This is a genomic window from Alteromonas sp. ABH4_453 (assembly GCF_056160665.1).
Window position 1 is genome coordinate 173015 of the sequence record NZ_JBSWXP010000004.1, and the last position, 57671, is coordinate 230685.

46 protein-coding genes (2 of these 46 running past the window's edge) are annotated in these 57671 nt (G+C 44.7%); 29 read left to right on the top strand and 17 right to left on the bottom strand.

Features of this window, described 5'->3' with window-relative positions; genetic code table 11:
• The 7 genes from ACXAGV_RS09500 to ACXAGV_RS09530 form a co-directional block, all read left to right on the top strand.
• Window positions 1-1818 carry the 3' portion of a TonB-dependent receptor domain-containing protein gene (locus ACXAGV_RS09500; RefSeq protein ID WP_474827788.1) on the top strand. The gene continues 831 nt to the left of window position 1, outside the view, so the window shows 1818 of its 2649 coding nt (coding positions 832-2649); its start codon lies beyond the left edge, outside the window; its stop codon occupies window positions 1816-1818.
• Window positions 1819-1994: 176 nt separating this feature from the next.
• On the top strand, window positions 1995-2753 hold the full coding sequence (locus tag ACXAGV_RS09505) for a DUF3450 domain-containing protein (protein ID WP_474806290.1): 759 nt from the start codon (window positions 1995-1997) through the stop codon (window positions 2751-2753).
• 13 nt (window positions 2754-2766) lie between these two features.
• Window positions 2767-4131, top strand: a complete 1365-nt coding sequence (locus ACXAGV_RS09510; protein ID WP_474808686.1) for a MotA/TolQ/ExbB proton channel family protein — start codon at window positions 2767-2769, stop codon at window positions 4129-4131.
• 2 nt (window positions 4132-4133) lie between these two features.
• A complete protein-coding gene (locus ACXAGV_RS09515) occupies window positions 4134-4652 on the top strand; it encodes a MotA/TolQ/ExbB proton channel family protein (protein ID WP_014978335.1) in 519 nt (172 codons plus the stop codon).
• Window positions 4653-4684: 32 nt separating this feature from the next.
• Entirely contained in the window at window positions 4685-5092 is a 408-nt protein-coding gene (locus ACXAGV_RS09520; protein ID WP_071817097.1) for an ExbD/TolR family protein, read from the top strand.
• Window positions 5093-5095: 3 nt separating this feature from the next.
• Window positions 5096-5704, top strand: coding sequence for an energy transducer TonB (locus ACXAGV_RS09525; protein WP_012517281.1), 609 nt, complete (start codon window positions 5096-5098; stop codon window positions 5702-5704).
• A gap of 6 nt (window positions 5705-5710) precedes the next feature.
• Complete coding sequence (locus ACXAGV_RS09530; RefSeq protein ID WP_474873045.1) at window positions 5711-7036, top strand: tetratricopeptide repeat protein; 1326 nt, start codon at window positions 5711-5713, stop codon at window positions 7034-7036.
• 143 nt (window positions 7037-7179) lie between these two features.
• Here ACXAGV_RS09530 and ACXAGV_RS09535 read toward each other — a convergent pair whose 3' ends face one another.
• From ACXAGV_RS09535 to ACXAGV_RS09555, 5 genes are all read right to left on the bottom strand, one after another.
• Window positions 7180-8259 (bottom strand): HD domain-containing phosphohydrolase, encoded by a 1080-nt coding sequence (locus tag ACXAGV_RS09535; protein WP_474873046.1) that lies wholly within the window; start codon window positions 8257-8259, stop codon window positions 7180-7182.
• Window positions 8234-11551, bottom strand: coding sequence for an ATP-binding protein (locus ACXAGV_RS09540; RefSeq protein WP_474873047.1), 3318 nt, complete (start codon window positions 11549-11551; stop codon window positions 8234-8236). The genes ACXAGV_RS09535 and ACXAGV_RS09540 overlap by 26 nt, the downstream gene beginning before the upstream one ends.
• On the bottom strand, window positions 11548-12633 hold the full coding sequence (locus ACXAGV_RS09545; RefSeq protein WP_474873048.1) for an FIST signal transduction protein: 1086 nt from the start codon (window positions 12631-12633) through the stop codon (window positions 11548-11550). Before ACXAGV_RS09545 ends, ACXAGV_RS09540 begins: the two co-directional genes overlap by 4 nt.
• 206 nt (window positions 12634-12839) lie before the next feature.
• On the bottom strand, window positions 12840-14408 hold the full coding sequence (locus ACXAGV_RS09550; RefSeq protein ID WP_474873049.1) for an AMP-binding protein: 1569 nt from the start codon (window positions 14406-14408) through the stop codon (window positions 12840-12842).
• Window positions 14409-14517: 109 nt separating this feature from the next.
• Window positions 14518-14994, bottom strand: a complete 477-nt coding sequence (locus ACXAGV_RS09555; RefSeq protein ID WP_474873050.1) for a hypothetical protein — start codon at window positions 14992-14994, stop codon at window positions 14518-14520.
• 146 nt (window positions 14995-15140) lie between these two features.
• Here ACXAGV_RS09555 and ACXAGV_RS09560 point away from each other — a divergent pair, with 146 nt between their 5' ends.
• The 3 genes from ACXAGV_RS09560 (at window position 15141) to ACXAGV_RS09570 (ending at window position 20081) form a co-directional block, all read left to right on the top strand.
• Window positions 15141-16376 (top strand): PQQ-dependent sugar dehydrogenase, encoded by a 1236-nt coding sequence (locus ACXAGV_RS09560; protein ID WP_474873051.1) that lies wholly within the window; start codon window positions 15141-15143, stop codon window positions 16374-16376.
• Window positions 16377-16768: 392 nt separating this feature from the next.
• Entirely contained in the window at window positions 16769-19579 is a 2811-nt protein-coding gene (locus tag ACXAGV_RS09565) for a bifunctional aconitate hydratase 2/2-methylisocitrate dehydratase (RefSeq protein ID WP_474873052.1), read from the top strand.
• Window positions 19580-19814: 235 nt separating this feature from the next.
• Entirely contained in the window at window positions 19815-20081 is a 267-nt protein-coding gene (locus ACXAGV_RS09570) for a DNA ligase (protein ID WP_474873053.1), read from the top strand.
• Window positions 20082-20141: 60 nt separating this feature from the next.
• Here ACXAGV_RS09570 and ACXAGV_RS09575 read toward each other — a convergent pair whose 3' ends face one another.
• The gene (locus ACXAGV_RS09575) at window positions 20142-21146 is read right to left on the bottom strand and encodes a 5'-methylthioadenosine/S-adenosylhomocysteine nucleosidase family protein (protein ID WP_474873054.1); all 1005 of its coding nucleotides are present in this window, start codon (window positions 21144-21146) and stop codon (window positions 20142-20144) included.
• A 235-nt stretch (window positions 21147-21381) separates the two neighbouring features.
• On the opposite strand from ACXAGV_RS09575, the gene ACXAGV_RS09580 reads away from it, so the two are divergent.
• From ACXAGV_RS09580 to lysC, 7 genes are all read left to right on the top strand, one after another.
• Window positions 21382-23094, top strand: a complete 1713-nt coding sequence (locus tag ACXAGV_RS09580) for an ATP-binding protein (RefSeq protein ID WP_474873055.1) — start codon at window positions 21382-21384, stop codon at window positions 23092-23094.
• Between the two features lie 129 nt (window positions 23095-23223).
• Entirely contained in the window at window positions 23224-24405 is a 1182-nt protein-coding gene (locus ACXAGV_RS09585) for an alpha/beta hydrolase-fold protein (RefSeq protein WP_474873056.1), read from the top strand.
• A gap of 6 nt (window positions 24406-24411) precedes the next feature.
• Window positions 24412-24693 (top strand): DNA ligase, encoded by a 282-nt coding sequence (locus tag ACXAGV_RS09590; protein ID WP_474873057.1) that lies wholly within the window; start codon window positions 24412-24414, stop codon window positions 24691-24693.
• A gap of 139 nt (window positions 24694-24832) precedes the next feature.
• Window positions 24833-25783 (top strand): DNA ligase, encoded by a 951-nt coding sequence (locus tag ACXAGV_RS09595; protein ID WP_474873058.1) that lies wholly within the window; start codon window positions 24833-24835, stop codon window positions 25781-25783.
• A 376-nt stretch (window positions 25784-26159) separates the two neighbouring features.
• Window positions 26160-28772, top strand: coding sequence for a bifunctional aconitate hydratase 2/2-methylisocitrate dehydratase (gene acnB / locus ACXAGV_RS09600; protein WP_474873059.1), 2613 nt, complete (start codon window positions 26160-26162; stop codon window positions 28770-28772).
• Window positions 28773-28844: 72 nt separating this feature from the next.
• On the top strand, window positions 28845-29294 hold the full coding sequence (locus ACXAGV_RS09605; RefSeq protein ID WP_474873060.1) for a DUF192 domain-containing protein: 450 nt from the start codon (window positions 28845-28847) through the stop codon (window positions 29292-29294).
• Between the two features lie 58 nt (window positions 29295-29352).
• Entirely contained in the window at window positions 29353-30702 is a 1350-nt protein-coding gene (lysC, locus tag ACXAGV_RS09610; RefSeq protein WP_474873061.1) for a lysine-sensitive aspartokinase 3, read from the top strand.
• A 72-nt stretch (window positions 30703-30774) separates the two neighbouring features.
• On the opposite strand, the gene ACXAGV_RS09615 is transcribed toward lysC, so the two are convergent.
• From ACXAGV_RS09615 to ACXAGV_RS09650, 8 genes are all read right to left on the bottom strand, one after another.
• A complete protein-coding gene (locus tag ACXAGV_RS09615) occupies window positions 30775-31044 on the bottom strand; it encodes a heme-binding protein (RefSeq protein WP_474873252.1) in 270 nt (89 codons plus the stop codon).
• A 74-nt stretch (window positions 31045-31118) separates the two neighbouring features.
• A complete protein-coding gene (locus tag ACXAGV_RS09620) occupies window positions 31119-33143 on the bottom strand; it encodes a HAMP domain-containing methyl-accepting chemotaxis protein (RefSeq protein ID WP_474873062.1) in 2025 nt (674 codons plus the stop codon).
• A gap of 282 nt (window positions 33144-33425) precedes the next feature.
• A complete protein-coding gene (locus tag ACXAGV_RS09625; protein ID WP_474873063.1) occupies window positions 33426-34253 on the bottom strand; it encodes a symmetrical bis(5'-nucleosyl)-tetraphosphatase in 828 nt (275 codons plus the stop codon).
• Between the two features lie 7 nt (window positions 34254-34260).
• Window positions 34261-34635, bottom strand: coding sequence for a Co2+/Mg2+ efflux protein ApaG (gene apaG / locus ACXAGV_RS09630; protein WP_474873064.1), 375 nt, complete (start codon window positions 34633-34635; stop codon window positions 34261-34263).
• Between the two features lie 7 nt (window positions 34636-34642).
• Complete coding sequence (rsmA, locus tag ACXAGV_RS09635; RefSeq protein WP_136780521.1) at window positions 34643-35470, bottom strand: 16S rRNA (adenine(1518)-N(6)/adenine(1519)-N(6))-dimethyltransferase RsmA; 828 nt, start codon at window positions 35468-35470, stop codon at window positions 34643-34645.
• Complete coding sequence (pdxA, locus tag ACXAGV_RS09640; RefSeq protein WP_474873065.1) at window positions 35467-36453, bottom strand: 4-hydroxythreonine-4-phosphate dehydrogenase PdxA; 987 nt, start codon at window positions 36451-36453, stop codon at window positions 35467-35469. The genes rsmA and pdxA overlap by 4 nt, the downstream gene beginning before the upstream one ends.
• A 13-nt stretch (window positions 36454-36466) precedes the next feature.
• The gene (gene surA, locus ACXAGV_RS09645; RefSeq protein ID WP_474873066.1) at window positions 36467-37780 is read right to left on the bottom strand and encodes a peptidylprolyl isomerase SurA; all 1314 of its coding nucleotides are present in this window, start codon (window positions 37778-37780) and stop codon (window positions 36467-36469) included.
• Between the two features lie 29 nt (window positions 37781-37809).
• The gene (locus tag ACXAGV_RS09650) at window positions 37810-40062 is read right to left on the bottom strand and encodes an LPS-assembly protein LptD (protein ID WP_474873067.1); all 2253 of its coding nucleotides are present in this window, start codon (window positions 40060-40062) and stop codon (window positions 37810-37812) included.
• A gap of 495 nt (window positions 40063-40557) precedes the next feature.
• Here ACXAGV_RS09650 and djlA point away from each other — a divergent pair, with 495 nt between their 5' ends.
• From djlA to mazG, 11 genes are all read left to right on the top strand, one after another.
• Window positions 40558-41436 carry a co-chaperone DjlA gene (gene djlA / locus ACXAGV_RS09655; RefSeq protein WP_474873068.1) on the top strand — a complete coding sequence of 293 codons (879 nt, stop codon included), beginning with the start codon at window positions 40558-40560 and terminating at the stop codon, window positions 41434-41436.
• Entirely contained in the window at window positions 41437-42363 is a 927-nt protein-coding gene (gene xerD / locus ACXAGV_RS09660) for a site-specific tyrosine recombinase XerD (protein ID WP_474873069.1), read from the top strand. It abuts the gene before it with no gap.
• 395 nt (window positions 42364-42758) lie between these two features.
• The gene (gene dsbC, locus ACXAGV_RS09665) at window positions 42759-43481 is read left to right on the top strand and encodes a bifunctional protein-disulfide isomerase/oxidoreductase DsbC (protein ID WP_474873070.1); all 723 of its coding nucleotides are present in this window, start codon (window positions 42759-42761) and stop codon (window positions 43479-43481) included.
• Between the two features lie 242 nt (window positions 43482-43723).
• A complete protein-coding gene (recJ, locus tag ACXAGV_RS09670; RefSeq protein ID WP_474873071.1) occupies window positions 43724-45445 on the top strand; it encodes a single-stranded-DNA-specific exonuclease RecJ in 1722 nt (573 codons plus the stop codon).
• Window positions 45446-45543: 98 nt separating this feature from the next.
• On the top strand, window positions 45544-45825 hold the full coding sequence (locus ACXAGV_RS09675; protein WP_474873072.1) for a hypothetical protein: 282 nt from the start codon (window positions 45544-45546) through the stop codon (window positions 45823-45825).
• 102 nt (window positions 45826-45927) lie between these two features.
• Complete coding sequence (gene recO / locus ACXAGV_RS09680; protein WP_474873073.1) at window positions 45928-46641, top strand: DNA repair protein RecO; 714 nt, start codon at window positions 45928-45930, stop codon at window positions 46639-46641.
• 165 nt (window positions 46642-46806) lie between these two features.
• Entirely contained in the window at window positions 46807-47544 is a 738-nt protein-coding gene (pdxJ, locus tag ACXAGV_RS09685; protein WP_474873074.1) for a pyridoxine 5'-phosphate synthase, read from the top strand.
• Between the two features lie 27 nt (window positions 47545-47571).
• A complete protein-coding gene (acpS, locus tag ACXAGV_RS09690) occupies window positions 47572-47952 on the top strand; it encodes a holo-ACP synthase (protein ID WP_474873075.1) in 381 nt (126 codons plus the stop codon).
• A gap of 101 nt (window positions 47953-48053) precedes the next feature.
• Entirely contained in the window at window positions 48054-49514 is a 1461-nt protein-coding gene (rlmD, locus tag ACXAGV_RS09695; RefSeq protein WP_474873076.1) for a 23S rRNA (uracil(1939)-C(5))-methyltransferase RlmD, read from the top strand.
• A gap of 12 nt (window positions 49515-49526) precedes the next feature.
• Window positions 49527-51710 carry a GTP diphosphokinase gene (gene relA, locus ACXAGV_RS09700; RefSeq protein ID WP_474873077.1) on the top strand — a complete coding sequence of 728 codons (2184 nt, stop codon included), beginning with the start codon at window positions 49527-49529 and terminating at the stop codon, window positions 51708-51710.
• Window positions 51688-52638: a nucleoside triphosphate pyrophosphohydrolase gene (gene mazG / locus ACXAGV_RS09705; RefSeq protein WP_474873078.1), complete on the top strand. Its 951-nt coding sequence runs from the start codon at window positions 51688-51690 to the stop codon at window positions 52636-52638. The genes relA and mazG overlap by 23 nt, the downstream gene beginning before the upstream one ends.
• A gap of 89 nt (window positions 52639-52727) precedes the next feature.
• Here mazG and ACXAGV_RS09710 read toward each other — a convergent pair whose 3' ends face one another.
• Window positions 52728-53936 (bottom strand): PepSY-associated TM helix domain-containing protein, encoded by a 1209-nt coding sequence (locus ACXAGV_RS09710; protein WP_474873079.1) that lies wholly within the window; start codon window positions 53934-53936, stop codon window positions 52728-52730.
• A 158-nt stretch (window positions 53937-54094) separates the two neighbouring features.
• Window positions 54095-56251, bottom strand: coding sequence for a TonB-dependent siderophore receptor (locus ACXAGV_RS09715; RefSeq protein WP_474873080.1), 2157 nt, complete (start codon window positions 56249-56251; stop codon window positions 54095-54097).
• A gap of 385 nt (window positions 56252-56636) precedes the next feature.
• Between ACXAGV_RS09715 and ACXAGV_RS09720 the strand changes: the two genes are divergently transcribed.
• Complete coding sequence (locus ACXAGV_RS09720; RefSeq protein ID WP_474873081.1) at window positions 56637-57005, top strand: YbaN family protein; 369 nt, start codon at window positions 56637-56639, stop codon at window positions 57003-57005.
• Window positions 57006-57083: 78 nt separating this feature from the next.
• Here ACXAGV_RS09720 and ACXAGV_RS09725 read toward each other — a convergent pair whose 3' ends face one another.
• Window positions 57084-57671 carry the 3' portion of a hydroxymethylglutaryl-CoA reductase gene (locus ACXAGV_RS09725; protein WP_474873082.1) on the bottom strand. The gene runs 579 nt beyond the window's last position, so 588 of the gene's 1167 nt are visible here — the last part of the coding sequence; its start codon lies off the right edge, out of view — the gene reads right to left on this strand; it ends in the stop codon at window positions 57084-57086.

Consider the following 57671-nt stretch of genomic DNA (forward strand, 5'->3'; position numbering starts at 1 on the left):
TCACGTTACTCAGCCCAAACTCGCTCTTCTGAAGAATACGAGCTACAAGACCCTGACTTAGTGGGCGATGACATTATCAATGTACGCTTCTTTGACGATATTCAAGGTACTGAGCAAACGGTGACTTGGTCTTCACTATTAACACTAGGTGTAGACTACAACCGTCAACATCGTATTGATTACAGCCTTATTGTACTAAACGACACGCGCGATGAAATTCGCGAAATGTTTGGTAACACGGAAAACTTGAACCAAGCAGAAGGTTTGCGTATTCGTGATATCGACGTTCAGTACGAAGAACGCTCGCTTTATACCAATCAGATTAAAGGTCAGCACACCATCCCAGAACTAAACTTCATGGGTATTGACTGGACTTACTCGTTGGGTCGCTCTGTACGTCATGCGCCGGGTAACTTCAATGCGCGTTTCGTAATGGAAGACGTGAACCAAGACGGCATCTTTGACGATGAAAACGAAATCTTCTTGTCAGATGCACAGACTGCGGCACGTTACACCTTCCAAGACCTTCACGATCGCTTGGAAAACTTTGGCTATAACGTGACTTACCCCATGACAATGGGTAAGTGGGAAACCGAGTACAAAGTGGGTGCAAGCTTTGTAACTAAAACACGTACTGCTGAAAACCGTCGTTTCGACATCAATACACTTGGTGTTGAAGACCGTTCAATTCTAGACGGTAACGACTTTAGCGAAATTTTCAGCGACAGTGTTTTAGACACCCTATCTTTGTCTAGCCGACCCATTATTCGTGATACGACTATTGCTGGTGATGACTATGTAGCGGGCCAGAAAATTGATGCTTACTATCTAGAAGCTGATTTCTTCTATGACAACAAGTGGCGTTTCACCGGTGGTGCTCGTTATGAAGATTTCCGTCAGGTAGTGGCGCCGCTAGACCCGCGCACAAACCAGTTTGACTTGAGTGACGAAGCAGATCGTTCACAGCTTGCGTTCCAAGAAGACGGTTTCTATCCAGCGCTTGCAGTGACTTACTTCTTAGAAGACGATATGCAGCTACGTGCCAGTATCGGTCAAACGGTTGTTCGTCCCGATCTTCGTGAGGTTTCTTCGGCGACTTACTTAGACCCGTTAACTAACTTCCCGATTGCTGGTACACCTGGTGTAAGCACAACAGATATCATTAACTATGATTTACGTTGGGAGTGGTATCGCGAAGCAGGTAACAACGTGTCAGTAGGCCTATTCTATAAAGACATGGAGGCGCCAATTGAATCGGTACAGTCTCCGGCTCAGGATGGTCCACCGCTAATTCGTATTGCTAACGCTGAATCTGGCGAGGTGTACGGGGTTGAAGTTGAATTCTTACAAGACTTAGCCTTCATTGGCGACGGTATTTGGGACAACTTGTTTACTACAGGTAACATCACTGTCAGTGATTCTGAAATCGTATTAGATCGTCAGAACATCGTTGAGCAAACTGGTGTTTCTGCGGCAATTACTAATGTTGAGCGCCGAATGACCGGCCACTCTCAGTATGTACTTAACATGCAGTTGGGTTATGACTCTGACAACGGTGAACACACTGCGTCGTTAGTATACAACGTATTCGGTGAGCGTATTCTAATTCCGGGTATTGATGGTTTCGACGATAACTTCGAACAACCATTTCATTCATTGGATATGGTATACAAGTACTACCCAGACTTTAATAGCACTGTCACATTACGTGTTCAGAATATTCTAGGCGAAGATCGTGAAATTGAATTTAACGATACCCTGCTTAGGTCTGAGACACGAGGTACAGGTATTAGATTGTCATTTAAATATGACTTCTAAAAACTGAACTTATCCTTAAGGCCGCTACATGCGGCCTTTTTTATGAGTTAAACATGACACTTTCGGTTCTAATATGACAGTTTCGTAATAAAACTGTCACAGAAAAACTCTATCCTACGCGCAGAAATTTATAGTCGGATACAACCGATTTCTTTTAACTTTAAAGGTTTGAATGTATGAAGCTTATCAATGCTTTGTTAGTTGCAGGTGCGCTTACAGCGACACCGGTACTGGCACAAGACGATGAAGTCTTAAAACCCGTTGTCGATGAGGCAGCGAAAATCAATGAGTCAGCGGCAAAATCGCAAGAAAAAATAAACGGTATTACCGATCAAATTGACAGCAAACTTCAACAGTTCAAAACATTGATGAAAGAAATCGAAGGCCTTGAGGTTTATAACACTCAGCTTCGTAAGCAAATCAATAACCAAGAACAAGAAATGGCAGACCTAAACTCAGCTATTGACGAAGTGTCTGTTGTTGAACGCCAAATCACGCCACTTATGATGCGTATGATTGACGGCCTAGAGCAGTTTGTTGCTTTAGACGTACCTTTCCTTCCAGAAGAGCGCGCTAACCGCGTCGCTGACCTTCGCGCCATGATGGACCGCGCCGATGTTGCTGCATCTGAAAAATTCCGCCGCGTTATGGAAGCGTATCAAGTAGAGATGGATTACGGCCGCACTATGGAAGCGTATAGCGGTATTCATTCAATTAACGGTCAAGAGCGTGATGTAGAATTCCTACGCCTTGGTCGCACAGCGCTAATTTATCAAACACGTGATGCTAGCATGCAGGGTGTTTGGAACAAGCAAACCCGTCAGTGGGAAGAGCTTGATAGCAGCTACCGTACACAAATTACAAAAGGTCTGCGCATGGCGAAGAAGCAACTTGCACCAGACTTGCTAATGCTGCCAGTGGCAATTACAGACTAAGAGGTTGATGAGAATGTTTAACACAGTAAAACGTATCGCTGTTGGTCTAGCAGCCCTTAGCATCAGCGTTGGTGCTTTCGCACAAAGCGACCGTGCGATGGACTTAGACGCACTTCTAAAGCAATTAGAAGAAGGTCAGTTCGCACAGTCTCAGCAAAACAAACAGCGCGAGCGTGATTTCCAATCACAACGTGCAGAGCAAGATCGCATTCTTCGCGAAACCCGTGAAAAGCGTGACCAAATGCTTGCACAATCTGAGCAGCTTGAAACTCAGTTTGAAGAAAACGAATTCAAACTGGCTGACTTAAACGGTGCACTAGACACGCGTCTTGGTTCACTAAAAGAGCTATTCGGTGTGCTGCAGCAAATCGCTGGCGACACCAAAAACAAATTCTATAACTCAGTAATATCTGCGCAAATTCAAGGCCGTTCAGAGTTCCTTGACCAAATGGCACAAGATATGGGTTCAAGCTCAAAACTTGCTTCAATTGAAGAGATTGAGCGCGTGTGGTTTGAAATGCAGCGTGAAATGACTGAATCAGGCAAGGTGACTACCTTTACCACTGACGTTGTTGAAGCTGGTGGCGAGAAAGTGAACAAATCTGTTGTGCGTGTAGGTCCGTTCGCGCTAGTTGCCGACGGTAAATACCTAGACTACAACGGTGTAACCGGCACAGTGTCTGAACTAGTACGTCAGCCTGCTGATCGTTACAACGACTCTGCGGCAGAGCTTCAAGCATCAAATGGCGAGTTAGTTCAATTTGGTATCGACCCAACAGGTGGTTCTATCCTAGGTCTTCTTGTTCAAGCGCCTAATCTTAAAGAGCGTGTAGAACAGGGCGGTGTTGTAGGTTATATCATTCTTATCGTTGGTGCTTTCGGATTACTACTTGCCCTAGAGCGTCTTGTAACGCTTACGCTAACGCGCATGAAAGTGAACAAGCAGCTTAAGAGCAAAGAAGTTAACACTAACAACCCGCTTGGCCGTGTACTTAAAGTCCGTGACGAGCACCCAGACGCTGACGTTGAAGCGCTTGAGCTTCACCTTACAGAAGCGATTTTGGGCGAAGTGCCTAAGCTAGGTCGTAACTTAACTATCATTAAGATTATCTCAGTAGTTGCGCCGCTTATGGGTCTACTAGGTACCGTAACCGGTATGATTAACACCTTTCAAGCAATTACCTTGTTTGGTACAGGTGACCCGAAACTGATGGCAGGTGGTATTTCAACAGCACTTGTAACAACAGTACTAGGTCTTGTTGTAGCGATTCCAATGACACTGCTTTATGCAATGCTTAACACACGTTCTAAGAACATTGTGTACATACTACAAGAACAGGCGTCTGGCGTAATTGCAGAGCGCGCTGAGCGAGGCTAATCATGATCGAGTTTCTAGAAGCAATTCGCGATTTCACAGAAACAGGTGGCCAGGTTCTCCTGGTCATCGGTCTGCTGATATTCGTTATGTGGCTTTTGATCCTCGAGCGTGCGATGTATCTGATGGTTTGGCACAAGCAAGCCAAGAAAGAAGCGGTAGCAATGTGGACAGCACGTACCGACCGCTCTTCTTGGTTCGCTGAGCAAGTTCGTCAGAAAACAATTTCACAGTTAACCATGCGCCTAAACGGCAGCATCCCAATTATTCAGTCTCTGGTAGCGCTTTGCCCGCTGCTAGGCTTGATGGGAACGGTTACCGGTATGATTGAAGTGTTCGATGTAATGGCGATTGCGGGTTCAGGTAATGCTCGTTCAATGGCATCAGGTGTATCGAAAGCCACTATCCCCACAATGGCGGGAATGGTTGGCGCACTTTCAGGCGTATTCGCCGCTACCTGGTTAACACGTATGGTGAAATCAGAACGCACGCATCTTGAGGATGCATTGATTATTCAACGTTAATGCTAGCTAAGCATTAAGGTAAGGTATTTATTATGAAGCAGCACTTTCAAAACTTAGTCGATGAAGAAGAAGCAGCCATCGACATGACGCCCATGCTGGACGTTGTATTTATCATGTTGATCTTCTTTATTGTGACTGCGTCATTTGTGAAAGAAGCCGGTATTGATGTTAACCGTCCTGAAGCAGCCACAGCTGTGAAAAAGGATCGCGCCAACATTCTTATCGCTATTTCAGATAAAGGCGAAATTTGGATAAACAAGCGTCGTATTGATGTTCGCGCAGTGCAGGCGAATATTGAGCGCCTACACGCTGAAAACCCACAGGGTACTGTTGTTATTCAGGCTGACAAAAAGGCCACAACAGAAACCTTGATTAAGGTTATGGACGCGTCACGAGCCGCTGGCGTTTACGATGTTTCGATTGCAGCCCAAGAGCAATAAATCATGCCACGATATTTAATCGCATTTGTTATCTCCCTTGCGATCACGTTAGGCCTGTTCTTCTTGATGCAATCGCTTATCAAGATGGGTGGCAGCGCACTAACTGAGCCGCCCAAGGGAAGCGTGCTTGACTTTGTAAGGGTCAAGCAGGACGAGCAGGTTGAGAAAAAAGATCGTAAGCCAAAGAAGCCACCTAAGCCAAAAGAGCCACCTCCGCCAATGGAGCAACCTCAAATGGACTCGCCTTCTCCTGATGCAGAAGGTACGTCGATGGATTTCGGGGCCGAAGTGGGAGACGACATCTCTTTAGATGGAGGCTTGGCTCTTGAGTCAGGTGACGGTGAATACCTCCCGATCGTTAAAGTTGCGCCGGTATATCCACGACGTGCACTTCAACGGGGCATTGAAGGCTTTGTTATTGTTGAATTTACGGTAACTAAGCAAGGTGCGGTGCGCGACCCAATTGTTGTAGAAGCAAACCCAGAAGGTATATTCGAACAAGCGGCTATCGATGCTGCCATGAAGTTCAAATATAAACCTCGTGTTGTTAACGGCGAAGCAACAGAAGTGTCTGGTGTGCAAAACCGTATTACGTTCCAAATTGACGGGTAACAGAACATGATGAGAAAACAGACGAATACATTGCTTAGTGCACTGGCGTTTGCATTTGCATCGGCCACGGTATCTGTACCTAGCATGTTGGTTGCCAACGACGCTATTGCACAAGAGCAAAAAGCCAGCGAGAAGAAAACTCGCCGCGTACCTACATTACGCGGCAAGGTTTACGAACAGCTAGCTCGCGCACAAACGGCGGCGGATGAAGCAGGTAATATTGAAGAAGCTATCGCTATACTGAAAGAAGTAGAAGATAAGTCTGACTCAATGAATGCCTACGAAAAAGCCATGATGTACAACTTTTTCGGCTTCATTTACTACAACAACGAAGACTATGCAAAAGCGTTGGAATCGTTTGCTAAAGTGGTAGAGCAGCAGCCTATTCCTGAAAAGTTCGAAATGACGACACTTTTCAGTTTGGCTCAGCTTAACCTTATGCAGGGTAATTACGACGACACCATCACTTATTTGGAACGTTGGGAAAGCCTAAATACAGGCCCTGTACCGGTTAAAAACAAAGTGATAAAGGCCCAGGCGTACTACCAAAATAAACAGTACGACGAAGCTGCAATGTGGATTTCTGAAGCGGTGGCTGACCACGAAGCTGAAGGCATGATCCCTGATGAAGGGTGGTTAATTCTTCAACGTGCAATTTTTTATGAACTCAAGAAGCCTCAAAAGGTTAAAGATGTTCTTATTAAAATGGTGAAGTTGTTTGATGAGCCTAAGTATTGGATCCAGCTAGCTGGTATGTACGGTGAGCTAGGTGAAGAGCGCAAGCAATTGGCCATCATGGAAACCGCCTACCAACGTGGGTTTGTCAATACGTCAGCTGACGTGTTTAACATGGCACAGCTTTATTACTACCATCGCGTACCTTACAAAGGTGCGAAACTGATGGAGCAGGCGATGAACGATGGTGTGCTAGAGAAAAACCTGCGCAACCTTAAGTTCTTAGGCCAAAGCTGGTCACTTGCTAAAGAGCAGGACAAAGCCATTCCCGTTATGATGCAAGCGGCTGAACTGTCTGAAGACGGTGAGTTGGATGCACAGTTAGCGCAAATTCTTCTTAATGAAGAGCGCTTTGACGATGCCATCGCTGCTGCCGACCGTGCGGTTGAAAAGGGTGACTTAAGAAACCCTGGTCTGGTTTACTTGATTAAAGGCATGGCGCTGTATAATAAAAAGCAATATGCCCTTGCGCTTAACCAATTAGCAGAGGCTGAAAAGCATCAGAAAAGCCGTGCTATGGCACAGCAGTGGAAGCAGTTTGTGCAGGGCGAAAAACGCCAAGCTGACGCTATCGCTGCCGAGCTTGGTGCCAGTTAAAGTCAGTGTTTAAAACACAAACTCATTGAAAAGGTCGATAAATTATCGACCTTTTTTTATGCCATTCATTTACTCATACCTTTGATATAGTCGCTCACCGTCTTTGTCATGGTAGATAAGGGGACGTCGCGCTTATTTAGAGTTTAGGGAAGTAAATTGCTTACTGATGCCATCTGTCCTTCGGCCTCTAACTGGTTCCAATACTTTTTCGTATCGATTATTTCCTGTTTGATAGAGAAAAAACACGCCACTAAATGAGGATCGAAATGTTTACCCGCGCCTTCCTGGAGATGTTCAAATGCTTCTTCATCAGACCATGCTTTTTTGTAGGGGCGTTTCATCGTAAGGGCGTCGAATACATCGGCAATGGCGACAATTCGCGCGCTCTGAGGGATGTCTTCACCAGCTAAGCCTTTGGGGTAGCCTGTGCCGTTCCATTTTTCGTGATGACATAGCGCAATTTCCGCCGCAAGGTTAAACAAAGGCGTATCGCACTGCGAAAGAATTTTATGACCAATTTGTGCATGAGTGCGCATCACCTCCATTTCGCTGTTTATAAGGCGACGAGGCGCTTTCAAAATTGCATCGGGAATACCGATTTTTCCCGTGTCATGCATGGGCGCAGCTTGCGCGAGTAAGCAAGCGTCGTCAAACGACCAACCACAGGCAATAGCTAAGCATTTGCTGTAAGCTGCCATACGCCATATATGATGTCCCGTATCGGTATCATTATAGTGACCAGCAGCAGCCAACATAGTAATGGCGCTTTGTTGGCTTTTACTAAGTTCTTCAGTGCGCTTGGCCACTAGGTTTTCTGTCATACGCATTTGATGGGCAAGGCTAATATGTGTTTTCACGCGCGCTAATGTAATGCTAGGCGATACAGGCTTGGTTATATAGTCGACACCACCCAGTTGAAAACCCTTTTCTTCGCTTTCACCTTGTGTCAGTGCTGTGACAAAAATGACCGGAATCTGGCTTAGCAATCTGTCAGTTTTTAATTGTTTGCATACTTCAAACCCATCCATATCCGGCATCATAATATCTAGCAGTATTAGGTCTGGCGTAAACTGCTGAACTATTTTGAGGGCAACCGCGCCGGATGGCGCGACCTTAACTTCGTAATAAGGGCTAAGTATGCCAAGCAATATGTCTATATTGGCTGGCTCGTCATCGACAACAAGTACGCTAAATCTATTACTTTTTGGTTTCGGGATATTCATTACTAATATTGTCTATCAACTGTTTAATTAGGACTAAAGCCGCTTCAAAATCATAAATAGAGGCGAGCTGCCTAAGCCGATTAATTTCAATTGCAAAGCGAGATTCTGAATGTTGTGCAGCAAAACTGGATATGTACTCAAGGGCTTTTGCATCGTAAGCTTCTAACGCATTCTGTATAGTGTCTAAGCTTGAAAGAATAGCCGCTTCATCCAGGGTTTCATTCAAGTGCATATCGGTTTTAAGCGTGCCCCTATTTATCGTATGTGCAATGAGGCGAAGTGTCGCATCTAGCTCAAAGGACAGAGTCGCAACATCTTTTGCAATGATAGCTTCAGGCCTTTTATCTGTTTCAATCAGTATTTGTAAACATTGTGCTAAGGTAGAGGCACCAATGCTCTGAGCATCATTGTACAATTCTTTTAATAGTAGATTATCGACAGAGGGCGAGTGGAAAATGTTGAGTAAATCTGACATTACACTCTGCTGACTGTATTTATTGTAGAAAGCTACCAATGAAGAAATGAAAGGGCTGGGATCATCCGGTATATTTACTTCAATGTAGCCTGCGTGAATATTCGTATCTATAGTGTGAATGATCTCATCTGCCTTAGCTGGTTTGACCAAATGAAAACACATGCCCGAAGCCAATGCTTTTTCTGAAGCTTCATGCGTTTCATCCGCACTAAGTGCAATGATGGGTACTGTCCAACCATGCTGTTGTGAAAGTATTTCGGCTATGTCATATCCGGAAATGTCAGGCAGGTGACAATCAAGCAAAAGTGCGTCAAATTTTGAAGTTTCACAAAGTGCTAAGGCTTGGTTTCCTGTCGTTGCTGTTAGTACTTTCATACCTAAATCGACAAGTATTTGCTGACTAACCTCTACACTTATCGGGTCGTCATCCACCACTAAAACCTGTTTTTCAGCCAACCGTACAGTACGCCACTTTTTGTTTTCTAAACCGTCCATCGATTGCTTCTTTTCAAAGGTTTGAAGCGGCGAAAGTGCAGAAATGAGGTCGCTATCAATGAACGGAAGCTCTACAATTTTAAGGTCGCCAGGCAATAAATGCCCCAACCTTTTCTGAACCTCTTGGCGGCTGAATAAACTTACCAAAGCACACAAGTTAATGTTGCTATATTTTCCAGTTTCCAAGTTATTAGACAGCCCCCTCCAACTTCCCTCGTCATTGGACAGAAACGCTATGCTAAGCTTAGCACTGTCTGGAAGCGTATTGTTGACGTCATCTACAACCTGACACTTAATACCGAGCCTCTCTAGTGTGTTGCGAATCACCTCACAGCCTTGTCTTACGCTTTCATGTGTTTGAATACATACAATGTTTTCAGGGAGAGAAGCGGGTAACGTAGGCTTGGCTTCACCCTTCTCGTTGTGGCACACCGGCAATGAAAATGAAAAGCAGCTTCCTTCATCCACTTTGCTTTCTAAGGTTAAGTTTCCACCCATTAAGTCGACTAGCCGTTTACATATGGCCAAGCCCAATCCCGTGCCACCGAACTTTCTTGATATAGAGGCGTCAGCCTGAACAAATGCATTAAATAACTTAGATTGTCCTTCAACGCTTATTCCAATCCCAGTATCGGATACGGAAAACATCAGCATAGAACCTTTCTGTTCGACGATAAGTGTTACGCTTCCTTTATCAGTGAACTTTATGGCATTACTTAAAAGGTTCAGAAGCACCTGATAAATTTTCTCGCTATCGCCGTGACAGGTAATACTCGTGCTACAGCGAATGTCGAAAAGAAGCTGAAGTTGCTTTTGTTGCGCTTTAACTTGAAATACTTGCGCCAGTTTTTCAATGGTCCTGGTTAAGGTGAAAGGTTCATCGATGATTTCGATTTTGTTTGCTTCTACTTTTGAGAAATCTAAGATGCTGTCGACGAGTTCAAGAAGCGCATTTGCACTGTTCTGAACTTTTTCCAAATACTGTTGCTGTTGGTCGCTATCCTGTGACTCTAATGCCAGATGAGTTAACCCAATAATGGCATTCATTGGTGTTCTAATTTCATGGCTCATTGTTGCGAGAAAATCGCTCTTTGCTTTGTTGGCGCTTTGAGCCTCGTCGTAGGCTTTCTGGAGCTTGTGCTCAATGGCTTTTTGGTTGCTAATATCGTTAAAAACACCAACATGCCCATCCGGCTTACCTTCTTTATCAAAAAGCGGAACGGCAACGATAGAAATAGGGAATAAGCGTCCTCGTTTATCAGTAAAAAAATCTTCATAAGAGGTGTACGATGCGCCACGTTTAATCGTTAAGTTCACTGGGCATTGTTCTCTGGGAAGCAAGGTACCATCACCGTTTTGGTAGTGAACCGTATCGTGAAAGCGTCTGTTTTGTAACTCTTCTAAGGTCCATCCAAGCAGACGAGAAGCAGTGGAGTTAAGGAATTGTGTTGTGCCTTCACCATTAACTGCATAAACGCCTTCACCTATGCTATTGGTAATGCTCTGATGGAAAGCTCTATCTTTTTTTAATTTTCTAGAAAGACGTTTTTGTTCCGACATATCAGTACAAATGACGACGAGACGGTTTATCCCTTGGTTGTACTCTACGATAGGTACGACGGTTGCAAACACAGTCCAAGGCTTGTTATCTTTAGTAAAGCTATTTAGTTCTCCCTGCCAAATTTCTCCTTTAATCAGACTTTCTAATATTTTGACTTGTTCAGTGGTCGAAATATTTCGAACGCGAAAAATAGCAATGCTTCGTCCTATTAATTCCTTGCGAGAATAGCCGGAAAGCTGACAGCATTTATCGTTCGCTGATAATAACGTACCTTTGAGATCGATAGTTGCGACTATGCCGTGTTTATCCATAGCTTTGCGCTGTAATAGCAGCTCATTATTTGCATTTTTCTGTTCACATATAAGCTCGTACATGAGTGAAGAAAGATCTGATAGGTTGGTGAATTTCTCATCTATCAGCGGCTTATTTCGCTCTTCTAAAAGTTGGTTTACTGCTAATCGTAAGGTTTCGATAACGGCCTTTTGTTCGTTAAACTCTTCACGAACCTTTCTATTTACAGCCATAAGTTCTTCAGAGCTGATATGTAAACTTCTATCTCTTAATCTGATGTCCCTTTCATTAAACGTGTAAGATTCGTCAATTCTTGGGATAAGAGCAGCAAGTCCTCGTTTTAGCGCCTGCAGACTCAGGTTTGTATGATCTTCACTATCATCATCAAGTCCCTTAAGCCACAGCGCGAGTGATTCTGTATCGTTAAGCTGAAACGCTCGGCGTAACTGACGTTCTAATAGGGAATTCAATGAGTTTCCCTCAACAGCATGAGGGTTAGCGTTTGGTTGTGCAGTTCACACGGACTATCATTGCATGAAGGGCTTATTTCTCCGTAAGAATAGAACCCAGCAATATTGGTATTACTACTTAGCTGGCGAGCTAACTCTTCAATCTCCTCCTCAACGCGACCACCCATAACTAGTTTTCTACCTACACAGCTTGTCACCAAAGCTAGACAGTGCAAATCTTCTTCTCTGTTTTTGCTGGCAATAGGGGCTATCGCTTCAAGTGCGCCGCTGATAAGGTTCTCCGTTGACGCATTCATAAGACGCAAGTACTGACTTTCGTTGACTTCACCCGCCAATACTAAGGCCTTAGTTTGCTCGTCAATGCCAAGAATAGTTCTAATAATTCCCGTTGGCTCGCCGTTTTCATTTAGCACTTCAAAAGGGAACAGAAGCCCGCTCGCTGGTAAGTCTTCCGCGTATTCACCCAAATACGCTTTGTAGATATCCAATGCCGGCTTATCGTCGAGTTCGAACAGCAGGTTTTCTTTTGCCGAAGCGACTCTTCGCGCTGGGCCAAATGACCGCCATCCGCCACGTGCGCTGTAGTCAAAACTAAGTGATTGACCGTAAAACGCAACGGCAACAACACTGCGGCTATTTATGCCATCAGGATGCAGTACGTAAGTTTGTTTGAATGCGCCATCATCGCCGGCAAGACCACCGCTTATTCCTATATTCTGCGATAGGTGAGTCGAAATGCCTTTTAGCAAGGCTGAGCCATTTATTTCGACACCAGGCGCCAATACGTAAACTCCTTTTAGGTCATTTTTTTCAATACGACTTGCAAGTGACTGACCGGTTTCAAAAGAAGACGGCATGTTGCTTAACGTTGTTTGGTGTATTTTCACGTATGACGAAGATTCGAAACGCAAAAGAACGACAGAGATACTATTAGTAGTTACTCGGTTCGCGGAAATTTCCCCTGCGGTACTGCATCCAACGCAGTTAGGGCAAATATCACTCACTATCGGATATAGGTCGGGAGAACTGAGAAATGGAGATGATGCGTATATAATTAACAGCGATGGAGCGAACGCTTTCAAAGCGTCACTTTCTTGTTTTAACTCATCTAAACTATGAAAAAATAACGTCTTTGAAAGCATTATCGGCAAAGATTAACGGTAGCGTTCCTTATTTATAGTAAGAGGCGCGTCAGTTTACAATATTAGGATGTTAGTCTTTGGTAGCAATAAACTGATTTATAAGTAAAAACGGCCTAACTTTATAAAGGTTGGCCGTTTCCGTGGTGTCACGCGCTACGTAGTTCTCTACGGAGAATTTTGCCCACTGTAGATTTAGGTAGCTCTTCAAGAACGGTAATCGATTTAGGGATTTTGTAGTTGGTAAGATGTTGCTTACAATACGCTGTCACCTTATCGATACTTATATCGTTTGCAACAGTGATAAAGGCGCAAACGCGCTCACCAGTTTTGTCGTCTGGTTGACCCACTACAGCCGCTTCCATTACGTCAGGATGAGACGTTAGTACTTCCTCAATCTCATTGGGATACACGTTAAACCCAGAGACAATAATCATGTCTTTTAAGCGGTCTACAATTTTAATTGCGCCAGATTCTGTACGAATACCAATATCCCCGGTTTTGAAGAAGCCGTCTTCGGTCATCACTTTTGCGGTTTCGTCATCGCGGTTCCAATAGCCCAGCATCACTTGTGGCCCACGCACTGCTATTTGTCCAGACTCTCCTTCAGCTACGGGTTTATCATAACTATCAAGAAGTGCCACCTCTGTGTCTTCTAGTTCATGGCCAACAGTACCTATTTCTTCTTTGCCTGGAATATTAAATGAAACAACGGGGGCTGTTTCTGATAACCCATAGCCTTCGGTAATAGTATTCCCTGTTACGTCTCGCCAAATTGATACTGCAGCTTGGGTGAGCGCAGTACCGCCAGACATAGTGAGGTGTAGTTGAGAAAAGTCGAGTTTTGCAAATTCTGGGTGCCGTCCAAGTCCGACAAATAGCGTATTTATACCCATAAAGGCCGATATTTTATGAGGCTTGAGGGTTTGAATGAAACCGTCTATATCTCTCGGATTAGGAATAAGAATAATGTGCGTGCCTTTTGCAAATAGCGCCATCATACCGACCGTAAACGCATAGATATGATAAAGCGGCAACGGGCACACAAGCACTTCTTCGCCGTCCTTGAAACCTTCACCAATGCGGTCAAGCATTTGTATGCAGTTAGCTAGAACATTCTTATTGCTAAGCGCAGCGCCCTTAGAGACACCTGTCGTGCCGCCGGTGTATTGCAGCATGGCAAGTTCGTCTAACGCGATTGATGGACGAGCAAATGAAGGCAGTGCACTTCCAACTTCAACCGCTTTGGTAAAAGATGTCGTTCCGTCGAGCGTTGGCGCTGTACTAGGGTCTAGCAGTTCTGTCGCCGAAGTGGTAATAACTGTTTCGATACCTGTGTCATCTTTTATGCTGGCAAACTTTGGAAGTAAGTCGCTTAAGATAACCAATGCTTTTGCACCGCTATCGGTAAACTGGTGCTTCATCTCACGCTCGGTATACAGAGGATTTGTGTTTACTACAACGAGTCCAGCGCGGAGAGCGGCGTAAACAACAATAGGATTTTGAATTAGGTTAGGAAGCTGGATTGCGACCTTGGTACCAGGAGAAAGTTTTGCCTCATGCACAAAATAGCGTGCTAGTGCTGATGACTTATTGTCAATTTCGGCAAACGTAAGAGTTTGCCCAAGTGCCGTATATGCAGGTTTGCTTGCGAACTTGTGCAAGACACTTTCAATATAGTCGGCGAGACACGTCACATTATCTGGATAAGTTATCATGTTGCTTTTTCCTAGTAAGGCAAGAATGTTGAGTCTATAACTTACATTAGCAAACTTAACTTTTTATTTACATCAACGTTGGCTTATTTAATAGTATAAGTCGTGGTTATCAATATTGGTTGGGACTATTACTTAATTTGCTGTAAATGGCACCTGCACACATGCCTGCAGTGCACTGTGCGAGTAGGCCAAGAGTCGAGCGAGCGCCCGCAATTAGGGTTACGTTTAGTATAGGTTGCATGGCTAATAACATTAAAAGAAAAGACAAGCCGCCGGCTAACACGAACAGAACAAGTCGTTTGCTATGCATACCGGTTTTTACGTTATTAAAGTTGAAGCGTTTTATAACAACGTGCGTAGTTAAAAAAGCAAGCAACAGAGTAATTGCAATAATGACGCCGTAACTTGGCAAAAGGCCGAACGCATCCTGCCATAGCATGGAGAGCCAATCATTGATGTTTAATTCAACGTTAATGCCCACAAGACCCATTAAAACAGCAGTTGAGTGGAACACACTTGCAAGTAGAAAACCCACAGCCCAAGATGGGACGAAATGAAAAATAGCGCGGCGAGTAAGATTTTTCATGTTTTAGATTCCAAATTTTGTCGGTCAATACCATGAATTAACCTTCATCAAAGCGCAACAAAAACAATAAATGTAGTTATATTGAGCTTTCAAAAGAAGTGTACCATTGTAGCTAGAGTCAGGTTTGATTAACGAGGACAATCACAATGAAGTCAGGGCGTATGATAAGAAGTTTATTGGCTTTCGCGTTTGTTGGCGGAGCATTTACGCAAGCTCTTGCTTCAAATCTTGTTTCTGACGACCCTGTTAAACCTACCTCTAAGATTGATAACCGTGCAGTGTTGAAGCTTGTGTCGCCAGCGATAGAAAGCTTTGCTAATAATGTAATAACAGAAGATTTAGTAACCTCGTTAGCGTTTCCAAAGGCATTAACAACCCTTGTAGACCAAGAGAAAGCAACTACTGATATATTGATAGTAACAAGAGACGGTGAACTCGTTATTCTTGATGACAGAGGAGACGTATCTAGATTTTCTTTAGCGCTGGATGACTTGTATACGAAAGGCCAGGGAGGCGTGCTAGACATTCTTATCCCTTCTGAATTCCCTGCTAATCCCGCTGTATTACTCAGTTATTCCAAGGGGAGTGATGATGCTAACCGTCTTGCTGTAGTAAAAGGTGAGCTTTCTCTCACGTCTGGCATTAGTAACATTGAACCCGTTATTGAAGTAGCGCAAACAAAAGATACGCCTGTGCACTACGGCGGAAAGCTTCTTCAACTGGAAAGTAGTGAAGCAAGCCAAGCACAGGGCTTTCTAGTCACTACCGGTGACGGGTTTGATTATCGCGAGCAAGCACAGGTTGTTAGTTCACAATTGGGAAAAGTACTGGGCTTCGACATAAACGGCAAGCCGCTAATAAATCCTACATATACTGATAGCCCCTACGTATATACGTTGGGGCATCGCAACCCGCAAGGTTTGGTTAAAGGGCCTCAAGGGCAAGCATTTCTGCATGAACACGGTCCAGACGGCGGCGATGAAGTAAACTTGCTTCGAAAGGGAGCGAACTATGGTTGGCCTGTAGTTACGCTAGGAAAAGACTATTCAGGTGCGAGAATATCACCTTTTTCAACCTACCCTGGCATGACAGACCCCATTGTGGATTGGACCCCATCCATCGCGCCATCATCAATGATTTACTACTCACATGATCAATATCCAATGTTGACCGATACCTTGCTTGTTACCAGTTTGAAAGCTAAAGCCTTATATGCGGTCAATAAAACTTCGAGTAAGTATGTTTCTACGAAGGTTTTTGACGAACTAGAAATGCGGTTGAGAGATATAGCGGTTGATCACCAAGGTAATCTACTTCTTCTGACGGACGGTGAGAATGGCAAGGTGGTAAAAGTTTCACCTAAGCAGAACAAAGCACAATAAAAAATCAATAAACTGAAATTTTGCTTCAAAGTTGATGGTAATTTGTACTGGTAGTACCATAAATAGAATGAATCTTTGTCATAAGTGCAACACTATTATTTATCTTTATTGGTCAAACCATTTTTATTGAAAATGCGTTTGTACCTCCGTCTATATTTCCATAAGTAGCTGAATTTGATAGTTAAAGCTTGTTTTTATTAAAGTGTCGTTTTTTTCGCCTATGCTCTATGTTGTTTGTTTAGCTTTGCTTTAAGCGGCTGTATAACCAACTGATCACTTTCAGTCATTACGTAACTGCTAAAAATCAGTTAAAATATCCCTCATTTTTATATGCGTATAGCTAAGACCGACTTAACACTACGCCCAAGTAAAACTAAGACCGAGAGAACTATATGAGTTTGTATTCAGAATATCTGGCAGAGATCGAAACCCGTAAAACGGAATTAGGTCTTAACCCTAAGCCAATTGACAGTGCAGAACTGCTGTCTGAAATTATTGCTCAAATTAAAGATACAACAAACGAGCACCGCGAAGACTCTCTAAAATTCTTTATCTATAACACCTTGCCAGGAACTACGCCTGCTGCTGGTGTTAAAGCACAATTTTTAAAAGAAATTGTACTTGGCGAAGAAAAAGTAGAAGAAATCACGCCAGAGTTTGCACTTGAGCTACTTTCACACATGAAAGGTGGTCCGTCTGTAGAAGCACTTCTAGATCTTGCTCTTTCTGATGATGAAGCAGTCGCCAAGCCTGCAGCTGAAGTTTTGAAGACTCAGGTTTATCTATACGAAGCCGACACTGAACGTCTTGAAACAGCATTTAAAGCGGGTAACGCGATTGCCAAAGACGTACTAGAAAGCTACTCAAAAGCCGAATTCTTTACAAAGCTTCCTGACGTTCCAGAGAAAATTGAAGTAGTGACTTATATCGCTGCTGAAGGTGATATCTCAACTGACCTTCTTTCGCCAGGCAACCAAGCGCACTCTCGTGCAGACCGTGAACTTCACGGCCAGTGCATGATTACTCCAGAAGCGCAGCAAGAAATTGTTGAATTAGGTAAAAAGCACCCCAACGCAAAAGTTATGCTTATTGCTGAAAAAGGCACGATGGGTGTAGGTTCTTCACGTATGTCTGGCGTGAACAACGTTGCGCTATGGGCAGGTGAGCCTACAAGCCCTTACATTCCTTTTGTAAATAAAGCGCCAATCGTTGCTGGTACTAACGGTATCGCACCTATCTTCCTTACTACGGTAGATGTAACAGGTGGTATTGGTCTTGACCTTAAAAACTGGGTTAAGAAAACAGATGAAAATGGCGAAGTGGTTCGCGATGCAAACGGCGACCCAGTGCTTGAAGAAGCATACTCGGTAGCAACGGGTACGGTACTGACTATTGATACCAAAGCGAAAAAGCTTTTCAACGGTTCAGAAGAACTGTCTGACGTATCTGCCTCTTTTACTCCTCAGAAAATGGAGTTCATGAAAGCGGGTGGTTCGTACGCCGTAGTATTCGGTAAGCAGCTACAATCTTTTGCTGCACGTACACTAGGTGTTGAAGCGCCAGCAGTTTACGCGCAATCGAAAGAAGTTTCGCACGAAGGCCAAGGCCTTACTGCTGTAGAAAAAATCTTTAACCGCAATGCAGTAGGCGTAAATTCAGATGCACCGCTTCACGCAGGTTCTGACGTTCGCGTTAAAGTAAACATTGTGGGTTCTCAGGACACCACTGGCCCAATGACCTGCCAAGAACTAGAGTCTATGGCGGCGTCAACTATTTCACCTACTGTTGACGGTGCATACCAGTCTGGTTGTCACACGGCGTCAGTATGGGATAAGAAAGCACAGGCTAATATTCCTAAGCTAATGTCATTCATGAACAACTTTGGCGTAATCACAGCACGTGACCCTAAAGGTGTTTATCACTCAATGACTGACGTTATTCACAAAGTGCTTAACGATATCACGGTAGACGACCGCGCCATCATCATTGGTGGTGACTCACATACGCGTATGTCAAAAGGTGTAGCATTCGGTGCCGACTCAGGTACGGTTGCATTAGCACTTGCAACGGGTGAAGCGGCAATGCCAATTCCAGAGTCTGTGAAAGTTACCTTTAAAGGTAGCATGAAAGAGCACATGGACTTCCGTGACGTGGTTCACGCTACTCAAGCTCAAATGCTTAAGCAATTCGCTGGCGAGAACGTGTTCCAAGGTCGTGTAATTGAAGTACAAATCGGTACTCTACTTGCTGACCAAGCGTTTACATTCACTGACTGGTCTGCAGAAATGAAAGCGAAAGCGTCAATCTGTATCTCTGACAATGAGACTATGGTTGCGTCACTTGAGCTTGCTAAGAGCCGTATCCAGATCATGATCGACAAGGGCATGGATAACGAAGCGAACATGCTTCAGGGCCTTATTGACCTTGCTGACAAGCGTATTGCTGAAATCAAGTCTGGCGAAGTACCAGCGCTTGCACCAGATGACAACGCTAAGTACTACGCAGAAGTGGTTATCGACCTAGATCAAATCGATGAGCCAATGATTGCTGACCCAGACGTAAACAACGAAGACGTATCTAAGCGCTATACCCACGATGTAATTCGTCCGGTTTCTTATTACGACGGTAAGCCAGTAGACCTAGGTTTCGTAGGTTCTTGTATGGTGCACAAAGGCGACATGCAAATTATCGCGCAAATGCTTCGTAACCTAGAGAAGCTTAACGGCTCTGTAGAGTTTAAAGCGCCACTTGTTGTTGCACCACCTACATACAACATTGTTGACGAGCTAAAAGCTGAGGGCGACTGGGAAGTACTTGCGAAATACGCAGGCTTCGAGTTCGACGATGCTAAGCCTAAAGAAGCAGCGCGTACTAAGTACGACAACATTCTTTACCTAGAGCGTCCTGGATGTAACCTATGTATGGGTAACCAAGAAAAAGCTGAGCCAGGCGATACTGTAATTGCAACGTCTACTCGTTTGTTCCAAGGCCGCGTTGTAGCTGACTCTGCTGAGAAGAAAGGTGAATCACTACTAGGCTCTACGCCGCTAGTAGTACTTTCAACCGTACTTGGCCGCTTCCCAACGACAGAAGAATACAAGCAAGCGGTTGCAGGCATTGACCTTACGAAGTTTGCTCCACCTTCAGAAGATTTGGCAGTAGCACCAAAGTTTGAAGCGGACGTAGCAGTTAAGCGCGTATAAGCACTTAACGCTAAACAAAACATTAAAAAGCCCCAACCTTGGTTGGGGCTTTTTTATACCTGAAATTATGGGGTCAGAGTACTTTAACGGTGCAGCAGCTCAAAGAATTGGGGTCAGAGTACATTTTTCTAAAAAGTACTCTGACCCCAATCCTTTATTGAATAATACGTAACCAAACACTACACTCATTCAATACGGCGAGATGTGTTCATTGTGTACTAAGGAAAGGTAAGCTATGAAAAATGTTAAGATATTAATTGTCCTGCTCACGACATGCTTTGCTTTCGTGGGCTGCAGTACGACAAGCATGGTACACACTGACAAATGCATTGAACAGATTGATGAGGTCGATACAAATAGTGCAGAAGTGGCTAATGCACGTTTACAGCATTGTCTCGATGAATCCTATCAAGCAAGGCGAGCAGAACGTTCAGCGCCTAGTGCATTGTTTGGCGACCTAATGGTAGCAATATTGCAGCGAGCGTTCTCCAACAGAAACTGAATTTTTAAATAATGGGGTCAGAGTACATTAGTTAAAAAGTACTCTGACCCCATTTATTATCTATTGTGGGTCGGTTGCTACAAGCTCATCAAGTATGCCAAGTAGCAGTTTGGTGCCGGTACCAGAGGCTATAGCGTCAAAAACATTCTCTACATTTTTACCGTGTTGCCCGCCAGCTAGGTCGCTGATTGAGCGGATAATTAGCCAGTCCACATCGTTTACAAAACTCACCTGTGCGACGGTTGCCGATTCCATTTCAGCTACATCTGCGGTATAGACGTCCCGTAGCCATTCGCGATATTTGGCGTTGTCTACGAACACAGAGCCGGTAACACCGTTACCGCCTATATCTACCAGTATTTCTTTACCTGATGGCATAGTGATAGGCGGGATCTTTTTGAGCGCACGTTTTGCCATTTTTAACAACGTTTTATCGGCAGTAAAGTATGGCATTCTCCTGCGAGCATCCCATCCTTCTTTCACAACGGCGACTTCAGTAGGGTGAATAAATCCTATGTTTTTATAGTTAGGGGCATGCTCATCTGTTTCCCGGCGCGCTTTGTAATATTCGAGTTGTTTAGCGTAATAGTCAGGTAACTCATAGGCGCTAGCGTCATCTTTTTTGGGGTTGATATAGACAGATTCATCGTGGAAGTACCATCGTTCAGGCACAGCAATATCACCAGGGGTGTATTTGGGGTTTATAGCACCAGCGATACCCATCATAACTAGCTTATCAATAGGGAAGTAATCCAACGCCATCTGTACGGTCATTGCTGCGTTGGTAATGCTAACGCCCGTACTGAAGACAACAATGGGCTCACCTTTGTAGGTGCCTAGCTGGTATTTGACCCCTTTAATATAAACAGTTTGAGTGATGTGTGCGTCGTCCATGGTTGCAAAGGCGGCGTCAATGGCTTTAATTTCTGGCTCATAAGCAGCAACCACGGCTGTCCACTTGTTTGTAACATTGGAAAAATCTTTTGGACCGTACTGGCTAGTATCGTCATTAGCTAGAGACGATAGCGATATACACACGAATAAAACAAAACTACTTAAGCGCATAGTGACCTTATTTAATTAATTTATGCACCAAACAGGTGCGGGCAATGAAAAAAGAACGAGTCTAAAAGCCTTGGAGTGCCAAAGACAAGGCTCAAGACCACATATTTAATATGTTGGCAAGGTTCGGGCCAATAATAGGGTCAGAGTCGCGACTCTGCCCCTATTATTGTTATGCAAAATTGCTGTTTAGTACTTATACTGTGTTATCAATTGTTTACTGAACTTTAGGGCGCGAATGTCGCAGCAGTACACCACAGCACCTGAATCATTCGGCGAAGTCACATCGGCCTTGCAAAAAGCTGGTTTCAAAATTCTGCTGGTTTTTTCTTTACTCATCTTAGCGGTAATCGTCATAGCCCAACCTCAAAATGTGTATGTGGCAGTATTTTTCGGCCTGTCTTGGTGTGCAATTTCGGTAGCGGGAATTATCTTTTCTAACTACAAAGAACCTTTGGCGAAATTGTGGGCAATACTCACAATTCCCGTCGCGCCTTACCTTGTAATAAGCAATGGGCTCATGCCAGCAACCTTAGTTCCAATTGCTACTATTTTCCCCATTTTACTGCTTTCTAATGGTTGGCGAATAAGTGCAATGGTAGTACTCGCATGCTGTACGTTTCTTGTGCCGCTTTACGAAGGAGATTATGACAAAGGCCTTTGGCTAAGGCTTTGTGTGACCAACCTTGTTGTGTCCCTTCTTATCTATGCTCTAGCGAGCCAATTAGAGAAAGCCCTTGTAGAGAGTAAAAACAAAACTCTTGAGTTAAACAGGGCGCTTGAGAGCGAAAAGCAAGCGTCGGCTGCACAATCACGATTTCTTGCCACCATGTCACACGAGATTCGCACGCCATTAAACGGTATTTTGGGATTAACTGACGTAGTGCTTTCTCATGAGGTATCAGAAAGTGCACGGCCTAATCTGGAGAAAATTCAGCGTTCAGGGCTATCGCTTAACCGTATTTTGAACGACATATTAGATCTCTCTAAACTGAACGCAGGTAAACTCGCGCTGGAGAACATTCCTTTTAATTTAAAACGCACTGCGAAAGATTGCGTTGCCTTCTATGCGCAGTTAGCAGAGAAAAAAGGAATTTCATTGCGAATAAATGTAGATAATGCATTGAAAACCAATGTGGTGGGTGATGCTACTCGCCTCTCACAAGTGTTAAACAACTTAGTGAGTAACGCGATCAAGTTTACACATAAGGGCAGTGTAACCCTCGGGCTATCGAAAGGTGAAGCTTCGAAGACCCACCAATTTATAAGATTTTCGGTAAAAGACACGGGAGAGGGGATTGACGTTGATGAACAAGAGCGCGTATTCGACGCATTTACCCAAGCGAACAGCAGCATAAATCGAGTACACGGAGGTACAGGACTTGGATTACAGATAGTAAAAAGTTTAGTTGAAGCAATGGGCGGCACCGTGTATCTAAAAAGCGCTGTTGGCCAGGGGAGTGAGTTCTACTTCGAATTAGCGTTTGAGATTACAGATAGTGTAATTGGCACTAAAGAACAGAACAGCACACCGTCGTTTTCAAACCTTACTGTTTTGGTTGCAGAAGATAATGACATTAACCAGGTTGTCGCAAAATCCTTGTTAGAAGACACAGGATTAAAAGTCGTGATAGCAGATAACGGCAAAGAGGCAGTGGAAGTCGCACAAAAGCAGCATGTCGACCTGATTTTAATGGACCTACACATGCCTGAAATGAACGGCTCTGAAGCCGCTCTAGCGTTGCGACAAGCAAACATTACTATTCCTATTATAGCGTTCACTGCCGCGGTAGTTGCCGAAGAAATAGATAAAGCACTAGCATACGGGATGAATGGATATCTCACAAAACCCGTCAATAAAACGGAACTACACGCTGTACTGACAAAATATTTGGGCGGAGAAATGTCTACAGAAAGTTCCTATATTGCTAAAGAGGCTTATACAGAGTAACGTGTACTTAAGGTGTCGATAATCCAAATAACCCCCTGTTTTAGAAAAATTAAAATTAAAACGCGCTTGATCCTATTAAGTGAATAGTATTACTTTGAAAAGAAAGGCGCCTTATAAAAGGAATTAAGTTTGAACTCACAAATAGCGACTGTTATAGCCCTACTGCTTTTTGCTTTAACCAGCCTTCAGGTTAATAGTCAGACAGACAAAGACAGCCAACATTACGAACTGAAAGTAGAGAAGTTTCAATCTAAAGTGTTAAAGGAAGAACTAGAAGTCGTTGTTCAACTTCCTAAAGGCTACGCAGAAAACCCTGACAAGAAGTACCCTGTAATTTATCGGCTAGATGGTGCGGTTTATCTACCTATAATGAATGCGGTACTTGAATCACTTCAATCTGAAAATGCTGCGCCAGAAGTAATTATAGTCGCCATTGAGAATACCGATCGTTTTCGAGATCTTTTCCCTACGGCAAATGAAGACCCAAACGGGCCTGTAGGTTATGGCGGGGGTGGGGCAAACTTTTTGTCTTTTATAACCACTGAACTTATCCCAATGGTCGAGAATAAATACCGGGTGCATGATTTTCGGGTGATAGCCGGGGGTTCCGCTGGTGGTGTATTCGGGTTGTATGCGCTCACTCAACATCCTGATCTCTTTAATGCAGTGATTGCCTATAGTCCTGCGGTGTGGTGGAACTATGGCGCGCCGGCAAAAAGAACGGTTGCGTTTTTTAAATCTTCCAGTCAATTGGATCACTATATCTATACGTCTATAGGCAACGAACCGGCGCCAATGCGACCCTACTATGATGATATGATTATGGGTATGCGGGCAAACCAACCTGCTGGTTTGAGGTGGGTCAATGATGCCTATGCCGGTGTTCGGCACAACTTGGTTACGGCAGCGTCTATTTTTAGTGCTTATCATAACCTGTTCTGGTCAGCTTATTTAAGGCCTGAACAGTTCGATGGTGATATTCAAAGCATTGGCAAATATTACGAACGCGTTTCAAAGCAACGCGGGGAAAAATTAGAAGCGCCTGAATGGGTAATTCGAGAATTAGGTTATCACTATGTGCGTTCTGAAAATTACGACAAAGCTATTGAGTTGTTTAAACACGATATAGCCGAGTACCCCGAGATGCCTGACCCGTATAACGGCATAGCGTATGGTTACGAGCAAATGGGCGAGTACAAAAAAGCACTTGAGAGTGTAAACAAGGCTTTGGAGCTTTCTACACCGCAGCACGATGGTTATCAAGTTTATACAAATAGACAAAAGCGTTTGCATGATTTACTCAATGAGTAAGCTACTTTGAAATACCAAAGCAAAATTAAATACACAATCAGTATTGCTACCGTTTTTATGATTGGGATTGGCGCTGTAACGAGCGGATGCAATACGGTTTCGACAGCGCAAACTGAACACTGTATTGAGCAAGCTAATCGCGCTGAAGTTTATGAAGTGAATACTGCTGATGAGCGGCTAAACGCATGTTTGGAGACCTACCAAAAGAGACGTGACGAAGAAAGAACGTTTGGTGAGGCATTAGCCGAGGATGTGCTCATCTCAGTTCTTGATATCATCACTGACTAAGATTTTTTCAGCCAATTAAAAACCTTCTTACGTACAGTTATAAAAATTCCAAAGGCAGAGTAATTTACTCTGCCTTTGTCGTTTTAGTCTCTTTCTAATGACTTTAACGGCTCCGTTTAATAACTTATGGAAAGAGCCGATGCGTTATATTCTGACATCTGTCTGCGTGTTTTTAATTACAGCAGTTACTCACGTTTGCGCACAGAGCAAACTTGATATTGTTGACGGTTTACAGCTTGCCAAGCAATATGAACACAGCCGCCAAGATATAAACATCACCGATTACTGGGTGAGCGAAAAGTTAGACGGTATTCGGGCACGATGGGATGGCACTGAGCTTAGGACCCGAAACAACAACAAAATATTTGCGCCAGCTTGGTTTACCGCCCATTGGCCTAAAGCGACTATCGACGGTGAACTTTGGATAGGAAGAGGGCAATTTGAACTTACTGCTTCCATCGTGCTTTCTAAGTTAACGGAAGGGAAGTCGCACCTTGTCGCTAATTCTTTGTCTGGGGCAGAAACTAGCGCCGACGACGTTGCAACAGTGTCTATATCAGACAGACGCTGGGCTAAAGTTAGGTTTATGGCCTTCGACATGCCTTTAGCAGGCCAGCATTTTGACAGCCGACTGAACAAGCTTAATAGTCTTAAAAATGCCTCTGCCAATCCCACGTTTGCCGTGATCTCTCAGTTTAAGCTTTCGTCTCTAACCGCGCTAAAGGAAGAACTTAAACAAGTAACTAAAGACGGTGGTGAAGGGCTGATGCTTCATCACGGGAAGGCGTTTTACCAAACCGGGCGTAGTGACAACCTACTAAAGGTAAAACATTTTGAAGATGCTGAAGCGAAAGTATTGGCGCAACTTCCAGGGAAAGGACGCTTTAAGGAAATGATGGGCTCGCTTCTTGTAGAAACGCGAGAAGGCATTCAATTTAAATTAGGAACGGGTTTTTCAGACAATGAGCGCCAATCTCCGCCCGCTATCGGTAGCTGGGTAACTTTTAAGTACTACGGCTTAACCAAAAATGGAAAGCCAAAGTTTGCAAGCTATCTTCGCACCAGACCTCAGTCTGATTTACCCAATTAACTTTGCCCTTTCTAGCTTGCATCTAATGAGTTACCCAGCCCCAATGTGTAGCCTCCCACTCACTGTTGTTAATCGTTTACGGTTTTCTTCGATGGAAGACGTATGGTGTACAGCTAACCCCTTGTCTTTAAGTCTTAAAGCCCTATAACTTTACTACAAGCTAATTGCAAAAGTGACTTTGCATATTTCTTTTTAATTGCTTTTTTCGTTCAGAAGTTGTGATATGAATAGCGATTATGAATAAATTAAAAGGCCGCAAAATTTCAATATTTAGCCCGTGAAGTTATACTGTTGATGATTAATCAAACACACCTTGCGTCAAGTGCGTACAAGACCGTTTACTCCCATTGCGCAAGCTAACTTAGAGGAAGAGACTGTGTTACAAGACTATCGCAATCACGTTGAAGAACGTGCCGCTCAAAATATTCCACCTAAACCGCTTAACGCTGAACAGGTAGCTGGCTTGGTTGATTTATTAAAGAACCCGCCAGCTGGCGAAGGGGACTTTCTTTTAGAACTGCTTTCAGAGCGTGTGCCGCCTGGTGTTGATGAAGCGGCTTACGTCAAAGCTGGTTTCTTAAGTGCTATTGCAAAAGGCGAAGACAGTTGTGAACTTATCTCAAAAGAGAAAGCTGTTGAATTGCTGGGAAATATGCATGGCGGTTATAACATTGCAACGTTAGTAGAGCTACTTGACGATGAAGGCCTTGCGCCATTGGCTGCCAAGGAATTAAAACACACGTTGCTGATGTTTGATGCCTATCACGATGTGGAAGAGAAGCACAAAGCGGGTAATGAATACGCCACTGATATTATTAAATCTTGGGCTGAAGGCGAGTGGTTTACATCGCGCAAGCTAATGGACGATAAAATTACTTACACTGTGTTTAAGGTTACAGGTGAAACCAATACCGATGATTTGTCGCCAGCCCCTGACGCATGGTCTCGTCCCGATATACCATTACACGCTCTTGCAGCTTACAAAATGCCTCGCGAAGGACTAGAGCCAGAGGAGCCAGGCGTTAAAGGTCCAATGGCGCAAATAGAAGAAGTCAAAAGCAAGGACTACCCCGTTGCTTTTGTCGGTGATGTAGTCGGTACAGGCTCGTCACGTAAGTCGGCCACTAACTCTGTGTTGTGGTTCTTTGGCGAGGACTTACCGGGTGTGCCTAACAAACGCGGCGGTGGCGTATGTATCGGTTCCAAAGTCGCACCTATTTTCTTTAACACCATGGAAGATGCCGGTGCATTGGTGTTTGAAGCCGATGTGGAAAAAATGAACATGGGTGATGTGATAGACATCTATCCGTTTGAAGGCAAAATCACCAACCATGAAACCGGTGAACTTCTTGCAGAATACAGCTATAAGTCGAAGGTGATTCTGGATGAAGTGCGCGCAGGTGGACGTATCAACCTGATTATTGGTCGTGGCCTTACCGAGAAGGCGCGTGAGACACTAGGTTTAGGTCCAACGGATTTATTCCGTACGCCTGAACAGCCAAAAGACAGTGGAGCGGGTTTCTCGCTAGCGCAGAAAATGGTGGGCAAAGCGTGTGGCGTTGAAGGTATTCGCCCAGGCACCTACTGCGAACCTAAAATGACAACCGTGGGCTCGCAAGATACCACGGGGCCAATGACCCGCGATGAGCTTAAAGACCTTGCTTGTCTTGGTTTTACTGCCGATTTAACTATGCAGTCCTTCTGTCACACTGCTGCTTATCCAAAGCCGGTAGATATAGAAACGCAGCACACGCTACCTGATTTTATTATGAATCGAGGTGGGGTATCGCTTCGTCCCGGAGACGGCATTATCCATAGCTGGTTAAACCGCATGCTGCTGCCTGACACAGTAGGGACTGGTGGTGATTCGCATACTCGTTTCCCATTAGGTATTTCGTTCCCTGCCGGCTCTGGCTTGGTGGCGTTTGCAGCAGCAACGGGCGTTATGCCACTGGATATGCCTGAGTCTATATTGGTGCGCTTTAAAGGCGAGATGCAGCCGGGCATTACCTTACGTGACCTTGTACATGCCATTCCGCTATATGGCATTAAACAAGGGCTATTAACGGTAGAGAAAAAAGGCAAAATTAATGCGTTCTCTGGCCGTATTTTAGAAATCGAAGGGTTAGAAAACCTTACTGTCGAACAGGCGTTTGAGTTATCGGATGCGTCGGCAGAGCGTTCAGCTGCAGGTTGTACTATCAACCTTTCTGAAGAGTCGATTGCTGAATACCTGCGTTCAAACATTACCATGCTTCGCTGGATGATTAATGAAGGTTATGGCGATTCACGTACGCTAGAGCGCCGAGCGCAGAAAATGGAAGAGTGGCTAGCTAACCCAGAATTAATGCGCGCCGATGCGGATGCTGAATATGCCGAGGTTATCGAAATTGACCTTAACGAAATTAAAGAGCCTATTGTGTGCTGTCCGAATGATCCTGACGATGCGAAAACCTTATCTGATGTTGCAGGCGATAAGGTAGACGAGGTATTCATTGGTTCATGTATGACAAATATTGGCCACTTCCGTGCAGCCGGAAAATTGCTTGAGCAATACAATAAAACACTTCCAACCCGTTTATGGATGTCGCCACCTACTAAGATGGATAAGGCACAACTAATGGAAGAGGGGTATTACAACATTTACGGTCGCGTAGGCGTACGCACCGAGATGCCGGGGTGTTCACTTTGTATGGGTAACCAAGCAAGGGTAGATGCAGGCGCCACTGTGCTTTCAACATCAACCCGAAATTTCCCTAACCGTTTAGGTGATGGGGCGAATGTGTATCTAACCTCAGCGGAGCTTGCCGCGGTTGGCGCAATTGTGGGCCGCATTCCTACTGCTGAGGAATACATGGAATACGCCAGCAAAATTAACGCAATGTCAGGAGAAGTATTCCGCTACTTAAACTTCGACAAAATGCCTAGCTTTAAAAAGGCGGAAGAAGAAGCTAAGGCGCGCATTATTCCAACGTTGAATGTTGCTTAAAATAGTGTATAAACTACAAAGCCGGTTGCCTTAGTGGTGACCGGCTTTTTTTATGGCGAAAAGGAATGTCTAATGGGAAAATCTTTCTTTATTGTTGCTGCACTTGTATTAACCTTAGGGTGTGCAAAAGCGCAGGTAGACCCTGTATCGTCACTGAATTCAGTGGACTTCGAATCTATTACACTGGAGATAGGTGGCGAGCACTATGAAGTTGAGTATGCCAATACCTTTGAGCAACGCGCGCAGGGCCTTATGTTTCGCAAAGCCTTGTGCGAAGACTGCGGTATGTTTTTTAAGTTTTCTAGCCCCAAATTTGCGGGCATGTGGATGAAAAACACCTTTGTTCCCCTAGACGTAGCATTTATCGACAGAAATGGCGTAATAACGGATATAAAACCTCTCACTCCCCATAGTCTGGAGTCGGTCGGATCATCGAAAGAGGTACTTTACGCGTTGGAAATGAACCAAGGGTGGTTTGCCGAGAATAATATAAAAGTAGGCGACCAAATAACGATTGATTAACCGCATAAAGCGCGGTTGCTGCTAGCGAAAAGCTAGTTTTATTCTGGAGTTAAATATAGTGACAAATGCCTTATCGATAGCTAAGTTCGGTGGAACTAGCGTAGCGAATTACGAAGTAATGCAAAACTGCGCCCGAATTGTTGCCGGTAATGAAAAAACACGCATCGTGGTAGTGAGTGCTTCAGCTGGGGTAACAAATCACCTTGTTAGCCTAGCGCATACGCCAATGACGCAACAGCAAATTGAAGAAACCTGCCAAGCCATTGTTGATATAGAACACGCTATTCTCAATAAGCTTGATGACAAAGATGCAATAGAGACCAAACTTAACGATTTGCTAGAAGAAATGCGCAGCTTAGCGTTTCACGAAGAAATACTACACCGCGATGATTTAAAAGATCAGCTGCTATCTATGGGGGAGCGAATGTCATCATTGATGTTCTCTTCTGTACTTGCAGAGCAAGGCGTGAAAACCATGAACTTTGATGTTCGCAAAGTACTTCGTACTGACAGCGAATTCGGTGAAGGTGCGCCTCAGATAGAAGAAATTGAAAAACTTGCTAAACAGCTACTCGCGCCCGAAATCAAAGACGCTATTGTAGTTACACAAGGTTTTGTTGGTGCAGATGAAGAAGGCCGCACTACAACCCTTGGCCGTGGTGGTTCTGATTTTACGGCGGCGCTACTTGCTGAAGCGCTTGATGCCGAATCGTGTGAAATTTGGACTGATGTAACGGGTGTGTACACAACTGACCCACGCATTACGCCAGCGGCCCATCCGTTACCTGAACTCAGTTTTGAAGAAGCGGCGGAAATGGCGACGTTTGGAGCCAAAGTACTGCACCCTGCAACCATGGAGCCTGCACTTCGCAAGGACATTAAGGTGTTTGTAGGTTCAAGCAAAGAGCCAGAAAAGGGTGGTACATGGATTGTGCGTGATTGTGAGCATGAACCACCGTATCGAGCTATTACTCGCCGTAAAGAGCAGGTAATGGTGACAGTGAAAACACCGAAGATGATGTACGCGCAAGGTTTCCTACAGCAGGTATTTGCCATCATCGCTAAGCACAAGCTAAGTGTTGATTTGGTCACCACGTCAGAAATCTCGGTATCTTTTACCCTTGATAACCCAGCAAATTCTGTGGCTCAGCGACTGAACAAAGAAACTATTGCCGAACTTGAGACAATCTGTGATGTGAAAGTGGAAAAAGGCTATGATCTTGTTACCGTTGTTGGTAACAACATGCAGACAGCTGTAGGCGTTTCAAGCAAAATTCTATCTGCGGTTTCAGATTTTAACCTGCGTATGATTTGCTTTGGTGCTAACCCGCACAACTTGTCGTTTTTAGTGAATGAAACAGACAGCGATGTGATTGTTCGAAAGCTTCACACAACGTTATTTGAATAAAACCTTTAATTACATCAATTAAATTAAACGGCCGCTAATGTAAGCGGCCGTTTTTTTTAAGGCTAGACTGGTTTATTTAATTTTTACAGGAACGATGATCTCGTGGCGTTTGTTCCAAAAAAGCGTAAAAGGGGAGTCATACCCCATGTAACTAGGCGCTCCGACCGCCTCAATATTGTTATCGCTCAACGTTTTAAGCAGTTTATTTTTAAACTCCTCCTTTTTATCGTCACCGTTTAGCCCAGAGTACCGAATTGCTGCCACTGTTCTTGCTGGCACGGTGACTAAAGATACATCTTTATGGGTTGGCACAGGAGCGTTCTCAGCACATCGGTAGAAGATGGATGGGGTGTTTTCGACAAGCTAAAAACAAAAAAGGGGCGCGCGCCCCTTTTAGAATAGTCTGTTGAACAAGATTACACTTTAAACTGTCTGATAGACTGCTGTAACTCTTCAGCAAGGCGAGCCACTTCATGGCTAGATTCAGACGTTTGCTGTGCACCAGCTGTCGTCTCTTCAGCGATACCCACAATAGTTTCAAGCTTTTCACTTATTTCTTGCGATACCGTATTCTGTTCACGAGCTGACTGCTCAATTTGAGAGCTCACGTCATGGGCTTTGTGAACCGCATCGGTAATGATATCCAGTGCTTGTGTGGCTTTTTCCGTTTGCGCAACACATGCGGCGGTTTGATCTTTACCTTGATTCATCACCGACACCGCTTTTTCCGCGCCTGCTTGAAGCACTTCAATCATGGCATTAATTTCTTGTGTCGATTCTTGTGTACGGCTAGCAAGGGTTCTTACTTCGTCAGCAACAACCGCGAAACCTCGTCCTTGCTCGCCCGCACGTGCTGCCTCTATAGCAGCGTTTAAGGCTAACAGGTTGGTTTGGTCTGCAACACCGCGAATTACGTCAAGAATGCCACCAATGCTTGCGCTATCTTGATGAAGTTTGTTGATAACATCCGCCGCGTCTTGGACATCACGAGACAGAATTTCAATAGTGTTCTTGTTCTCTAACGAGATTTGACGAACGTTTTCGGCCTCAGCATCTGCATGGCGAATCTGGCTAAGCGTATCTTCTGCGTTCTGAACAACCAGCTGCGACGTAGAGTGCATTTCTGTGGTTGCTGTTGCCACTTGGCCAATTTGAGATTTTTGATCCTGGATTGAATGGGTAGTTTGCGCTGTTACCGCAGACGTTTGCTCTGAAGCTGCCGCCAATTGTTCTGCACGAACGTTAATGGCGGTGATAAGTTCCTTCAAATTACCAATAAGCGTATTACAGTTACGGGCTAAAAGACCAAACTCGTCTTGTGCAGAATCATCTAAACGATGTGTAAGGTCACCTGATGAAGCAACCGTAAGTAGTTCATTTACGCGATAAAGTGGGCGTGTAATAGCGCGAACGGTTACGTATCCAATGAAGGCCGCTACAGTAATAGAGATAATAACGACCACGATGACGAAAGTGTTGCCTGTTGTAATGGCACCATTAACTTGGTTTTCTATGTGAGACGCTTTCTTATCTGCAAGATTAAGAAGGTTTTCAAGCGCCACAACCCCCTGTGTAATGTTTGCATCAGAAGCATTAAGTGCCTGTTCAGCGTCATTTCTGCGCTCTAGCCGATCTACATGAAGCTGCACCACGCCGTCGTTAGCTTTAATCGCATTGATGGCGTCGTTAACCAAGTCATTTATATCGTCAAGTGTGCCTGATTCATCTCGACCACCAGCGGTTTGAACCATCTCACTAAGCTGAGTTACCACTTTTTCAACGACAAGATCAACTTCGTTGCCTAATGTCTGCGAACGTACTAGTGTCTCGGTCTTTATATATTCATAAGAAACGGTTAACAGAGAAAGTAGTGAGGTCTCAAGCTGGCCTCCGATGTCAGCTGCACGTCTAAGGTTAGGATCCCTTTGAACCGCATCTAAGTCTGAAAAGTCCAAGAGATAAGTAGATGCATCGTCGGCGTTGTCTTCCGCGTCACCAAGTCGGTCTTGAATACTATTGCGCAGGTCGAGGTACATTTGATGGTTTTTGTACATCGCTTCTACGTTGGTGACATACGCTTCATAAGATTCTCGTACAGTATTAAGCGTGCTTCTTAGCTCTGGCTCGTTACTGACCGCTTGCGCTAACTTTTTATATTCACTCTCAAAGGTGTCTTTGGCAGAATTAAAAGATGTTCTTTTATCTTTTAGACCATTTAAGTCCTCTTCGATGTAGCTTTCGAAGGTCAGTCGTCCCATGTTTAGAAAGCTTGCTTTTAATGCGTTACTACCTGCTACGGTGGGAAGCGCAACGTCATTTACTTCTTCTGTTGCAGAGCCTATAGAATTGAGGTTGTATAGCGAAACAACACTTATGACGATTAGAAGTGCACTAATCGCTACAAATCCCCCGATTACGCGTGTGGCTACCGTTAATTTCATCGGAACTCCTGGATGAGTGTTTTTTGTTTTTATCCCTAACGATATTACCCGTCTCAGCTAACAAAATATAGCGCTTATGTAAGCCTATTTGCTCATGTACTGTGAGCGGATAACGAAACATCATCGTTACTATCACAAGTAAGTGTATCGGCTACAATAACTTAATGTTTATTTTAATTAGCACCTAAGTGCTAATGTTTTCACTGGTACAACCAGTTGAGTGTGGAAGAAGAGTCTCCTCATTCGTGCTTTTCCAGCCCAATGATGTGTTGGAATGAGATGTTAGGCCGAGATGCTAACGAGCGATGAAGTATGTAGGTTGAGTAGTGTCATGCTTTGTCCCCAGACATAACCCGTGTCCAAGCCTATAAACTGAGAACTATTTGTTTGACCAGACAATGCAGCCCAATGCCCAAATACCACCCGTTGACCACCACCGAGCTTTCTATTCTCTACTTCAAACCATGGCTTTAACGTGCTACTGGTGCTGTGAGATACCGCACTGGGATGAGATTTATTATCGAAATCAAGTCTGCCGTCTGTATGTACGAAGCGCATGCGCGTGCATGCATTTACAATAAAACGAAGGCGTTGCTCTCCTTCTAATTTATCTGACCAGCTATCTGGTTTGTTACCATACATCTGCGACAAAAACGCTGCATAACTTTGTGATTTCAGTATGTTGCTAACTTCGTTACTGAATGAGAGGCACTCATCAATAGACCATTTAGGATAAAGTCCTGCGTGGACCATCACAGAGTGTTCATCCAATTTCATCGCGAGAGGGAACTGACGGAGCCAGTCAACCAGTTCGTTTAAATCCGAAGCGTTAAGAAGTGGGTCTAACTTATCTGATTTTTTGGCTTTGCGAATACCGTTAACTACAGCAAGTAAGTGGAGGTCGTGATTACCTAAAACACTGCTAAACTGACTTCCGAGGGATCTCAAAAAGCGCAGGGTGCTCAACGAATCTTCTCCCCTGGCAACCAAATCTCCGACGGCAAGTAGTTTATCGTTTGTCTCGTCAAACTTTACTTTATCCAGTGCCCGATGAAGACCATCAAAGCAGCCTTGGATATCGCCAATGACATAGGTGTTACCTTGCGACATAAAAACCTTAGTGAAGAATGCTTGGAATGGCTAGCCGAAATACCTTAATAGGAACATGAAAGCGCTCGCCACTTTCAAGTTCCATTACATAGTAGCCTTCCATATTACCAACCGGTGTGTCAATGACTGCGCCGCTGGTATAGTCAAAACTTTCACCTGCTTTCATAATCGGCTGCTTGCCAACCACGCCATCACCTTCGATCTCTGAGGCTTTACCATTTGCGTCAGTTATCTTCCAATAGCGACTGAGTAGCTGCACAGTGTGCTCACTATTGTTTTCAATCGTAATGTGGTAAGCGAACGCAAACTGTTTGGAGTCAGAAGGAAGATGGTCAGGAAGGTGTCGGGTTTTCACCCGCACCTTTATATCAAGTACATCCATAGAGAACTTACTGCTCTTGTTGGTGCTCTTTTGCCGACACAGCGTTTGCTATTGTGGCAAAATCGTTAAGTGATAATACTTCTGCGCGAGAGGTAGGATCGATACCTAGCTCACGGATCTCCTCTTCACTTAAACTGTCTTTCAGCGAGTTGCGAATGGTTTTTCGGCGCTGGTTGAACGCTTGTGCACAGACGCGCTCAAGCGTATTTACAGACTCAACGTCTACTGGCGGTGCCTGATGTGGCACTAGCTTCACTACTGCAGAATCAACCTTCGGGGGTGGCTTAAATGCACCAGGTGGAACATTTAATACAGGAATAACGTGGCAGTAATACTGCGCCATCACTGAAAGCCTACCGTAGTTTTTAGAACCAGGACCAGCAGCCAGTCGGTTCACCACCTCTTTTTGCAACATGAAGTGCATATCTTCAATGCAGTGAGCATGGTCGAAAAGATGGAACATTAACGGTGTTGAAATGTTGTAAGGCAAGTTACCAAAGACCCGAAGCTTCTTGTCTTTTATTGGCATCTCTTTGCATAACGCCCCGAAATCCATCGTCATCGCATCTTGTTCAATTACGGTGAGTTTATCGCCGTTAAATGGATGGTGACGTAGTCGTTTGGCAAGATCTCGGTCTAGCTCGATAACGGTAAGTGCGTCTACTTCTTCACAAACAGGGTCTGTTAACGCGCCTAAACCTGGTCCTATTTCTACCAAGTTTTGTTCATTCTTTGGTGCGATTGCGGCAACAATTTTTCCTATCACGTACTCGTCGTGAAGGAAGTTCTGTCCAAATCGCTTTCTGGCCGTATGGCCTAAGTGTGTTTTACTCATTGTTGATGATGTGCAAGCTCAATGGCTTTTTCCAATGCTTTTCTGAAACTACCGGCGTCGGCCTCTCCTGTACCTGCTAAATCTAATGCAGTACCGTGGTCGACTGAAGTGCGAACAAAAGGTAACCCTAACGTAATATTCACCGACGCCCCAAAACCCTTATATTTTAGCACGGGTAAGCCTTGGTCGTGATACATCGCTAGCACTACATCGGCATTTTCTAAGTATTTAGGCTGAAATATAGTGTCAGCAGGCAGTGGACCTGTAATATTTAAGCCTTCTTCTCTAAGCTCATTAAGTGCCGGAATGATAGTGTGAATTTCTTCAGTGCCAATATGACCGTCTTCACCTGCGTGTGGGTTTAGACCACATACGTAAATGTGAGGCGTTTTTATGCCGAACTTCAGCTTTAAGTCAGTATTAATGATATGAATAACTTTGTGCAGTCGCTCGCGGGTTATTGCTTTTGCTACATATTCAAGGGGGATATGCGTTGTAGCTAGTGCCACATTAAGGCCTTCTGTTGCCAGCAGCATCACCACGTCAATTGTGTTGGACTGGTAAGCGAAAAACTCTGTATGGCCGCTGAAAGAAACCCCCGCTTTGTTAATGATACCTTTGTGTACAGGACCAGTCACAACAGCATCGAAGTCGCCGTCCATATTAGCCTGGCACGCTTGGCGCAAGGTTTCTACAACATACAGCCCGTTTTCACTATCAAGCTCGCCCGGAACAACTTCAACCGTTTTATCTATCTGTTTTATAAACAACGAACCCGCAGCTTGTATCTGCGGGTTATTTGCATCGTAATCGATTAGCGTTAATGGAAGCCCTAGGGCACTCGCTCGCGCTTTCAACATGTCGGCATCGGCAAACACGACAAGCTGGGCTTGCCATGTTTCCTGGGCCAGTTTAATGATCAAATCTGGCCCTATACCTGCCGGTTCTCCCGGCGTTATTGCTATTTTAATTGGTGTGCTCATGAATAACTTATTATTAAGATTCGACTACTTCGACGTAAGCGGCATCGCGCATCTCACGTAACCAGTTTTCGGTTTCTTCTGAAAATTTACGGTTGAAGATAAGCTGATATGCTTTGTCTTCTTTACGTTTATCCGTTGCGTCATCCATGCGGCGGTCGATGAGTTGAATTAAGTGCCAGCCGTGAACTGTGCGTACCGGGTCGCTGTACTCTCCAGGCTCAAGCTGAGATAACGCATCTTTAAACTCTGGTACATAATTGCTTGGGTCAGACCAGCCTAACTCGCCACCGCGAAGGGCAGAACCCGGGTCTTCAGAATGCTCTTTGGCTAACTCTGCAAAATCAGCTTCACCACTTTGTAATTCTTCTTTAAAGCGAACAAGCATAGCTTTTGCTTTCTCTTCACTAAGAATGATAGACGGCTTCACAAGAATGTGACGAGAGTCTACTTCTTCCACGGTAACTTTCTCAATACCGCGGGTATCAAGTACTTTAAGTATGTGAAATCCTGCACCGCTTCGAATTGGTCCAACAAGGGTATCTTTGTCCTTGTCTTGAATGGCTTCAGCGAAAAGTGTAGGCATTGCGTTAATATTAAGCCAGCCCATATCACCACCTTCTAGCGCTTCGTTACCAGACGATGACGCGATAGCTATCTTAGCAAAATCAGAACCTGATTCTAGTAAGGCTATTACTTTGTCAGCGCGTTCACGGGCAGCTTGAATATCTTCGTCTGTTGGTTCAGGTGGGAAACCAATAAGAATGTGACCTAAGCGGTATTCTGCCTGCGTCGCACCCTGTTGTTCCATTAGGTCTATCAGAGTATCTATTTCTTGAGGCGTGATATAAACGCGGCGGCGTACGTTTGCACGGCGCACTTCACCCATAATAATTTCTTCACGAATATCTTCACGATAGTCATCGTACGCAATACCTTCGGCAGCTAATTGTGCACGAAGTTGTTCAATAGTCGCATTTTGATTAGACGCGATATTGCCAATGGTTTGCTCAAGCTGTGGGTCACTAATACGAATACCCATGCGTTCAGCCATTTGTAACTGAAGACTCTTAGTGATCAAGCGCTCAATTGCCTGAGTACGAAGCGCACGATCTGATGGTAGCTGTTGATTATTAGCTTCAGCGTTGCGTTTAACTTCTTGTACAAGGGCATCAATTTCGCTTTCAAGCACAACACCTTGGTCAACAATTACAGCAACGCGGTCAAGCATAACTTCTTGCGCAACGCTGTTAAACGAGAGTAGGGCACCTAACATCAATGCACGGATAATGAACTTCATACACACTCTTTTATTATTGGTTGATTGCATTTAAGCGCCGTTTAGCACTCAACTGCGGGTTAATTTAAACTATAAGGCTGGCGATAGCCAAACATACCGTCTTGAAGCATGCTTCTTTGGGTTCCTGATGAACCTATGCCTTTGAAAATAAACTGGAGCGATACACCAGAGTCGAAATCGTCGGTTGTTTGAACACCACTGTCGTTGTAGCGGTTGTTTAAACTGCGCTGTGCGACAAGTCGAACCGCCCAACAGCAAGATTCATATTGAATACCTGCATAGGTTTCCACACTTCGATTGCGCTCAAGATCACGGTAAGTACGACCAACCCATTGCCAATTCTCAGAAATAGGCCAGCTTGCTGAAATACCAATTTGATCGATGGTTTCACCACTTAAGTCGCGAACATAGCGATGACTCAATTGAATAAAGCGCGCGTCATCTTTACGGTATTCAATACCCACACTGCTTAAATCAACTTTGTCTGTGTCAGTGGTTACCTGTACATCAGAGTGGAAAAACCAATTGTTGTTAAAGCGCCAATCCACCTCAGCGGCAAGGGCTGAGCGGTCTTGATTTTTTGTTGCCGCAATAACTTTATTATCTTCAAGGTAGAATATCTGACCCACACTAAGAACAAATTGTTCCCTATTGTTTTTGTCTAACATGCGAGTGGTTGCACCAAGGGTAATTTGGTTGTTGTCGCTAATTCTATCAAGGCCAGTAAATTCTTGGCCCCTAAACAATCCTTCAACGTCGGTTAAAAGCGGTGTTGAGTCATAAAAACCTATTGCAGTTTGATCTTCATAAGACGTATAGAGATATTGCACTTTGGGTTCTAGGGTCATTGACATGTCGTCACTAAACCAAGACGTGTCTCTTTCAAAATATAAGGCACCGTAAAGGCGGGCTTGACCAAGCGTTCGCTCTACGTCTTCTTTCAAATCAGTACCTTCAACATTGTCTTGTTGGTATACCGTTTGAAATAATGAGGTTTCAGCAACAAACTCCCCCCATGCAGCGCGTAATGGCACGGCAAGTGTTGGCGCAATATGGAAGCGAGTTGCTGTTGGCGCAGTCTCCAACGTGTTGTCGAAGTGAGCAACCTCAGAGTCAAGGTTGAACTCGAAATATTCGGCAAACGCTTTGTTGTAGTTAACTTTAATCTCTGGTACAGCACGGTAGCTGTCTGCCGTATTGCCTAATACCTCAAAATCTTTTATTTGCATATTTACCGATAGATTTTGAGAGTAGTAACTTAAACCAATGTTGCGGTACAGGTGCGTGTCCGCGCGACTGTAATAGTCTGAACCCAAGTCAACTAAGTAGTTGTTGTCACTTAGGCCGTTAAAATCAATATTAAGTAGCCAATTATCAGCAACTAACCCCTGATGTTCTAAGCGGTAAAAATAGCGGTCTGGATTACCTTCAATGTCCGAGTCACTTGGTAAATATTCAACATAGGCTTTACCTTGGCTGCGCTCTGTTAAATAGCGAAACTCCGTATTCAGCTGAACGCCACGAAGGGTCATCAACCGAGGTGAAATCGTCATGTCGTAGTTCGGCGCAATGTTCCAGTAAAAAGGTTGGGTGTAGTCTACACCTGTGCGACTAGAGCTGGTGAGTTCGGGAAATAGTAAGCCGGTTTGTCGTTCATTGCTTACGGGAAACGCAAAGTAAGGCAAGTAAAATACTGGTACATCGGCGATGTAAAACCGGGTGTGTTTCGCCTGGCCCCATACCGTGCCTTTTTCCAAACTGATCTCACTGGCACGGATCATCCAGTCTTCATCGCCTTCCGGGCAAGTCGTGAAACTGACTTCCTTAAGCACTATGCCGGTATCGGTATCTAGCACGATATCTTTTGCGGCTCCTTGCCCTATAAAGCCCGTCAGTTTATAGCGGGTGTTTTGCATTTCTAAACGCTCTTCTTCAGAGCGCAGGGTTACCGCGTCGCTTTCGACTTTTAATTGGGCATCTTGGTAAGTCACATCGCCTTTAGCAATAAGGTCTCGGCCACTACCGTTCACTTGCGCCTGAGACGCACTAATCACCGCGGTGTCTGACGTTATGTCTACATTGCCAGAAAACAATGCCACAGTGTCTTGAATAATTTCAGTTCGGTTAGCTTCAACTTTCACATGACCTTTAGGCATTAACGCCTGGCTACTAAAAGTAACGGGTTCAACAGAGCAAAATGCAAGCGGCGCTGCATTTGGAGCTAATTGAGAATTCGAAGCTGTAGTTTCCTGTGCAAACGCGACTGTAGGCAAAAGGGTCGCGGAAACAAGCATGGCGCAGGTGTTTTTCATGCGTAAATGGGTGGCCTGTTTTGTTGTATGTTGCTTATAAACCCAAATAAGACGACATGCGTCTCGGTTAGTTCGACATAACGTTTTAAAAAAACAGTGATTACGTACCCTCGATTGACCTTCCAATAAAAGAACTAGGGCGTTCACTAACTATAACTATTTAATTCAAGCGCTCAATTCTAAGCACTTCTGTCGTAATTACCAACCATTCAAACAAAAAAATGCACTTTTAAACACATTACTTATCAAACAGCAAAACAAATTGGGCAGCGTAGCTTGATTTCACCTTGCCTAGACCACAAGTTTGATCGCTAGAGTTATCAGTTTTGGGTAAGTGCTCTTTAAGCCGCTTGCGCACGATAAAACCTAAACTGTCTGCTGCTCTGGTTAATATACTTAAGCATTTGATATGATGTGCTAAACACGCAGTGCACGGCGTGAACTAGAATACGTACCATCAACTTTTTATACAGTGCACCAACGGAGTATGACGCGATGTCAATTTGGGGGAAAATCCTCGGCGCCTTATTTGGCTTTATGTTTCTTAAAATACCTGGCGCTATTCTTGGACTGGTGGTCGGGCACTTTTTTGACAAAGCGTACCGCCAAGACTTCAATCAGCTCGGCGGTTTTGGGCGCTTTTTTACCGACCAAAACAATTTAAAACAGCAGGCAATTTTTTTTCACAGCCTGTTTAGCGCGTTAGGTCACCTTGCTAAGTCTGACGGCAAAGTAACAGATCGAGAAATTCAAATTGCCACAGCGTTAATGGATGAAATGCGCCTGACGGGCGATGCGCGCCGCGAGGCGCAGGATGCGTTCAGAGAAGGTAAAGCGCGGGATTTTCCCTTAGTAGACACGTTAAAAGGGTTTTATGATGCCAGCCATGGTCGGCGGGATATTCTGCAAGTATTTTTAGAGATCCTTATTCAAGCCGCGTTTGCCGACGGCCAGCTTTCTCAAGAAGAATATAATGTACTGGAAAAAGTAGCGAAGCCTCTGGGTTTTAGACGCAGAGATTTAGATTATTTAATCTCAATGTATGAGGCAGAAATTCGGTTTAGGCAGCGGGCTCATTCTGGCGCAGGGCAACAGGGCCGTTCAGGAGCGGGTCAGCGCCAATATAGTCAGTCGGGCCAGCGTTCAGCCTACTCAGAGCAGCAAAGCTTGGATGATGCCTATCGGATATTAGGCGTGTCTGCATCTGACGATGAAAAGACGATAAAGCGTGCCTACAGAAAGCGCATGTCTGAGCATCACCCAGATAAACTGGTTTCGAAGGGGCTACCTGAGCAGGCAATGGAGATTGCCAAAAAGAAAGCGCAAGATATTCAATCAGCCTATGAACTGATTAAGCAAAAACGTGGCTTTTAAATGACAAAACTTGAACGTGAGTTAACTTATGTGCCTGCAGCGAGTCAAGCGCACATCGACGGCTTTATTGAGATGCTTTGGCTTGAAAAAGGGTTATCAGAGCATACACAGCAAAGCTATCGTACCGACCTCACTAAGCTTGCTATTTACAGCAACAATCAAGGTGTGAAGGATATAGCTGTGCTGACTACTGAACAGCTTCAGGACTATTTAGCTTATCGTCACGACCAAGGGCTTTCCACGCGCAGCACACAGCGGGCGCTTAGCGCTATTCGCGCTTTTTTTGTTTTTCTTATAAGTAAACAAATTCGCGTAGATAGCCCTGTTTCTGCGTTGTCTAACCCAAAAACGCCAAAAGCCTTACCTTCTTCTTTAAGTGAGCAGCAGGTTGAAGATTTACTTAATGCCCCTTTAACTGACGACCCAATTGAATGCCGAGATAAAAGCATGCTTGAAGTGCTTTATGCAACCGGCCTTCGCGTGAGCGAATTGATTGGGTTGACGATGGATCAAGTCAGCATTCAGCAAGGCGTGGTTAGAGTGGTAGGTAAAGGAAACAAAGAGCGTTTAGTACCTCTTGGGGAAGATGCAATAGAATGGTTATTAACCTATATAAAAACCGCGCGACCTATTCTTTCAACAAAAACTTCTGACGTAGTTTTTCTGAGTAAGCGTGGGCAGAAAATGACACGCCAAACATTTTGGCATCGCATTAAATACTATGCGGTGAAAGCAGGGATTGAGCAGCACCTTTCCCCCCACACATTACGCCATGCGTTTGCTACCCACTTGTTAAACCACGGTGCTGATTTACGTGTTGTACAAATGCTGTTGGGTCACAGCGATTTATCAACAACGCAAATTTACACGCATGTTGCGACAGAGCGACTTCAAACGCTTATCCACAGTCATCACCCTCGAGGTTAGTGGATAAAAGCTAGTTTACGCTAGAATGCTACAAACTGAGCGTTGTATAAGACGAGGCTCTGCTCACATATATATTTAACGAAAAGGTGTGTGATAGGATAAGGACAAATGATTGCTTTCGATTAAGCGTTGTAAGCTAGTGCAGCGGTGTTGTAGTTCATAAACCTCGTGGACACCTTAATGACACTTCACGACAGTGTAAATGCACAGATAAACAAAAAATTAGCGTTGAAAGTGCAATTTTTTGTTAAGTTCATCGGTCTGAAACTAATCTGAAAGTAATAAGTATGAAACATGTTTAGTGGTTACCTTAAGACCGAAGCACACTCTTAGGTGGCTGCAATCTTGGCCAAGCGAGTACAAACAAGCTCAAATGGCAAAATGGGGAGTAATTAGTGAAAGCAGTAAAGAAAATTTTGTTAGCCAGCGTAGTAGCGGCAGGTTCTCTGTTGGGGTTGAGCGCGCAAGCTGCTGACGAAGCCGCTATCCGCGATAAATTAACATCAATGCTTGGGCTAGATGTAGAAACTATTGCCGATTCTCCTGTATCTGGCTTGGTCCAGGTATCTACAAACCGCGGCTTGTTTTATGTAAGTGAAAACGGGCAGTACTTACTTCAGGCCCGCGTGTTTAATATTGATAAAGAAATGCGTAACGAAACAGAGCTAGCCCTTTCTGGACTGCGCAAAGAAGGCGTGGCTTCAATGGAATCGTCATCGATTACGTTTAAAGCAAAGAACGAAAAGCATGAAATTAGTGTTTTCACCGATATCACTTGTGGCTACTGTCGTAAGTTTCACAACGAAATTGATGAACTTAACGATGCGGGCATTACCGTACACTACCTTGCATTCCCGCGTTCTGGATTAAACAGCGAAAACTACAACGATATGGTGTCAGTGTGGTGCGCTGAAAACCCGCAAAAAGCGTTAACCAAAGCTAAGGCAGGCAGTGACGTAACAAGCGCTAGCTGCAAAAACAAAGTGGCAGAGCAATACATGCTAGGTCAAAAGCTAGGGGTAAACGGCACACCTAATATCGTGTTGCCTGACGGTTCATTGATTCCTGGTTACCAGCCAGCTGCGTTGCTTGCTAAAGCATTAGAAGAAGCTGAGTAGCCATTCAGTCCTCAACATTAAATATGATAAAAACGCACGCTTTGTGCGTTTTTTTGTTTTCTGCGGTATGATTCGGTCCATATTTTCTAGCGCTTTTTCGTTCAGTTTTACTTTGCGGTTCACACGGGCTTTAACTTGGAATCTGCACTAATTATAAAGTGTCCCGACTCCAGTCTCTTTGTTTAAAGCCTATTTGAACTTGCATCGACAACTGCATTTACAGTATTGGTTTAGTGGTATTTATGATTTTGCCTATTGTTCGTCGCGAAGTTACCGGCTCCTCGTTAAGTTCTGACTTACACCCTGTTATCGACAGAATTTATCGCAGTCGCAATATTGCGAATATGAATGACTTAGAGAATGGTCTGAAAGGGCTTACGCATTTCAACGTATTAAAAGGAATGCCGCAGGCCGCGAAAATTCTCGCCAATGCCGTTGCGCAAAATAAACGTATTATCATTGTGGGCGATTTTGATGCCGACGGAGCAACCAGTACATCGGTATGCATATTGGCGCTTCGAGCCATGGGCTGTCACAACGTAGATTTTCTTGTACCTAACCGCTTTGACTTCGGTTATGGGCTTAGCGTGCCTATCGTGGATGAAGCTGCCAAACAGGGGGCGGAAGTTATTGTCACAGTGGACAATGGTATTTCCTGTATTGACGGTGTAACCCACGCAAAGTCGTTGGAAATGCAAGTTGTTGTTACCGATCATCATTTGCCGGGTGACGTTTTACCTCCCGCTGATGCGATCGTAAATCCTAACCAACCCGGATGCGAATTCCCTTCTAAAAATTTGGCTGGGGTTGGCGTTGCCTTTTACATCATGCTAGCACTTAAAGCCGAGTTACAGCAGCAAGGGCATTTTGAAAAAGCAGGGTTAGCGCCACCAAACCTAGCGTCGCTACTTGATATTGTTGCGGTTGGCACCGTGGCCGATGTAGTAATGCTTGATAAAAATAACCGAATTTTAGTTCATCAAGGCCTTCAGCGCATTCGGGCGGGTAAGTGTCGACCTGGCATTAAAGCATTGGTCGAAGTAGCGAATCGCGATTGCGCTCACTTAACCTCAACTGACTTAGGCTTTGTGGTTGGGCCAAGGCTTAATGCCGCGGGTCGATTAGACGATATGTCCCAAGGCATTGCGTGCTTATTAGAAGATGAAACCATTCAAGCGCGAATGATCGCCGCTGAACTCGATGCACTTAACAAGGAACGCCGTGAAATTGAGACCGGCATGAAAGCGCAAGCAGAAACCGTGCTAGAGCAAATGGCGCTGGATGAAGGCGATATGCCAAGCGCACTGGTGGTTTATCGCGAAGACTTTCACCAAGGGGTTATTGGTATTGTGGCAGGGCGTTTGAAAGAGAAATATCTTAAGCCTGTTATCGCTTTTGCCCATCAAGACGACGAGATCATTAAAGGTTCAGCACGCTCAATTCCTGGTGTGCACATCCGCGATGTACTTGATGAAGTAAATACGCGCTACCCTGGCATTATCGAGAAATTCGGTGGGCACGCCATGGCCGCTGGTTTGAGCTTGCCCGTAGCTAAGCTTCAAGACTTCGAGCGTGCTTTTGTTGATACTGCACGTGCACACATGGAAAAGGTTGATGGTAATCATGCACTTTTGTCTGATGGTGACTTATCTTCAGAAGAGTTGTGTTTGCCTTTCGCGCATTTATTGCGCCAGGCAGGTCCGTTTGGGCAGGGCTTTGAATCACCGTTATTTGATGGAGAATTTACGCTGCTCGATCAGCGTTTAGTTGGACAAAAGCACCTCAAAATGGTGTTGAAACATGATGGCGCCAATGAAGTAGACGCTATTGCGTTTAACGTTGATTTAAAAGCATGGCCCAATGCCATGATAAAACGTGTACGTATTGCTTACCGCCTTGATATTAACGTCTTCAGGGGGCAAGAAACTGTGCAGCTTATTGTAGAGCAAATAGAAGCGGTTTAATCGATGTAGATAAACGGGCAGCAGTGAATGGTTTGAGCCCTGCTAGTCAAAAAGCGATACGTGGAAAAGAATTAAAAAGTAGGAAAAAAGAGGCAAGGGTGAAAAGCGAACGACAAAAGCTGGTGGAAAAGCACAGTCAGCTGAATCAAACCGACAATGCTAAAGTGATATCTCACGTTCAGCGGGAAGAGAAAGACAGCGACTGGGTACGCCACACTATTATGCTAGAAGGCATTGATGTCCCTTTTATTTACCGGCGTAAACAGCAATATCAAAGCTTAAAAGGCGCGCGGGTAAACGTAACCTACTATCGCCATGTTGAAGACGTGGCTGGCATTGAGTTTGAAACCATGAAAGTTGTACGAATTAAACGTAGCTAAATGAGTAACTAGCCTTTGCCGCTAACATAAACCTTTTAATTTCCACCTTTTAACTTACACCTAAATAGCTACCGATTTGGTGCTAAACAACAGTGAACAACAATGAATAATGAATGGTTAAATGCCTATGTGCTGCATAGACGCCCTTACAGGGAGACCAGCTATATTGTTGACTTTTTTACCCTGGAAGAAGGGCGTGTTAGTGCGGTAGCGAAAGGGGTGAAGAATAGTAAATCAGACAAGAAAAGCCTGCTTCAACCTTTTCAACATCTCCGTTTACAGTTAAGCGGAAAGTCAGAGTTAAAAAACTTACGTCACGTTGAAAGTGTCGCGCCCTCTATAAACCTTGTTGGGACTGCATTATTTTGTGCCATGTATGTTAATGAGTTGACTAATCGCGTTATGCCGGCAGGGCTTGCCAGCGATGGCGTTCACAGCGCTTATGAAAATGCGCTACTGTCTCTTCGCGATGAGAGCGATATAGAGGTGACCTTACGTCAGTTCGAATTTGCACTGCTTGATGAAATGGGGCTGTTGCCTGATTTCACCACCGATGTCGAATACGAAATGCCCATAGAAGAAAGCGGTAGCTACCGCTTTCAGATAGACGCAGGGTTTGTGCGACTGCCTGACGATATGGCAGGTCCCCGCGGTATGCGAGGCTTTCCCGGGCAAGCGTTGCTTAGTTTGTCACAGGGGGAATTTACGCCGCTTAGTAAAAAAGTGGCTAAGGTGCTTTGCCGGGACTTGCTGAAACCGCTAATTGGTGACAAGCCACTTAAAAGCCGCGAACTTTTTATGCCCAAGCCGCGGTAATAGCATTAAATTATTTTCTCTTAACTCAAACGCTTAATAAGCACGTTCTACAAAAAAATTTGCTACAATTGCGACTTTCCTTAAAAGGGTATTTTTACCCTTAAAGCAACGTATTAAACAGGAAGAGTTGGCCTCTTCTATCGCTCTTACAGGTTAGGTGGTGAAATGAGCACGATTTTATTAGGCGTTAACATCGACCATATTGCAACGCTACGCAATGCGCGCGGTACGCATTACCCAGATCCAGTGCACGCAGCGGATATTGCCGAGCGTGCAGGTGCAGACGGCATTACGGTTCATTTACGTGAAGACCGTCGTCACATTAAAGACCGCGATGTACGCATTTTAGCGCAAACCATTAATACCCGACTTAATTTGGAAATGGCGGTAACCGAAGAAATGCTGGCAATTGCCGAAGAAGTGAAGCCTGTTTTTTGTTGCTTAGTACCAGAAAAGCGCGAAGAGTTGACTACCGAAGGTGGTCTTGATGTGGCAGGGAATTTTGAAAACATCAAAGCGGCGTGCGAGCGACTCGCTAATGCGAACATTTTGGTGTCGTTATTTATTGATGCAGACAAAGCGCAAATTGACGCGGCCGCAGCATGTAACGCCCCTTACATCGAAATTCACACCGGACAATACGCAGAAGCTACCAGCGAGGAAGTGCAGCATAAAGAGCTAGCGCGTTTAGTTGAAGGTATCGAGTACGCCGATAGCTTAGGGCTTAAAGTGAATGCAGGTCACGGCTTGCACTATCACAATGTTAAACCTATTGCGGCTATTCCTCAGCTAATCGAACTTAATATTGGCCACGCTATCATTGCTCGCGCCGCGTTTGATGGCCTTCATACGGCTGTAGCTGATATGCGTAAACTTATGCTAGAAGCACGAGCAGGCATTTAACCTTAGATTCAAAAGGGTGTAGATAACGTGGCGATTGAAGGGCTAGGTACTGACATTGTAGAGATAGCGCGACTTGGTAAAGGCGATGGCGCTAATGAACGCTTAGCCAAGCGAGTACTTACGCCTGCCGAGTGGCAGCAGTTCAGCGAACACGGTACGCCAGTCCGCTTCTTAGCCAAGCGTTTTGCCGCCAAGGAAGCGGCAGTGAAGGCCCTTGGTACAGGGATTGGAAACGGGATCAGCTGGCAGCATATAGAAGTGCGCAATAACCATTTAGGTGCGCCAGAGCTTCATTTTTCTGGCGAGTTTGCTGCAATGTGCAAAAAACGAGGTATCACGCGAAGCGTGGTCAGTATTTCAGATGAGCAGCATTATGCTGTCGCCACCGTTATACTAGAGTCTGAATAGAGCAACTGCCCCTAACCCACGTAGGCGACTTCTATTTGGTGAGCGCGTGCAAAAACCTCTACTAACATCAAACCACGTAAAACAAGTAACCGGAGTTACACTTGGCAAACCTTTTTAAACAATCTCGCAGCAAGCAAAAAGGCAAAACGTCGCTTACTGAGCGTGGCGCTTCAAAAAAAGGGAATGCCAGAGCCAATGCGCAGGTCGCAGGACTTCGATTTGGGAAAAGCAAAAATGCAGCGGATACCAGTGAAAGTCAAAAACCTAACACGGTCACCATTGAAGATTTAGACTGGATGGGCAATGGCGTAGTGCGCGGCAATCCGATGGTATTTGTTGAAGGTGCCCTTGTAGGAGAAACCTGCGACATAGAGGTGGTATCAAGCAAAAAGAAAGTCATTAACGCCAGGGCGACAAACATTCACTCGCCAAGTGATGAAAGACAAGCGCCTTTTTGCCCTGTGTTTGATGTATGTGGTGGGTGTCAGCTACAGCACATAAAGCCCGACGCGGCGCTTGAGCAACGTGACCGTGCTCTTAAAGTGATGATGGAACGTCACCTTGCAATGAAGCCACACGTTTGGCAAGCACCTTTAGCAGGGTCGCGTCCTCAATATCGCAGAAAAGGCAGGCTGGCTATAGATGCCCGCAACCCCAATCAAATTAAGTTGGGCTTCCGTGAAGCAAATAGCAACAACGTTATCAATGTAGAAACCTGCCCAATACTGGTTGACCCGCTATCTAAACTTATTGGCCCTTTACGGGATGCGCTTTCAGGGTTCGAGTCAGCGCGTCATATTGGGCATATCAGCCTTATTGCTGGCGATAATACCTCGCACCTTGTTATTAAACACACCAAAGCCCTTGAAGCTGAGCTGATTGATGCAGTGAGCGAATTGGTGAACACGAGTTCATCGGTTGGTGACTACGGTATTGAATTAAAGCTTGAAAATAAGCAGGGGCAAATTCGCAGTGTGGGTCGTGGTACTGATATGGTGATGAACACGGTAAATGGCTGCTCAATTTCACCTAGTGCTAACGACTTTATTCAAATTAATAAAGTGGTTAACGAAAAAATGGTTAATCAGGCAATAGGATGGCTAAACCCAAAGCCCAACGAACGTATCGCTGATTGGTTTAGCGGGCTGGGCAATTTTACTTTACCTATTGCTAAGTTAGGTGCAAAGGTTCAGGCGGTAGAAGGTGTGGCAGAGATGGTGCGCCGCGCCAAAGACAATGCACAGCAACAGGGCATTGAAAATGTAGAGTGGCTGCATTTAGATTTGGCTGATAAGACCAACGTCGAGGCTTCATTACAGCAGGGTTTTGATAAGGTATTACTAGACCCCTCAAGAGAAGGGGCGTTGACCGTTTGTCATGCGCTTGTAAAAGCACTACCAAAAACGATAGTGTATGTTTCTTGCAACCCAAGTACGTTTTCTAGAGACGCCAAGGTGTTGATAGACGGTGGTTATGAAATGGAAAAAGCGGGTGTAGCAGAAATGTTCCCCTTCACCCATCACATGGAAATGATGGCCTTGTTTACGCGAAAGCAGCAGTAACGAGTAAAGGATATGGTATCGACAAGAAAGGTCCACGAAGCCGAACGGCCACCTTTTGAAGCGTGGTTAGATAGCCTTGAGTTAAGTGCAGAAACAAAAGAAAAACTAAGTGCTGTATCATCTATTCCCGAGCGACTGTTGGTTGGTCAGGAAATGGTTGAGATTTTGTGTCAGCTCAATATGGATGACGCAACGCTTCAGGCAGCCTTGGTTTTTCCATATTGCGAACAGCACGCCTTAAGTGAAGACGATATTAACGAAGAGTTCGGTGGAGAAATTCGCGACCTAGTCGTTGGTGTGCGCCGAATGGATGCCATTAAGTCGTTACATGCGCGTAAAGTGAACGGCGCTGGCTTTGCTGAAAGATCAGACGAGCAGCATATAGACAGCATTCGTCGTATGCTCCTTGCGATGGTAGAAGACGTACGTGCCGTTGTTATTAAGATGGCTGAGCGTATTTGTGCACTACAACAGGTTAAAAAAGCTGACGAAGAAACCCGTGTTATGGTGGCCCGAGAGTGCGCCAGTATTTATGCGCCATTGGCAAACCGCTTGGGCATTGGTCAGTTAAAGTGGGAACTTGAAGATCTCGCGTTTCGCTACCTACACCCCATCACCTACAAGCAAATTGCCAAGCAGCTTGACGGCAAGCGCAGAGAGCGCGCCGAATACATAGAAACCATAGTAGGCGACTTGCAAGGCTTACTTGATGGTGAAGAGATCCGCGCTGAGGTTTATGGCCGTCCTAAACATATCTTCAGCATTTGGAAGAAAATGCAGAAAAAGCGCCTTACGTTCGAGCAGCTTTTTGATATTCGTGCAGTACGTATTATTGCCGAGCGACTTCAAGATTGCTACGCAGCGTTAGGTACCGTTCACGCAAGCTATAAACACTTACCTAACGAATTCGACGATTATATCGCTACGCCTAAACCCAATGGATATCAGTCAATCCATACGGTGATTGTGGGTCCTGAAGGAAAGTCGGTTGAGATTCAAATTCGTACCCAGAAAATGCATCAGGACGCCGAACTGGGTGTGGCTGCACACTGGAAATATAAAGAAGGTAGCACGGGCAAGCAGTCAGGCTATGACGAGCGCATAAACTGGCTTCGTCGCATATTAGCGTGGCAAGAGGAAGTGGCCGAGTCTGGCGACTTGGTTGAAGAACTTCGCAGCCAGGTGTTTGACGATAGGGTGTATGTGTTCACACCAAAAGGCGATGTTATTGACCTTCCCCAAGGTGCTACGCCGCTTGATTTTGCTTACTATATCCACAGTAATGTCGGACATCGCTGTATTGGCGCAAAAGTGAATGGACGAATAGTGCCTTTCACTTATTTACTGCAAAGTGGCGATCAGATAGAAGTACTTACTGGAAAAGAGCCAAACCCAAGCCGCGACTGGATGCACCCAGGCCTTGGCTATGTGCATTCATCGCGGGCGCGTGCCACTATCCATTCCTTCTTTAAAAAGCAGGACAGAGACAAAAACCTTGCTGCCGGTAAAGAGCTACTAGAGCGCGAACTTCAGCGTGCTCACTTGCCCGCCAGAGTACCCAATGAGGCATTTGAGAAGTTTAATTTACAAACCCTTGATGACTTGTACACCGCGGTAGGTGCCGGTGATGTACGTGTTATGCAGGTGATTAATTTTATTCATCACTTGCAGGAGCCACCAGCCCCAGAGCCCGAAATTAGTCCTAAGGTGAAAACGCGCAAAACTGCGGCTGGGTCAGGCAAAAAAGATGCGGTGGTGGTGCAGGGCGTGGGTCACTTAATGAGCCAGTTGGCAAATTGCTGTAAGCCAGTACCAGGCGAAGCTATTTTAGGCTATATCACACAAGGCCGTGGCGTAAGCGTTCATAAAGAAAGCTGTAGTCAGCTACAGCACTTGTTGTCGCAGCACCCTGAGCGCCAAATAGAAGTGAATTGGTCACATGAGCTTAAAGTGGGTTTTGAGACGGGCATTGATATATTTTGCCACGATAGAAACGGCCTGTTGCGCGACATTACTACTGTGTTGGCAAATGAAAACGTACCGCTTTTAGGCGTAAACAGCTTAAGTGATAAAAACAGACAGACGGCACTAATTACCATATCTATCGAAGTTAATGACCTTGAAAGAGTGTCAAAAGTGTTAACCCAATTGCGACAGCTAAAGGGCGTGACAGATGCAAAACGCAAGCAAAGCTAGCCTTGGCGAAATGCAGCGGCTGCTCGACATTATGACGCAGCTGCGCGACCCGCAATCTGGATGTCCGTGGGATGTGAAACAAACCATGGAAAGCCTAACTCGCTACACCATAGAAGAAGCCTATGAAGTGGCAGATGCTATCGCCACTGGTGATATGCACGATATCAAAGATGAGCTCGGTGATTTGTTGTTTCAAGTGGTGTTTTACGCGCAAATCGCTAGTGAATCGAAGGCATTTTCTTTTGACGATGTGGCGCAAAGCATTAGCGATAAGCTTGTGCGCCGGCACCCTCATGTCTTTGGTGTACAGTCAGACGATGAAGTAAAAAGCGATGAGTTAAGCGTTACACACAAAGAACGTACGCCATTAAACGACAGTGCTTTAAACGCGCAGTGGGACGCAATTAAAGCCCAAGAAAAGCAACTTAAAAAGCAGCGTTTAAAGAAAGATGGCGAAGCTGTAGAAACCAGTATTTTAGATAGCGTACCCAAAGGTATGCCGGCACTTATGTACGCGCAAAAGCTGCAAAAAGCCTGTGCAAAGGTAGGCTTTGACTGGCCTGACGCCGCACCTGTTATTGATAAAGTACGCGAAGAAGTAGAAGAGATTCAGCAAGAGCTTGATACGAAGCAACGCCTTCTATGTGAAAACAGTACTGACAAAAAGCCTTCAAGCAATGTTATGCATGATAACCAACTGGCTATCGAAGAAGAAATTGGCGATGCGCTTTTTGCCATGGTTAATTTGGCAAGGCATTGCAAGGTAGATGCTGATACTGCGCTTCGCAACGCCAGTAACAAGTTTGCCAACCGTTTTAAAGGTGTAGAGCGTTTAGCGGCAGGGCAGGGCGAGAAGCTCGACGCATTGACTTTAGATGAAATGGAAGCGCTGTGGCAGCAGGTTAAACAATCTTCTAATGCTAAGTGATTTCACTCTTTGGCTAATCAAAAGCGCAACGCAATAGTACAAGGTTAATTCCATACTAATGCCTTAGAAGGCGCAGTAACTTAAAAAAACTACCAATACCGCTGCAACCAAAAGACAAAAAAGACAAAAGCGAGGAGTAATACAGGCAATGTTCGCTTTTGTGCTTTGGTTAGTGCAGAGGTTTTTGTTCTCTTCCAAGTCATCATCACGCCTGTTGCAGAAAGCGTAGATAGACCAACACCAAATACAAACCAAATAAGCTTAGTTAAAAGACCACCAAAATACCCAAAGTGCAGTGGGTCTGCATATTCATTAAGGTAGTTAGTCCACGCCATGTTTTTTGGCTCTTGAATACGAATAATGTTCTGCGTAGTTATATCTATGTCTATCTTGTGTGCGCGTTCACGCAGCAGTGGGTTGTAACCTAGGCCTGTAAATCGCAATGTGCCTGTATTAGATGTAGGAAACAATACGCCAGTTATCTGCCAGTTCTCAATGGCTTGCGATGCCTGCTCAAAAGCATTAGAAAACTGTGTGCTTGATACAGGGTTAACTTGCTCATAATTTGCAATTGCAGTGGCCTTGGGGGCGCGAGGCTCAAATCGGCTACCAGCAACAGCCGCGCCGAATTCAAATAAATACCACCAACTGGTTATAACAATGACAACGAAAAACCAGAGGCTCCACAAGCCAAACAGTTTATGAAGGTCGCTCAGTAGGATCCTTGAACCTTGATTTAGGCGAAGCCGGGTAATGGCTGTCTTCCAGTTTCGGGTTGTTTTGAGGCCCGTATAAAGCGAGATAGCAAGAATGAATGCGAAAAAGGTGACCGTCGGCAAGCCCAGATAATTGGGCATAAACAGATAACGGTGAAAGTCTCGAAAAAAACGCTGTACCGTTAAAATCGGAATATCGCCTGTCACTTCATAGGTGTACTGGTCTACGTGAATGAAACGGTCATTGCCATCGGGGAACTCTGCTCTGACACGGTAGGTAAAATTGTCATGACCCATGGTCGAGATAGACTTTATCTTTACCTGTTCTGAATAGCTAAGCGCTGCCTTATAGATATTGTTCCACTTAGTCGTTTCATCATCGGTGTTGTCTATGTTGCTGGGCAGTGTGTTAAACGTGCGCATTTCGTCATACACAAGCCAATCAATTTCATTGGAGACCGTAGCAATAGTGCCCGTTGATAAAATAATAAAAAGGACGATAGAAAGCTGAAAGCCTACCCACGCATGCAGGTTGTATAACTTCTTTCTGTATTTTCTTTGCGCGGTTCTATCGTTGGTCATGAAATTCTAATGTAACGAAAGTAAAGATAAGCTCTGCTTTGGGAGCAATACTCAAATCATGCAGCTTAATTAGAATAAACACCGGCTAAGCTTAAGCGTCTTTTATTTGATTTGTTCAAAAGCTTAGCCAATATTTCTACTTTAAAAAGCGTTGTTGGTTACCACTTGTAAGTGAATTCTACAAAACCGTTCCTCGGGTTTCCGGGGAAGTGACCTGTGCGCTCAATAAAGCCTGATTCTGCATACTCTTTATCAAAGAGATTATCTACTCTAAACAGTACACTGTAGTTGTCTACTTCCCAAGTTATTGATGCATCGGCAATGAAATAGGACTTCACGTTTTGCCCAGACAGACTCAATTGATCGTCGACATAGTTTCCACCAAAGGCAAAGGCAAGATCCCATTCAGGAACTTGGTAACGCGTCCAGAAACCAAATTGATTCTGAGGCGCATTAGCGAAGCGGTCGCCGACACTATTGCTAATACCGCCACCGCCATTATCTGCGGTGATTCTTGCGTCGTTGTAGCCATAAGCTACGCTCAAGATCCAATTTGGCGTTATGTCAGTGATAACCTCAACTTCGAATCCGTCACTGGTCACCTCACCCACGGGCGCGACATTATCAATGCCGTCGCCTTCAGGATCTTCCCCGGTAGATTGAAGGATATTTTCTCGGGTTATTTGATACACGGCTAATCGTAGCAAGGTAGTTTCATCGAACAGTTCTGCATTTATACCACCTTCGATAATATCTCCTGTGGTTGGCTCAAATGGTCCGCCAGCCTCATTCTGCTGATTACTTACCGACTGAGGTTCATAAGAATCTGCCCATTGTCCATAAAGCGAAATGTTAGAATTAATCTTGTAAATACCACCAATGCGAAAACTTACATTTGAATCGTCGAAAACAGCACTAGACGTTTCGTCTTCAAATTGGTCGTAGCGCAAACCAGCAACAAAGGTAAACTGTTCCCAAGCAAGTTCATTCAGTACATAGGCACCGTTTCGCGTTTGCTCGGTTGTGCTCAATGGTCTGAATTGTACATTGTAGTTTTCAGACTGCGTTATACCGTAGTTAGGGTTAGTAAGTGTTAGTGGAATGATATCTGATTCAAGTGAAGTCCCGCTTAGATAACGAAGAACGAAATCTTGCTGAAAAGCCGCAGCACCCAAAAGCGCGTCCTCTTTTCCTTTATAAAGGTCAATGCCGAACGCCGTTCTATGGTCAGCACCCAACCACTCACCTGAATATACAAAGTTGGCGCCAAAGCTAAGTTGCTCTTGTTCGCGTAACTGATCCCTAAATTCACGGCCGACAAGGTCTATGTTCCCATCTCCATCACTATCAATAAGCGCACGTGGTTCGTGGTAGTTCTGCTCTTGTTCATTATCTATGTAGCGCAAACGTGTATTGTAGCTTACTGCATCGTTAAGCTGTCCTTCTAGAGAGAGTTGAACAGAGTCAGAACGCAAGTTTAGAAAATCACTGGCTTCATTATGATTCCAGTCTGGATTTGTGAGAAAGTTACCACTGTCGTCGACGGGTACGCCGCGCAGTCGGTTAGCGCCCAAATCTTGTGAGTAATGGGTGTATTGAAGCGTTAGTAAGTGGCCTTGAAGGTCATATGTATAGCCAGAGTCGAAGATAAATACTTCACTGTCGCTGTTGTCGCGATAGGTATCTTGCTGCTCGTAAAAAACACCAGCTCGCGCATTTTGATTGTTGTCAATCGCTCCATTTATTTCTGCTGAGCCACCAAAGCGGGAATGTGAACCAGCTATGATCCTAGCATTGGCGTCGAAATCTGAGGTTGGCTTTTTAGTGACGTAGTTAAATAAGCCACCTGGCGCGCCTGGTCCATAAAGCATACCAGCAGGACCTTTTAAAAAGTCCACGCGTTCAATATTAAATAATTGAGGTACGTTGAAGCCTACATAAGGGTCTCCGCGTAAGCCATCAAAAAAGATTTCTTCTTGTCTGAAGCCGCGTGCGGTCACACCGGCATAGCTAAACTGGCTAACACCTGCAATATTGCGATAAATATCTTTGGCGTTTCGAGCACCTTGGTCGCGTATCAAACTTTCGTTAATTGTTGTGATTTGCTGGGTTGAATTAAGCGGGTCGACACTTAATTTACCTGTAGATGAGCTACCATTGCGATATAGATTGATCGCTCTACTAGTCACTACCACACGCTCTACTTGGTCGGATTTCGCGGGTGATATTTCACGTGTATCCGAAGAGGTTTCAATGTCTTGTGATAAAGCAGGGGAGGTCAACGAAGCAGCTATTAACGCGGCTAAATATTTCATTGCAAAAAAGTCCAAGTGTTGTGTGATAAAAGGAGCGTGATGAAAAGCTAATACCTTAGTATAAATGATAACAGTTTTCATTATCGTTTATCTATAGTTGTATGCCATTTGTCGTGTTGTAATCAATATCAGTAAGCGAGAGTTATGGTGTGCAGCAACGTAGATGGATAGGTGTCAATTCGCATCAAAGTAAATTAGACCAATGTAGATGGAAACTTCATTATTTTGGCGTATGGTTATAGAGTAGGTTTGATTTACGACAAAGCAATGTAGATCCACTTTATCTAATATCTGAGTATAAATTTGGCATATTGGAAGGGTGTGTCGCTGGTGTTGAGTTATGACACTTACCAAGGAGTTGGACTGAATTGGGCGTTAGTATTTCATGAAAAAAGTACTGTATTTATCACTCGGGTTGTTTTTTACCCTTCTAGGTATTATTGGCGCATTTTTGCCGGTAATGCCAACAACTGTTTTTTTGATAGTGGCGCTTTTTTGTTTTACGAAATCCTCACCGCGCCTTGAAAACTGGTTACTTCAACACCCTAAATATGGCCCCAGTCTTGTTGCGTGGCGAAAGCATGGTGCAATTTCGAAAAAAGTGAAATGCATAGCGTGCTGCAGTATGCTGATAAGTTTTATTCTGGTTTGTCTTTTTGCGTCAATGCCGATCCCCGCTTACATAGGCATCGCAATGTTTATGGGAATAGGCGCGTACTTTGTGGTTACGCGCCCCAGTATTCCAGCCATTTAGAGCTGTACCGAAGCTCAATAGCCTTCACAAGTTAATTTCCCGTCGTTGGAAAAATCGGATTGTGACACCCCATTAGCTCTAACGGTTCCTACCTAGTCGCTCGTGACTGCTCACCCATTCATCCGCTACCACAGCAGAACTTAAAGATAGATCGCCACATAGCACGGTCGCGGCAACAATTTCCGCAAACTTGTTAACGCTACCTCTTTCTGTGCAGCCAAGTATGCTTAAACATTCATTTTGTGTAGCCAGACCCGTTCCACCTCCATAGGTAGCAACGATTAGCGATGGAATAGTAACAGAGAAGTAATAGTCGCCGTTTGGCGTAATTTCGGCGTAGGTAAACCCCGCTGATGATTCAGCTACGTTAGCGACATCTTGCCCGCAAGCGATAAACATGGCGGTAATGCCGTTAGCGAAGTGGGCGCCGTTATTAACACTACCTGCCATTAGTGCGCCCATGTTTGAATATTGGCGCTGCTTAAATAATGCTTCTGGCGGACAATGCATTATATCCGTCATAAGTTGTTTTGGCAGGGTTATTTCTGCTACAACGCGCTTTCCGCGGGTATGCAGCGAGTTTAAGTGAGAGTGCTTTTTATCGGTATCAAGATTTGCGGCCAGCACAAAGTGCTCAATAGGGCGTGGGTAGTTCGCTTGGATCCA

What these genes read in the sequence shown, in the direction of transcription:
- ACXAGV_RS09580 (WP_474873055.1), top strand. Translation starts at nt 21,382, where the DNA reads ATGTCGCAGCAGTACACCACAGCACCTGAATCATTCGGCGAAGTCACA.
- xerD (WP_474873069.1), top strand. Translation starts at nt 41,437, where the DNA reads ATGACAAAACTTGAACGTGAGTTAACTTATGTGCCTGCAGCGAGTCAA.
- ACXAGV_RS09525 (WP_012517281.1), top strand. Translation starts at nt 5,096, where the DNA reads ATGCCACGATATTTAATCGCATTTGTTATCTCCCTTGCGATCACGTTA.
- ACXAGV_RS09505 (WP_474806290.1), top strand. Translation starts at nt 1,995, where the DNA reads ATGAAGCTTATCAATGCTTTGTTAGTTGCAGGTGCGCTTACAGCGACA.
- ACXAGV_RS09650 (WP_474873067.1), bottom strand. Translation starts at nt 40,062, where the DNA reads ATGAAAAACACCTGCGCCATGCTTGTTTCCGCGACCCTTTTGCCTACA.
- ACXAGV_RS09595 (WP_474873058.1), top strand. Translation starts at nt 24,833, where the DNA reads ATGCGTTATATTCTGACATCTGTCTGCGTGTTTTTAATTACAGCAGTT.
- ACXAGV_RS09530 (WP_474873045.1), top strand. Translation starts at nt 5,711, where the DNA reads ATGATGAGAAAACAGACGAATACATTGCTTAGTGCACTGGCGTTTGCA.
- ACXAGV_RS09510 (WP_474808686.1), top strand. Translation starts at nt 2,767, where the DNA reads ATGTTTAACACAGTAAAACGTATCGCTGTTGGTCTAGCAGCCCTTAGC.
- relA (WP_474873077.1), top strand. Translation starts at nt 49,527, where the DNA reads ATGGTATCGACAAGAAAGGTCCACGAAGCCGAACGGCCACCTTTTGAA.
- ACXAGV_RS09575 (WP_474873054.1), bottom strand. Translation starts at nt 21,146, where the DNA reads ATGCGCTTAAGTAGTTTTGTTTTATTCGTGTGTATATCGCTATCGTCT.
- ACXAGV_RS09720 (WP_474873081.1), top strand. Translation starts at nt 56,637, where the DNA reads ATGAAAAAAGTACTGTATTTATCACTCGGGTTGTTTTTTACCCTTCTA.
- ACXAGV_RS09535 (WP_474873046.1), bottom strand. Translation starts at nt 8,259, where the DNA reads ATGAATATCCCGAAACCAAAAAGTAATAGATTTAGCGTACTTGTTGTC.
- ACXAGV_RS09625 (WP_474873063.1), bottom strand. Translation starts at nt 34,253, where the DNA reads ATGTCGCAAGGTAACACCTATGTCATTGGCGATATCCAAGGCTGCTTT.
- ACXAGV_RS09555 (WP_474873050.1), bottom strand. Translation starts at nt 14,994, where the DNA reads ATGAAAAATCTTACTCGCCGCGCTATTTTTCATTTCGTCCCATCTTGG.
- ACXAGV_RS09560 (WP_474873051.1), top strand. Translation starts at nt 15,141, where the DNA reads ATGAAGTCAGGGCGTATGATAAGAAGTTTATTGGCTTTCGCGTTTGTT.
- ACXAGV_RS09715 (WP_474873080.1), bottom strand. Translation starts at nt 56,251, where the DNA reads ATGAAATATTTAGCCGCGTTAATAGCTGCTTCGTTGACCTCCCCTGCT.
- ACXAGV_RS09605 (WP_474873060.1), top strand. Translation starts at nt 28,845, where the DNA reads ATGGGAAAATCTTTCTTTATTGTTGCTGCACTTGTATTAACCTTAGGG.
- ACXAGV_RS09515 (WP_014978335.1), top strand. Translation starts at nt 4,134, where the DNA reads ATGATCGAGTTTCTAGAAGCAATTCGCGATTTCACAGAAACAGGTGGC.
- djlA (WP_474873068.1), top strand. Translation starts at nt 40,558, where the DNA reads ATGTCAATTTGGGGGAAAATCCTCGGCGCCTTATTTGGCTTTATGTTT.
- ACXAGV_RS09710 (WP_474873079.1), bottom strand. Translation starts at nt 53,936, where the DNA reads ATGACCAACGATAGAACCGCGCAAAGAAAATACAGAAAGAAGTTATAC.
- pdxJ (WP_474873074.1), top strand. Translation starts at nt 46,807, where the DNA reads ATGAGCACGATTTTATTAGGCGTTAACATCGACCATATTGCAACGCTA.
- ACXAGV_RS09550 (WP_474873049.1), bottom strand. Translation starts at nt 14,408, where the DNA reads ATGATAACTTATCCAGATAATGTGACGTGTCTCGCCGACTATATTGAA.
- ACXAGV_RS09565 (WP_474873052.1), top strand. Translation starts at nt 16,769, where the DNA reads ATGAGTTTGTATTCAGAATATCTGGCAGAGATCGAAACCCGTAAAACG.
- mazG (WP_474873078.1), top strand. Translation starts at nt 51,688, where the DNA reads ATGCAAAACGCAAGCAAAGCTAGCCTTGGCGAAATGCAGCGGCTGCTC.
- ACXAGV_RS09520 (WP_071817097.1), top strand. Translation starts at nt 4,685, where the DNA reads ATGAAGCAGCACTTTCAAAACTTAGTCGATGAAGAAGAAGCAGCCATC.
- surA (WP_474873066.1), bottom strand. Translation starts at nt 37,780, where the DNA reads ATGCAATCAACCAATAATAAAAGAGTGTGTATGAAGTTCATTATCCGT.
- apaG (WP_474873064.1), bottom strand. Translation starts at nt 34,635, where the DNA reads ATGGATGTACTTGATATAAAGGTGCGGGTGAAAACCCGACACCTTCCT.
- rsmA (WP_136780521.1), bottom strand. Translation starts at nt 35,470, where the DNA reads ATGAGTAAAACACACTTAGGCCATACGGCCAGAAAGCGATTTGGACAG.
- ACXAGV_RS09620 (WP_474873062.1), bottom strand. Translation starts at nt 33,143, where the DNA reads ATGAAATTAACGGTAGCCACACGCGTAATCGGGGGATTTGTAGCGATT.
- recO (WP_474873073.1), top strand. Translation starts at nt 45,928, where the DNA reads ATGAATAATGAATGGTTAAATGCCTATGTGCTGCATAGACGCCCTTAC.
- pdxA (WP_474873065.1), bottom strand. Translation starts at nt 36,453, where the DNA reads ATGAGCACACCAATTAAAATAGCAATAACGCCGGGAGAACCGGCAGGT.
- recJ (WP_474873071.1), top strand. Translation starts at nt 43,724, where the DNA reads ATGATTTTGCCTATTGTTCGTCGCGAAGTTACCGGCTCCTCGTTAAGT.
- ACXAGV_RS09570 (WP_474873053.1), top strand. Translation starts at nt 19,815, where the DNA reads ATGAAAAATGTTAAGATATTAATTGTCCTGCTCACGACATGCTTTGCT.